This is a genomic window from Serratia sp. szju (assembly GCF_044594185.1).
Taxonomy (GTDB): domain Bacteria; phylum Pseudomonadota; class Gammaproteobacteria; order Enterobacterales; family Enterobacteriaceae; genus Serratia; species Serratia bockelmannii.
In genome coordinates this window covers 1-55,364 of record NZ_CP172576.1, presented here as the reverse complement: position 1 = coordinate 55,364, position 55,364 = coordinate 1, and the positions used below count along the sequence as shown (strand labels likewise).

At 61.2% G+C, this 55,364-nt stretch carries 53 protein-coding genes, 6 tRNA genes, 2 other RNA genes, 1 pseudogene and 1 riboswitch (1 of these 63 running past the window's edge); of the genes and pseudogenes, 43 read left to right on the top strand and 19 right to left on the bottom strand.

Going from position 1 to position 55,364, the window contains the following annotated elements:
• From tolR to pnuC, 15 genes are all read left to right on the top strand, one after another.
• Nucleotides 1-318, top strand: the 3' portion of a protein-coding gene (gene tolR / locus RE418_RS00310; RefSeq protein ID WP_004939859.1) for a colicin uptake protein TolR. The gene continues 111 nt to the left of window position 1, outside the view; only the last 318 of its 429 coding nucleotides appear in the window; its start codon lies beyond the left edge, outside the window; it ends in the stop codon at nt 316-318.
• A gap of 81 nt (nt 319-399) precedes the next feature.
• Nucleotides 400-1,623: a cell envelope integrity protein TolA gene (tolA, locus tag RE418_RS00305; RefSeq protein ID WP_089180631.1), complete on the top strand. Its 1,224-nt coding sequence runs from the start codon at nt 400-402 to the stop codon at nt 1,621-1,623.
• Nucleotides 1,624-1,759: 136 nt separating this feature from the next.
• Nucleotides 1,760-3,052, top strand: coding sequence for a Tol-Pal system beta propeller repeat protein TolB (gene tolB, locus RE418_RS00300; protein ID WP_004939856.1), 1,293 nt, complete (start codon nt 1,760-1,762; stop codon nt 3,050-3,052).
• 44 nt (nt 3,053-3,096) lie between these two features.
• On the top strand, nt 3,097-3,606 hold the full coding sequence (pal, locus tag RE418_RS00295; RefSeq protein ID WP_025160033.1) for a peptidoglycan-associated lipoprotein Pal: 510 nt from the start codon (nt 3,097-3,099) through the stop codon (nt 3,604-3,606).
• 9 nt (nt 3,607-3,615) lie between these two features.
• Nucleotides 3,616-4,410, top strand: coding sequence for a cell division protein CpoB (gene cpoB / locus RE418_RS00290; protein WP_004939852.1), 795 nt, complete (start codon nt 3,616-3,618; stop codon nt 4,408-4,410).
• A gap of 178 nt (nt 4,411-4,588) precedes the next feature.
• Nucleotides 4,589-4,664 (top strand) — tRNA-Lys (locus RE418_RS00285).
• A 131-nt stretch (nt 4,665-4,795) separates the two neighbouring features.
• Nucleotides 4,796-4,871: transfer RNA gene (locus tag RE418_RS00280), tRNA-Val, on the top strand.
• Nucleotides 4,872-4,878: 7 nt separating this feature from the next.
• A tRNA-Lys gene (locus RE418_RS00275) sits at nt 4,879-4,954 on the top strand.
• 15 nt (nt 4,955-4,969) lie between these two features.
• Nucleotides 4,970-5,081: non-coding RNA, RtT sRNA (locus tag RE418_RS00270), on the top strand.
• A 151-nt stretch (nt 5,082-5,232) separates the two neighbouring features.
• Nucleotides 5,233-5,308, top strand: a tRNA-Lys gene (locus tag RE418_RS00265).
• 35 nt (nt 5,309-5,343) lie between these two features.
• Nucleotides 5,344-5,419 (top strand) — tRNA-Val (locus tag RE418_RS00260).
• Nucleotides 5,420-5,425: 6 nt separating this feature from the next.
• A tRNA-Lys gene (locus RE418_RS00255) sits at nt 5,426-5,501 on the top strand.
• A gap of 76 nt (nt 5,502-5,577) precedes the next feature.
• Nucleotides 5,578-5,702: non-coding RNA, RtT sRNA (locus tag RE418_RS00250), on the top strand.
• A gap of 324 nt (nt 5,703-6,026) precedes the next feature.
• The gene (gene nadA / locus RE418_RS00245) at nt 6,027-7,088 is read left to right on the top strand and encodes a quinolinate synthase NadA (RefSeq protein WP_015376982.1); all 1,062 of its coding nucleotides are present in this window, start codon (nt 6,027-6,029) and stop codon (nt 7,086-7,088) included.
• Between the two features lie 20 nt (nt 7,089-7,108).
• Nucleotides 7,109-7,834 (top strand): nicotinamide riboside transporter PnuC, encoded by a 726-nt coding sequence (gene pnuC / locus RE418_RS00240; RefSeq protein WP_089180632.1) that lies wholly within the window; start codon nt 7,109-7,111, stop codon nt 7,832-7,834.
• A 35-nt stretch (nt 7,835-7,869) separates the two neighbouring features.
• Here the strand turns inward: pnuC and zitB are convergent, their stop codons facing one another.
• From zitB to RE418_RS00225, 3 genes are read right to left on the bottom strand one after another with little or no spacing between them, the layout of a single operon-like run.
• Entirely contained in the window at nt 7,870-8,832 is a 963-nt protein-coding gene (gene zitB, locus RE418_RS00235; protein ID WP_089180633.1) for a CDF family zinc transporter ZitB, read from the bottom strand.
• Nucleotides 8,832-12,032: an ATP-binding protein gene (locus tag RE418_RS00230; RefSeq protein ID WP_089180634.1), complete on the bottom strand. Its 3,201-nt coding sequence runs from the start codon at nt 12,030-12,032 to the stop codon at nt 8,832-8,834. The genes zitB and RE418_RS00230 overlap by 1 nt, the downstream gene beginning before the upstream one ends.
• Nucleotides 12,029-12,634, bottom strand: coding sequence for a response regulator transcription factor (locus RE418_RS00225; protein ID WP_089180635.1), 606 nt, complete (start codon nt 12,632-12,634; stop codon nt 12,029-12,031). Before RE418_RS00225 ends, RE418_RS00230 begins: the two co-directional genes overlap by 4 nt.
• Before the next feature lie 212 nt (nt 12,635-12,846).
• Between RE418_RS00225 and aroG the strand changes: the two genes are divergently transcribed.
• From aroG to RE418_RS00210, 3 genes are all read left to right on the top strand, one after another.
• Nucleotides 12,847-13,899, top strand: coding sequence for a 3-deoxy-7-phosphoheptulonate synthase AroG (gene aroG, locus RE418_RS00220; RefSeq protein WP_025301893.1), 1,053 nt, complete (start codon nt 12,847-12,849; stop codon nt 13,897-13,899).
• A 257-nt stretch (nt 13,900-14,156) separates the two neighbouring features.
• Nucleotides 14,157-15,347, top strand: a complete 1,191-nt coding sequence (locus RE418_RS00215) for a YjgN family protein (protein WP_025301894.1) — start codon at nt 14,157-14,159, stop codon at nt 15,345-15,347.
• 7 nt (nt 15,348-15,354) lie between these two features.
• Nucleotides 15,355-16,398: a M48 family metallopeptidase gene (locus RE418_RS00210; RefSeq protein ID WP_089180636.1), complete on the top strand. Its 1,044-nt coding sequence runs from the start codon at nt 15,355-15,357 to the stop codon at nt 16,396-16,398.
• Nucleotides 16,399-16,447: 49 nt separating this feature from the next.
• Here the strand turns inward: RE418_RS00210 and gpmA are convergent, their stop codons facing one another.
• From gpmA to modE, 9 genes are all read right to left on the bottom strand, one after another.
• The gene (gene gpmA / locus RE418_RS00205; protein WP_004939834.1) at nt 16,448-17,200 is read right to left on the bottom strand and encodes a 2,3-diphosphoglycerate-dependent phosphoglycerate mutase; all 753 of its coding nucleotides are present in this window, start codon (nt 17,198-17,200) and stop codon (nt 16,448-16,450) included.
• Between the two features lie 215 nt (nt 17,201-17,415).
• On the bottom strand, nt 17,416-17,763 hold the full coding sequence (locus tag RE418_RS00200; RefSeq protein ID WP_025301896.1) for a PsiF family protein: 348 nt from the start codon (nt 17,761-17,763) through the stop codon (nt 17,416-17,418).
• A 197-nt stretch (nt 17,764-17,960) separates the two neighbouring features.
• Nucleotides 17,961-19,004, bottom strand: a complete 1,044-nt coding sequence (gene galM, locus RE418_RS00195) for a galactose-1-epimerase (RefSeq protein WP_025301897.1) — start codon at nt 19,002-19,004, stop codon at nt 17,961-17,963.
• On the bottom strand, nt 18,998-20,149 hold the full coding sequence (galK, locus tag RE418_RS00190; protein ID WP_025301898.1) for a galactokinase: 1,152 nt from the start codon (nt 20,147-20,149) through the stop codon (nt 18,998-19,000). The genes galM and galK overlap by 7 nt, the downstream gene beginning before the upstream one ends.
• On the bottom strand, nt 20,146-21,198 hold the full coding sequence (gene galT / locus RE418_RS00185) for a galactose-1-phosphate uridylyltransferase (RefSeq protein ID WP_060432606.1): 1,053 nt from the start codon (nt 21,196-21,198) through the stop codon (nt 20,146-20,148). Before galT ends, galK begins: the two co-directional genes overlap by 4 nt.
• 283 nt (nt 21,199-21,481) lie before the next feature.
• Entirely contained in the window at nt 21,482-22,300 is an 819-nt protein-coding gene (locus RE418_RS00180; protein ID WP_089180637.1) for a CPBP family intramembrane glutamic endopeptidase, read from the bottom strand.
• 167 nt (nt 22,301-22,467) lie between these two features.
• Nucleotides 22,468-23,040 carry a cysteine hydrolase family protein gene (locus RE418_RS00175; protein WP_049208980.1) on the bottom strand — a complete coding sequence of 191 codons (573 nt, stop codon included), beginning with the start codon at nt 23,038-23,040 and terminating at the stop codon, nt 22,468-22,470.
• 95 nt (nt 23,041-23,135) lie between these two features.
• Nucleotides 23,136-24,623, bottom strand: coding sequence for a molybdate ABC transporter ATP-binding protein ModF (gene modF, locus RE418_RS00170; RefSeq protein WP_089181663.1), 1,488 nt, complete (start codon nt 24,621-24,623; stop codon nt 23,136-23,138).
• A 90-nt stretch (nt 24,624-24,713) separates the two neighbouring features.
• Nucleotides 24,714-25,505 (bottom strand): molybdenum-dependent transcriptional regulator, encoded by a 792-nt coding sequence (gene modE / locus RE418_RS00165; RefSeq protein WP_089180638.1) that lies wholly within the window; start codon nt 25,503-25,505, stop codon nt 24,714-24,716.
• A gap of 188 nt (nt 25,506-25,693) precedes the next feature.
• Between modE and RE418_RS00160 the strand changes: the two genes are divergently transcribed.
• The 9 genes from RE418_RS00160 to modC all read left to right on the top strand — a co-directional run bounded on the left by RE418_RS00160 (nt 25,694) and on the right by modC (nt 34,407).
• Nucleotides 25,694-27,856 (top strand): TonB-dependent siderophore receptor, encoded by a 2,163-nt coding sequence (locus RE418_RS00160; protein ID WP_089180639.1) that lies wholly within the window; start codon nt 25,694-25,696, stop codon nt 27,854-27,856.
• A gap of 4 nt (nt 27,857-27,860) precedes the next feature.
• Nucleotides 27,861-28,856 (top strand): ABC transporter substrate-binding protein, encoded by a 996-nt coding sequence (locus tag RE418_RS00155; RefSeq protein ID WP_049208978.1) that lies wholly within the window; start codon nt 27,861-27,863, stop codon nt 28,854-28,856.
• A 1-nt stretch (nt 28,857) separates the two neighbouring features.
• A complete protein-coding gene (locus tag RE418_RS00150) occupies nt 28,858-29,613 on the top strand; it encodes a trans-aconitate 2-methyltransferase (RefSeq protein ID WP_089180640.1) in 756 nt (251 codons plus the stop codon).
• A 1-nt stretch (nt 29,614) separates the two neighbouring features.
• On the top strand, nt 29,615-30,640 hold the full coding sequence (locus RE418_RS00145) for an iron ABC transporter permease (protein WP_089180641.1): 1,026 nt from the start codon (nt 29,615-29,617) through the stop codon (nt 30,638-30,640).
• Nucleotides 30,637-31,425, top strand: a complete 789-nt coding sequence (locus RE418_RS00140) for an ABC transporter ATP-binding protein (RefSeq protein ID WP_089180642.1) — start codon at nt 30,637-30,639, stop codon at nt 31,423-31,425. The genes RE418_RS00145 and RE418_RS00140 overlap by 4 nt, the downstream gene beginning before the upstream one ends.
• A 146-nt stretch (nt 31,426-31,571) precedes the next feature.
• A complete protein-coding gene (locus RE418_RS00135) occupies nt 31,572-31,721 on the top strand; it encodes an AcrZ family multidrug efflux pump-associated protein (protein WP_004939813.1) in 150 nt (49 codons plus the stop codon).
• Nucleotides 31,722-31,879: 158 nt separating this feature from the next.
• The gene (gene modA, locus RE418_RS00130) at nt 31,880-32,653 is read left to right on the top strand and encodes a molybdate ABC transporter substrate-binding protein (protein WP_060447615.1); all 774 of its coding nucleotides are present in this window, start codon (nt 31,880-31,882) and stop codon (nt 32,651-32,653) included.
• On the top strand, nt 32,650-33,339 hold the full coding sequence (gene modB / locus RE418_RS00125) for a molybdate ABC transporter permease subunit (protein WP_019454005.1): 690 nt from the start codon (nt 32,650-32,652) through the stop codon (nt 33,337-33,339). The genes modA and modB overlap by 4 nt, the downstream gene beginning before the upstream one ends.
• On the top strand, nt 33,340-34,407 hold the full coding sequence (modC, locus tag RE418_RS00120) for a molybdenum ABC transporter ATP-binding protein ModC (protein ID WP_043136662.1): 1,068 nt from the start codon (nt 33,340-33,342) through the stop codon (nt 34,405-34,407). It begins immediately after the preceding gene.
• A gap of 31 nt (nt 34,408-34,438) precedes the next feature.
• On the opposite strand, the gene RE418_RS00115 is transcribed toward modC, so the two are convergent.
• A complete protein-coding gene (locus RE418_RS00115) occupies nt 34,439-35,257 on the bottom strand; it encodes a pyridoxal phosphatase (RefSeq protein ID WP_025160025.1) in 819 nt (272 codons plus the stop codon).
• 178 nt (nt 35,258-35,435) lie between these two features.
• Here RE418_RS00115 and pgl point away from each other — a divergent pair, with 178 nt between their 5' ends.
• Nucleotides 35,436-36,431 carry a 6-phosphogluconolactonase gene (gene pgl / locus RE418_RS00110; RefSeq protein WP_025301912.1) on the top strand — a complete coding sequence of 332 codons (996 nt, stop codon included), beginning with the start codon at nt 35,436-35,438 and terminating at the stop codon, nt 36,429-36,431.
• Between the two features lie 67 nt (nt 36,432-36,498).
• On the opposite strand, the gene RE418_RS00105 is transcribed toward pgl, so the two are convergent.
• Both RE418_RS00105 and dmeF read right to left on the bottom strand, forming a co-directional pair.
• Nucleotides 36,499-36,981: a kinase inhibitor gene (locus tag RE418_RS00105; protein ID WP_025301913.1), complete on the bottom strand. Its 483-nt coding sequence runs from the start codon at nt 36,979-36,981 to the stop codon at nt 36,499-36,501.
• A gap of 32 nt (nt 36,982-37,013) precedes the next feature.
• Nucleotides 37,014-37,982: a CDF family Co(II)/Ni(II) efflux transporter DmeF gene (gene dmeF, locus RE418_RS00100; RefSeq protein ID WP_089180643.1), complete on the bottom strand. Its 969-nt coding sequence runs from the start codon at nt 37,980-37,982 to the stop codon at nt 37,014-37,016.
• Between the two features lie 78 nt (nt 37,983-38,060).
• Between dmeF and RE418_RS00095 the strand changes: the two genes are divergently transcribed.
• Together RE418_RS00095 and RE418_RS00090 are read left to right on the top strand one after the other, a co-directional pair.
• The gene (locus RE418_RS00095) at nt 38,061-38,336 is read left to right on the top strand and encodes a metal/formaldehyde-sensitive transcriptional repressor (protein ID WP_025301915.1); all 276 of its coding nucleotides are present in this window, start codon (nt 38,061-38,063) and stop codon (nt 38,334-38,336) included.
• Nucleotides 38,337-38,338: 2 nt separating this feature from the next.
• Nucleotides 38,339-38,740, top strand: coding sequence for a YkvA family protein (locus RE418_RS00090; protein WP_025301916.1), 402 nt, complete (start codon nt 38,339-38,341; stop codon nt 38,738-38,740).
• A gap of 4 nt (nt 38,741-38,744) precedes the next feature.
• On the opposite strand, the gene bioA is transcribed toward RE418_RS00090, so the two are convergent.
• Nucleotides 38,745-40,019, bottom strand: coding sequence for an adenosylmethionine--8-amino-7-oxononanoate transaminase (gene bioA / locus RE418_RS00085; protein ID WP_049208971.1), 1,275 nt, complete (start codon nt 40,017-40,019; stop codon nt 38,745-38,747).
• A gap of 88 nt (nt 40,020-40,107) precedes the next feature.
• On the opposite strand from bioA, the gene bioB reads away from it, so the two are divergent.
• Genes bioB through bioD form a run of 4 tightly spaced genes read left to right on the top strand, consistent with a single transcriptional unit; the run spans nt 40,108 to nt 43,720 of the window.
• Nucleotides 40,108-41,145: a biotin synthase BioB gene (gene bioB, locus RE418_RS00080; RefSeq protein ID WP_025301918.1), complete on the top strand. Its 1,038-nt coding sequence runs from the start codon at nt 40,108-40,110 to the stop codon at nt 41,143-41,145.
• Complete coding sequence (gene bioF / locus RE418_RS00075; protein WP_025301919.1) at nt 41,145-42,296, top strand: 8-amino-7-oxononanoate synthase; 1,152 nt, start codon at nt 41,145-41,147, stop codon at nt 42,294-42,296. Before bioB ends, bioF begins: the two co-directional genes overlap by 1 nt.
• Nucleotides 42,280-43,047: a malonyl-ACP O-methyltransferase BioC gene (bioC, locus tag RE418_RS00070; RefSeq protein ID WP_049208970.1), complete on the top strand. Its 768-nt coding sequence runs from the start codon at nt 42,280-42,282 to the stop codon at nt 43,045-43,047. Before bioF ends, bioC begins: the two co-directional genes overlap by 17 nt.
• Nucleotides 43,040-43,720: a dethiobiotin synthase gene (gene bioD, locus RE418_RS00065; protein ID WP_337148117.1), complete on the top strand. Its 681-nt coding sequence runs from the start codon at nt 43,040-43,042 to the stop codon at nt 43,718-43,720. Before bioC ends, bioD begins: the two co-directional genes overlap by 8 nt.
• Before the next feature lie 53 nt (nt 43,721-43,773).
• On the opposite strand, the gene RE418_RS00060 is transcribed toward bioD, so the two are convergent.
• Entirely contained in the window at nt 43,774-45,408 is a 1,635-nt protein-coding gene (locus RE418_RS00060) for a hypothetical protein (protein WP_025301922.1), read from the bottom strand.
• 129 nt (nt 45,409-45,537) lie between these two features.
• A complete protein-coding gene (locus tag RE418_RS00055) occupies nt 45,538-46,248 on the bottom strand; it encodes an ATP-binding cassette domain-containing protein (RefSeq protein WP_089180645.1) in 711 nt (236 codons plus the stop codon).
• A 1,112-nt stretch (nt 46,249-47,360) separates the two neighbouring features.
• Here RE418_RS00055 and uvrB point away from each other — a divergent pair.
• Both uvrB and RE418_RS00045 read left to right on the top strand, forming a co-directional pair.
• Nucleotides 47,361-49,373 (top strand): excinuclease ABC subunit UvrB, encoded by a 2,013-nt coding sequence (gene uvrB, locus RE418_RS00050; protein ID WP_025301925.1) that lies wholly within the window; start codon nt 47,361-47,363, stop codon nt 49,371-49,373.
• A 100-nt stretch (nt 49,374-49,473) separates the two neighbouring features.
• Nucleotides 49,474-49,740 (top strand): VF530 family DNA-binding protein, encoded by a 267-nt coding sequence (locus RE418_RS00045; protein ID WP_004939783.1) that lies wholly within the window; start codon nt 49,474-49,476, stop codon nt 49,738-49,740.
• A gap of 6 nt (nt 49,741-49,746) precedes the next feature.
• Here the strand turns inward: RE418_RS00045 and yvcK are convergent, their stop codons facing one another.
• Nucleotides 49,747-50,664 (bottom strand): uridine diphosphate-N-acetylglucosamine-binding protein YvcK, encoded by a 918-nt coding sequence (yvcK, locus tag RE418_RS00040; RefSeq protein ID WP_025301926.1) that lies wholly within the window; start codon nt 50,662-50,664, stop codon nt 49,747-49,749.
• Between the two features lie 260 nt (nt 50,665-50,924).
• Nucleotides 50,925-51,069: riboswitch (molybdenum cofactor riboswitch) on the top strand.
• Here yvcK and moaA point away from each other — a divergent pair.
• The 7 genes and pseudogenes from moaA to RE418_RS00005 form a co-directional block, all read left to right on the top strand.
• Nucleotides 51,056-52,042 (top strand): GTP 3',8-cyclase MoaA, encoded by a 987-nt coding sequence (moaA, locus tag RE418_RS00035; RefSeq protein ID WP_025301927.1) that lies wholly within the window; start codon nt 51,056-51,058, stop codon nt 52,040-52,042. It overlaps the preceding riboswitch by 14 nt.
• 24 nt (nt 52,043-52,066) lie before the next feature.
• A complete protein-coding gene (moaB, locus tag RE418_RS00030; RefSeq protein ID WP_025301928.1) occupies nt 52,067-52,582 on the top strand; it encodes a molybdenum cofactor biosynthesis protein B in 516 nt (171 codons plus the stop codon).
• 3 nt (nt 52,583-52,585) lie between these two features.
• Nucleotides 52,586-53,065, top strand: a complete 480-nt coding sequence (gene moaC, locus RE418_RS00025; protein ID WP_004939770.1) for a cyclic pyranopterin monophosphate synthase MoaC — start codon at nt 52,586-52,588, stop codon at nt 53,063-53,065.
• Nucleotides 53,062-53,307, top strand: a complete 246-nt coding sequence (gene moaD / locus RE418_RS00020) for a molybdopterin synthase sulfur carrier subunit (protein WP_004939768.1) — start codon at nt 53,062-53,064, stop codon at nt 53,305-53,307. Before moaC ends, moaD begins: the two co-directional genes overlap by 4 nt.
• A 2-nt stretch (nt 53,308-53,309) precedes the next feature.
• Entirely contained in the window at nt 53,310-53,777 is a 468-nt protein-coding gene (gene moaE / locus RE418_RS00015) for a molybdopterin synthase catalytic subunit MoaE (RefSeq protein ID WP_004939764.1), read from the top strand.
• A 130-nt stretch (nt 53,778-53,907) separates the two neighbouring features.
• A complete protein-coding gene (locus RE418_RS00010) occupies nt 53,908-54,618 on the top strand; it encodes a Bax inhibitor-1/YccA family protein (protein WP_033637508.1) in 711 nt (236 codons plus the stop codon).
• A 326-nt stretch (nt 54,619-54,944) separates the two neighbouring features.
• Nucleotides 54,945-55,364 (top strand): annotated as a pseudogene (locus RE418_RS00005) (PAAR domain-containing protein); the annotation flags it as partial.

Here is a 55,364-nt window from a genome sequence, read left to right as displayed (position 1 = left end):
ATCATCACGCAGAGCGTGGAGGTTGACCTGCCGGACGCCACCGATTCCAAAACGGTGTCCAGCGATGACAATCCGCCGGTGATCCTTGAGGTTTCCGGCGTAGGTCAATACACCCTGGTGGTGGATCACAACCGTATGGAGCTGCTGCCGCCTGAACAAGTCGCGGCCGAAGCCAAGTCGCGTTTGGCGGCTAACCCGAAAACGGTCTTTTTGATCGGCGGTGCGAAGGAAGTCCCTTACGATGAGATTATCAAGGCATTGAATATTCTCCATCAGGCGGGCGTGGCTTCCGTGGGGCTGATGACCCAGCCGATCTGACCGTAAGGCGAACGGCAACCCGGTTCCTGCGCTGTGGCCCAGGAACCCCGTATAAGCAACACCAGTTTTTGGGAATCTATTTTGGTAAAGGCAACTGAGCAAAACGATAAGCTGAACCGCGCCGTTATTGTTTCGGTCGTTCTGCACTTCATATTGATTGCCCTGCTGATTTGGGGATCGCTGCAGGAAAAGGTCGACATGGGCGCCGGCGGTGGCGGTGATGGCACCGTGGTGGGCGCAGTGATGGTCGATCCTGGCGCGGTGGTGGAACAGTACAACCGCCAGCAGCAGCAGAGCAACGATGCGCAGCGTGCCGAGAAGCAGCGCCAGAAAAAGGCGGAGCAACAGGCCGAAGAGCTTCAGCAGAAGCAGGCGGAGCAGCAGCAGCGCCTGAAGGAGCTGGAGAAAGAGCGTTTGGCGGCGCAGGAGAAAGCTGCGCAGGACGCCAAGGCGCAGGCTGAGCAACAGCAGAAGGCAGCGGAGCAGCAGAAACAGGCCGCCGAGCAGCAAAAAGCGGCGGAAGCCGCCGCAGCCAAGGCCAAAGAGCAACAGAAGGTCGCCGAAGTCGCCGCCGCCAAGGCGAAGGCCGAAGCGGACAAGGTCGCCAAGGCACAGGCGGACGCGCAGAAGAAAGCCGAAGCGGAAGCCAAGAAAGAAGCGGCCGCCGCTGCCGCCGCCAAGAAACAGGCGGAAGAGGCGAAGAAAGCCGCGGCTGCCGCCGCAGAGCAAAAAGCCGCTGAGGCCGCGGAGAAGAAAGCGGCTGCTGAAGCCGAGAAAAAAGCCGCAGCGGAAGCCGAGAAGAAGGCCGCCGCTGAAGCGGAGAAGAAAGCTGCTGCCGAGAAAGCAGCCGCTGCCAAGAAAGCCGCTGCGGACGCCAAGAAGAAGGCCGCCGCTGAGGCTGCGAAACAATCGGATGAAGTGAGCGATCTGTTTGGCGGCCTGGCGGACGGCAAGAACGCGCCGAAGGGCGGCGGTGCCAAATCGAAAGGTGATGGTAAACCGGCCGGGCAGGGCAATGCCAAGGCGGCAGGCGCCAGCGGGGCGGATATCAATGGTTATATTGGGCAGGTTAAAAACGCGATTGAAAGCAAGTTCTATGACGCCAGTTCGTTCGCCGGAAAAACCTGTGACCTGCGTATCAAGCTGGCGCCGGACGGCCTGCTGATAAGTGTACAACCGGCGGGAGGCGATCCGGCATTGTGCCAGGCCGCGGTATCTGCCGCCAAGTTGGCGCATATACCGAAGCCGCCGAGCGATGCCGTTTATCAGCATGTTAAGAATGCTACCCTTGAATTCAAACCTTAATAATGGTTGTTTGAGCTGAGTAAGATCACAGGGATGTACTAAGGTAACCAACAGGGATTATGTAGTTTTACGTAAGTTGGTTTGTTAAAATTCTGCTAATTTATCGCAGGCATCCCGCCTGGATAAGGGAGATGAGATGAAGCAGGCATTTCGAGTAGCGCTAGGTTTTTTAATTCTGTGGGCGTCCGTGTTGCACGCGGAAGTTCGCATTGAAATCACCCAAGGGGTCGACTCCGCTCGCCCGATTGGCGTGGTGCCGTTTAAGTGGGCGGGCCCAGGCACGCCGCCGGAAGATATCGGCAAGATTGTCGGCGCGGATCTGCGCAACAGCGGCAAATTCAACCCGATCGACGTGGCGCGCATGCCGCAGCAACCGACCTCCGCGTCTGAAGTGACGCCGGCGGCCTGGACTGCATTGGGCATCGACGCCGTGGTTGTCGGCCAGGTTCAACCTGGCGCCGACGGCAGCTACCTGATCTCCTACCAGCTGGTGGACACCTCGGGTTCGCCGGGCACCGTATTGGCGCAGAACCAGTATAAAGTGACCAAACAGTGGTTGCGTTATTCTGCCCATACCGCCAGCGACGAAGTGTTCGAGAAGCTGACCGGCATCAAGGGCGCGTTCCGTACCCGTATCGCCTACGTCGTGCAGACCAACGGCGGGAAATTCCCGTATGAGCTGCGCGTAGCGGATTACGACGGTTACAACCAGTTCACGGTGCACCGTTCTCCTGAGCCGCTGATGTCACCGGCCTGGTCGCCGGACGGCAGCAAACTGGCTTACGTGACCTTCGAGAGCGGCCGTTCCGCGCTGGTGGTGCAAACCCTGGCTAACGGCGCAATCCGCCAGATCGCCTCGTTCCCGCGCCACAACGGTGCGCCGGCGTTCTCGCCGGACGGCAGCAAGCTGGCCTTCGCGCTGTCCAAGAGCGGGAGCCTGAACCTGTACGTGATGAACCTCGGCTCCGGCCAGATCACGCAGCTGACCGATGGTCGCAACAACAACACCGAACCGACCTGGTTCCCGGATGGCCAGTCGCTGGCGTTTACTTCCGACCAGGGCGGGCGTCCGCAGATTTATAAAATCAGCGCCAGCGGCGGTGCCGCACAGCGTCTGACGTGGGAAGGCTCTCAGAACCAGGATTCTGAAGTCAGCTCCGACGGTAAATTCCTGGTGATGGTGAGCACCAACAGTGGTGCACAACACATCGCCAAACAAGATCTTGGATCGGGCGCCGTTCAGGTTTTGACCGGCACCTTCCTGGATGAAACGCCTAGTATTGCGCCAAACGGCACCATGGTGATCTATAGCTCCACGCAAGGTATGGGCTCCGTGCTGCAGTTGGTGTCAACTGATGGGCGTTTCAAAGCGCGTCTTCCGGCAACTGATGGACAGGTCAAATTCCCTGCCTGGTCGCCGTATCTGTGATGCATGTGTAAATATGTATGGCAAACTATAAAAGGATCAAAGAAATGCAACTGAACAAAGTGCTGAAAGGGCTTCTGCTGGCACTGCCAGTTCTGGCTGTAGCAGCTTGTAGTTCTAACAAAAGCGCGAACAACGACCAATCTGGTATGGGCGCTGGCACTGGTATGGAAAACGGCAGCAGCAACCTGTCTTCCGAAGAACAAGCTCGTCTGCAGATGCAAGAACTGCAGAAGAACAACATCGTTTACTTCGGCCTGGACAAGTATGACGTTAGCTCCGAATTCGCTCAGATGCTGGACGCGCACGCTGCATTCCTGCGTAACAACCCGTCTTACAAAGTGACCGTTGAAGGCCACGCTGACGAACGCGGCACGCCGGAATACAACATCGCTCTGGGTGAGCGCCGTGCTAACGCCGTTAAAATGTACCTGCAGGGTAAAGGTGTTTCCGCTGACCAGATCTCTATCGTTTCTTACGGTAAAGAAAAACCAGCAGTACTGGGCCACGACGAAGCGGCTTATGCTAAAAACCGTCGTGCCGTTCTGGTTTACTAAGAGAATCGCATGAACAGTAACTTCAGACGTCACCTGTTGAGTCTGTCGTTACTGGTTGGCGTAGCGGCCCCCTGGGCCGCTACTGCCCAAGCGCCAATCAGTAATGTCGGCTCCGGCTCGGTCGAAGACCGCGTCACCTCGCTTGAGCGCATCAGCAATGCTCAAGGCCAGCTTTTAAACCAACTCCAGCAACAACTCTCTGATAACCAACGCGACATTGATTCTCTCCGTGGGCAAATCCAGGAAAGTCAGTATCAGTTGAATCAGGTGGTTGAACGCCAGAAGCAAATCTATCAGCAGATGGATAGCCTCAGCCAGGGCGGCGCTCAGAGCGCCTCTGCGGCCGCGGGCGCTGCCGGTGGGGCAGCCGCAGGCGCATCTTCCGATGCGGGCAGCAGCGCGCCTGCAGCCGCGTCTGCAACGCCGAGCGGCGGTGATGAGAACAGCGACTACAACGCCGCTGTTTCTCTGGCGCTGGAAAAAAAACAGTATGACCAGGCGATTTCTGCCTTTCAGTCCTTCGTAAAACAGTACCCGAAGTCTACCTATCAGCCCAACGCCAACTATTGGCTGGGTCAGTTGTTCTACAACAAGGGTAAAAAAGACGACGCGGCCTACTATTTTGCGGTGGTGGTGAAGAATTACGCTAAATCACCGAAGGCGCCGGACGCCATGTACAAGGTGGGTATCATCATGCAGGAGAAAGGGCAGGCCGATAAAGCCAAAGCCGTGTTCCAGCAGGTGATTAAACAATACCCAACCAGTGCGGCGGCCAAACAGGCGAAAAGTCGCGTAGGCGGTTAACAGTCAGAAAAATGAGCCCAGAAGTTAGTCGATTTGACCGATTTCTGGGCTCATTCGCGTGAAGAACAAGCAGTTGAACGCATCGGTAAAAAATTTAGGTTGCGCTGCCAAGATAAATTAGTAATATATGCCGCCGTTGCCAAGACATCTTGCAAGATGTTAAAGCGGCAGGGAAATTGGGTCGTTAGCTCAGTTGGTAGAGCAGTTGACTTTTAATCAATTGGTCGCAGGTTCGAATCCTGCACGACCCACCAATTTTGAAGCAAGAAATGAAGTGGAATCGGGAAGGATAACATCACGAAGTGATGGCCCGTCAGGGCGAGGCTAAAGGCCGAGTCATCCTGCACGACCCACCAATTTCTGAAGTAGCAGTAACCACAACAGTGGGTGATTAGCTCAGTTGGTAGAGCATCTCCTTTACACGGAGGGGGTCGGCGGTTCGAGCCCGTCATCACCCACCACTGTTATGGGTCGTTAGCTCAGTTGGTAGAGCAGTTGACTTTTAATCAATTGGTCGCAGGTTCGAATCCTGCACGACCCACCATTCTTCGCGAATGGCTGCGATAGAGAATCGTAAAGGATGAGAACCGTAAAGGTTCGAGTCTCGCGCAGCGAGACAACATCACTCCGGTGATGGCCCGCAAGGCCGAGTTATCCTGCACGACCCACCATTCTTTAAGAATGGCAGCTTCAGAATCGGTTTGATGTGGCAAGTAAAGGTCCGAGTCGAGTACCCGTCGAGTTGTCCTGAACATCCCCATCCTTGTTTTCCGCGAGTCGGTTCCAATAACCTATTCGCCATCAGCAGTAAACCACATCAGTGGGTCGTTAGCTCAGTTGGTAGAGCAGTTGACTTTTAATCAATTGGTCGCAGGTTCGAATCCTGCACGACCCACCACTCTTTGAGAGTGAAAATAGCAGTACCACAGCAGTGGGTGATTAGCTCAGTTGGTAGAGCATCTCCTTTACACGGAGGGGGTCGGCGGTTCGAGCCCGTCATCACCCACCACACTGCGGGTCGTTAGCTCAGTTGGTAGAGCAGTTGACTTTTAATCAATTGGTCGCAGGTTCGAATCCTGCACGACCCACCAATTCAGAAAAAAGCGCCTTTTGGCGCTTTTTTCGCATCTGCGCCCACCTGACTCTACCTTTATCTTCTTGCTGATATAGCCCACTGAGTCGTGCGGGTGAGATCCTGCGCTCAGGTTCGAGCATCGCGTAGCGATATGACAACGCGCAGCGTTGCCCGTAGGGTGAGGCCAAAGGCCGAATCAATCCTGCACGACCCACCCATTCAGAAAAAAGCGCCTTTGGGCGCTTTTTTCGTATCCGCATCACCGCAATCTGAATCCGCTGCTTTCTCGTTTCAACACGACACCGACTATCATCCCGCTCTTTTCTGAACGGCTATACGTTCTCCTCAGGCTGTTAATCCGCTGTGAACTGCGCGGCTAATGCCTATGTTTTTAATCTATTAAACATTGAGTGCGCAAAATTGAAAATATCAGCGGACTTTTCGCGCGATTTTAGGTATTTTGTTTAGTATATAAAACTAAGGGCGTTGCGGTAGGCGATATTCACGCGGCAGGCGCCCAGCCTAGCATGAGATTGCAGCGATGAGTGAAATGTTTGATGTCAATGCGGCGGTGTATCCCTTCCCGCCTAAACCGGTACCGCTGGACGTAGCCGAAAAAGCCTTTTATCGCGAGAAGATCAAAACCCTGCTCAAGCAGCGCAATGCGGTGATGGTCGCCCACTATTATACCGATCCGGAAATCCAGGCGCTGGCGGAAGAAACCGGCGGCTGCGTGGCGGATTCGCTGGAAATGGCGCGCTTCGGCAGCGCCCATCCGGCTTCCACGCTGTTGGTGGCCGGCGTGCGTTTCATGGGGGAAACCGCCAAAATCCTCAGCCCGGAAAAGCAGGTGCTGATGCCGACGCTGTTTGCCGAATGTTCGCTGGATCTGGGCTGCCCGGAAGAGGAGTTTCATGCGTTTTGCGACAGCCATCCCGATCGCACCGTGGTGGTCTATGCGAACACTTCGGCGGCGGTCAAAGCGCGCGCTGACTGGGTGGTGACCTCCAGCATCGCCGTCGAATTGATCGAGCATCTGGATAGCCTGGGCGAGAAGATCATCTGGGCGCCGGATCGTCATCTTGGCAGCTACGTGCAGAAGCAGACCGGCGCTGACGTGTTGTGTTGGCAAGGTGCCTGCATTGTCCATGACGAGTTCAAGACCCAGGCGCTGCGGCGCATGAAGGCGCTTTATCCGCAGGCGGCGATCCTGGTGCATCCCGAATCGCCTCAGGCGGTGGTCGAGCTGGCGGATGCGGTGGGGTCTACCAGCCAACTGATTCAGGCGGCGAAAACATTGCCGCATCAACAGCTGATTGTCGCCACCGATCGCGGTATCTTTTACAAGATGCAGCAGGCCTGCCCGGACAAGGAGTTGTTCGAAGCACCGACCGCCGGAGAAGGGGCGACCTGCCGCAGCTGCGCGCATTGCCCGTGGATGGCGATGAATGGCCTGAAGGCAATTGCCGAAGGGCTGGAGCAGGGGGGCGCGCAGCATGAGATCCACGTGGACGCCGCGCTGCGTGAGAAGGCACTGGTGCCGCTGAATCGCATGCTGGATTTCGCCGCTCAGCTTAAGATGCAGGTTAAAGGCAACGCTTAACCGTTTAAAAGGATGACCTCATGAGCTTCTTCAGTACCAGCAATATTCTGGTGCACATTCCGCTGGGCGCAGGCGGTTACGATCTGTCGTGGATCGAAGCTATCGGCACATTGTTCGGGTTGCTGTGCATCTGGTACGCCAGCAAGGAAAAAATCATCAACTACCTGTTCGGCCTGATCAACGTCACGTTGTTCGCGGTGATTTTCTTCCAGATCCAGCTGTACGCCAGCCTGCTGCTGCAGCTGTTCTTCTTCGGTGCCAACATTTACGGTTGGTATGCCTGGAGCCGCCAGACCCAGGACAATCAGGCTGAGCTGCAGATCCGCTGGCTGCCGCTGCCGAAAGCGTTGGCCTGGGCGGCGGTCTGCGTCATCGGCATCGGCTTGATGACCTTTAACATCGACCGCGTGTTCGCCTGGCTGACGCAGGTTGCGGTGGCGGTGATGCAAGGGCTGGGGCTGAACGTGCAGATGCCTGAACTGCAGCCGGACGCGTTCCCGTTTTGGGATTCGGCGATGATGGTGCTCTCCATCGTGGCGATGATCCTGATGACGCGCAAATACGTGGAAAACTGGCTGCTGTGGGTGGTTATCGATGTCATCAGCGTGGCGATCTTCGCCTACCAAGGGGTGTACGCGATGGCGCTGGAGTACGTCATTCTGACGCTGATCGCCCTGAACGGTTCCTGGCTGTGGATTAAGAGCGCCGGGCGCAACCGTTCCAATCCGCTCTCTTCCACACCGTAACAACGCAGAGGGCGCCGTGGTGGCGCCCTCTTGGCTTAGTGGCGATGTCCCAGATGGGAATGCGCTTCGGCATGTGAGTGTTCACTCGGCTCCGGCGCCCGGTTGATACCGCAGTCCGGCGTCTCGCAGTGCTGGTACTCCATCTGAATGGTCACGTGGCCAATCTTGTAGTGTTCCAACAGATAAGCCTGAATGCGTTGCAACAGCCCATCGTGGTCATGCGGCGGGATCACCTGCGCATGCAGCGTCATCAGCTTCTGGTCGCCGATCTGCCAGACGTGTACGTGGTGGATGTTGCGCACTTCCGGGATATTCAGGCACAGGTCTTTTTGCAGCTTGGCGATGTCGATCTCCTGCGGCGTGCCTTCCAACAGTTCGTGGAAACTCTCCTTCAGCAGTCGCCAGGCGCTGCGCAGCACCAGACAGGAGACCAGCACCGACAGGATCGGGTCAATCGGCGTCCAGCCGGTGGCAAGAATGACGATGGCGGCGACGATGGCGCCCACCGAACCGAGCAGATCGCCCAGCACATGCAACGCGGCGGCGCGCACGTTGATATTTTTCTCTTCGCTGCCGCGATGCAGCAACCAGAAGGCGAACAGGTTCGCCAGCAGCCCCGCTATGGCGATGATCAGCATCGTAGTACCCATCACCGGCTGTGGTTCGAAGAAACGCCGTATCGCCTCCCACAGGATGAATACCACGATCACCAGCAGCGCCGCGGCGTTGAGGAAGGCCGCCAGGGTAGTGAGGCGCAGATAGCCGAAGGTATGGCGCGCGTTGGGCTTGCGCTGGGAGAAATGTACCGCCATCAGCGCCACCAGCAGCGCGGCGGCATCGGTCAGCATGTGGCCGGCATCGGCCAACAGCGCCAGCGAGCCGGACAACAGGCCGCCGACCACCTCGGCCACCATAAAGACGGCGGTGACTAAAAAAGCGGTCAGTAGGCGTTTACTATTACTGTCTTTCGGCAAGTGTACGTGTGGAGTGTCCGACATTATTCATCCTTATGCATAGCGAAAGAGGGGGCGGCGGTGAGCAGAGCGTCCAGCTCCGGCACTATCTGCGCCACTAACGCCTTTAATTTAGTATAAGCGGCGGCGGCAAGCTCGCCCCGACGTGCGGTTTCCACCAGCTGCTGGCACAGCTGCGCGGTTTCCGGCAGCTGCAGCATCAGCAGGCTGCCCTTGATGCGGTGCGCCGCCTGCTCCAGCAGTGGCCAGTCGCTTGCGGCGACGGCATCCGCGAGTCGCTGCCGGTCTTGCCGCAGCGTATCGCCGAGCGTCTGCGCCAGCCGCTGCAGCATGGCGCGATCGCCACCCGCCATTTCGGCCAGCGTTTGCTGCAGGTCAGTAAGGACTGACTTTTCTTTCTGAGCCTGCGGTTGCTGAGCCAATACCTGACCGATCGCCGTCAGCGAAATCGGCTTGGTCAGGAAGTGATCGATCGCCACCAGCCCCGGCGGGATGCGGGTAAACTCCTGCACGTCTGCCGAGCAGAGCACGATGCGGCAAGGTGGGTGCTGCAGCCGCTGTTCGTCGCGCCGGATCAGCCTGGCCAGCGTCAGGCCGTCCGGGCGCGGCATGTTATAGTCGATAAACAGCAGATCGAACGGCTGTCGGCGCTGGGCCTTCAGCAGCGCATAGCCTTGTTCGAAGCGGGCCGGCTGTAATCCGAAGTGGCGCAGTTGGCGTTCCATCAGCAACAGATTGGTGGGATGATCGTCGATCAGCGCGGTACGTAAGGCGGAAGACGGCAGAGCAAAGGTGCGCTCTGCCGGGGCGACAGCCGGCAGCGCGCCGCTCAGCTCGACCGGTATCGCGACCTTGACACGGGTACCGACGCCCGGCTGCGAGTGCAGTTCGATGCGGCCGCCCATCTGTTCGACGATTTCTTTGCAGATCGACAGCCCCAAACCGGTGCCCTGCACCGAGATGCGTTGCGCGCCGCGTGCACGGTAAAACGGTTGGAACAGCTTGCCTATCTCATCGGCGGCGATGCCGCAGCCGCTGTCGTTCACCGTCAGATGCAATTCCCCCTGCCGCTCATCCTGCGCGTGCCAGCCGACCTCGACCTGAATGGTGCCGCGCGGCGTGAACTTTATCGCGTTGTTTATCAAGTTATTAGCCACCTGAAGTAAACGCTCACCATCAATAATCACCGCCTCCGGCAGCGCCGGATCCGCCACTACGCTCAGCGTCAACGGCCGTTCGCCGATCAGCGGCCGGTAGAGGGCGTCGATGCGCGCGACCCAGGGGCGCAGCGCCACCGGTTTCGGCGCCAGCGTCAGCGAACCGGTTTCCAGCCGAGCGTGATCCTGCAGGTCGTTGAGCAGGTTGAGCAGCGAAGAGGCCGAGCTGTATATCACCGGCAGGCCTTCCTGCGCGGGTTGGCGTTTGAGCTCCAGTTCCAGCAGGCCGAGGATGGCGTGCATCGGCGTGCGCAACTCGTGGCTGACGGTGGCGAGGAATTTGCTCTTCATGCGGTTTTCCGCTTCGGCGCGGCGGCGCGCCTGCTCGAGCTCTTCGCGTTCGCGTTTTTCACGGCGCTGCAGCATGAAACGGCGCAGCGTCAGCGCCAACAGCAGCACGGTGGCGGCGGCCAGCAGCGCCAGCAGCCAGGTAGTCTGCGGTGGCATGCGGTTATCGTTCACCGCATCGATCAGGTTGCTGCGATCGACGATCCACTCGTCGCGCAGCGATTGCAGGGTGTCCGCCGGGATCTGCATCAGGTTCTTATCGAGGATTGCCAGTAGCAGCGTCTGATCGCGACGCACGCCGAAGGCCACCGGATAGGGGATATTGTTGGCGGCGAAGGCCAGTTTGATGGCGCCGGAATAGCGCGACAGCGCCAAAAAGTTGGCGGAAATGACGTTATCCACCAGCGCATCCAACTGGCCGTTGGCCAGCGCGTCGTACATCGACTTGCTGTCGGCGAAGCTGACGGTCTGCTCCTGTTCCGGTACCAGCCCCTGCGCCAAATCGCCCTGCAGCACGCCGATGCGCTTACCGGCCAAATCGCTCCAGGTTGAGATGCCGTTGGCGTATTGGCCGACGTAAACGCCCCACAGCGAACGGTGGATCGGCATGCTGGCGCCGTAGCGCGCCTTGACGCCGCGCGCCAGCGGCAGGGCGGCGCGGAAGCTGGCCTGGCCGGACTGCACCAGCTCATCGGCCTGCTCGGCGTTGCGCGCCCACAGCGGCGCGAAACGCAGTCCGGTGTTTTGCGCGATGATGTTGAGAATGTCGATGGCGTAGCCACGCGGCTGGCCGTCGGAGCCGCGGTAGGCGAACGGGAAGTTGTTCTCGATGGCGGCGTAGTAAACCACGCGGTGGCTCGCCACCCAGTTTTTCTCCATCGCCGTCAGATCGGCATTGCCGGTGTCGAGGTAGCTGGGGATCTTTTTGCTCCAGCGGCTCTGCAGGGCATTCATCAGCTCCATCGGCGCGTCGGCGATGGCGGTGTCCAGCGTGTCTATCAGGCGCGGATCGGCGGCGGCGAACACGAAGGAGAGGTTGCCCAGGTTCTCGTTGCTTTCAATCTGATAGAGCTGGCCGAGCTGCAGCTGGTCGATGATAAAGCTGGCGCTGGCCTCGTCGGCGATAAAGTAGTCGCTGCTGCCGTTGAGCAGCGAATAGACCGCCTGCAGGTTGTTGTCGTAGCGCTGGATCTGCGATGCCACCGCCTGCAGGGCGCCGCCGGACTGCATGTCGGTCAGCGCGCCGATCGCGACGCGGGCGTTGGCGGAATTGAGCATCACCGGCCGATCGTTGCTGCGATCGCGCAATACGCGCAGATTGCTGACGTAGTAGGGCTGAGAGATCTCCAGCCCGTGCAGCGCTTCACTCTGCGGGATGCCGTACAGCAGATCGACCTTGCCGTCGTGCAGCGCCTGCTCCAGCTGCGTCAGGTCGGCGAAGCCGTAAATGGCGAAGCGGATGCCGGTCACCTGCTGAATATAGCCGAGGTAGTCGGCGTTCAGCCCATACAGATCGTCGTCCACGATGATGTTGTATGGGCTGGTGTTCTCACTGATGATGCCGACGCGCAGCGTGCGATCGCGCCAGGGATTTTTCTCGCCGACGATCAGCATGTTCTCGGGGGTATTCAGGTTGCTGACCAACTGATAGCGCACCGGCTCCGCCGCCTGCGCCAGGCCGCACCACAGGATCAGCAGCAGCAGGGCGCGGCGCATCATGGCGCCAGCTCTTTAAACACCGCCACCAGCTCCAGCAGGTTGCCGGCGCCGGTTTTACGCTGGATGTTTTTTTTGTGCGTGCTGACGGTCTTGTTGCTGATGTGCAGCCGGTCGGCGATCTGCAGGTTGGACAGCCCCTGGCTCAGCAAGCCCAGCACCTCGAGCTCCTTGGGGGTGAGCTGCCCGCCGTCCGCCGTCGGCGGCTCTTCGGCCAGCGCGGCGGCGGGGAAGCGGGTTTCACCGTCCAGCACCTGCTCGATCGCCTGCACCAACTCCGCCAGCGAGCTGCCTTTATTGACGAAACCGTCGGCGCCGGCGGCATGCGCCATGCGCGCATAGACATCGGCTTCCTGCGCGGTATAGATCAGGATTTTTTGTTGCGGATAGCGGCGGCGGATTTTTTTCAACAGCTGCAGCCCGTCGGCCTGCGGCAGGCCGATATCCAGGATCACCAGGCCAAAAGCGGCCTCGGCCAGCAGGGCCAGCGCCTGTACGTCATCCTGTGCCGCCTGCAGGTGGTAGGGACGGGATGATTTCATTAGCGCCGCTTCCAGTGCGACATGAACCACCGGGTGGTCATCAACTAATAGCAGAGAGGGCATGTTCAACTCGGGTCACTTTATATTCTGATCGCTAGCATAGCGAAAAAGGAGGCTCTGCGCTCGCCAGATGAAACAGCACAATCTGCTGTTAATTTGGCGGTTCCAGCGGTGGGGGGCAAAGGTGATTTACAGCGCCATTCTCACAGGCTAGATTGTTGGGATCTACACCGTTACGCACTGCGAAATACCCCACGATACCGAATGGAAAAGCTATGAATTACCAAAACGACGATTTACGCATTAATGATATTAAGGAACTCCTGCCGCCGGTGGCTTTGCTGGAGAAATTCCCGGCCACTGAACGCGCGGCAAAGACGGTGTCCCAGGCCCGCAGCGCAATTCACAATATCCTCCGCGGCAGCGACGATCGCCTGCTGGTGGTGATTGGCCCTTGCTCCATCCATGATACCCAAGCCGCCAAAGAGTACGCGGGGCGCCTGCTGGCGCTGCGTGAAGAACTGAGCGGCGAGCTGGAAGTGGTGATGCGCGTGTACTTCGAAAAACCGCGCACCACCGTGGGCTGGAAAGGCCTGATCAACGATCCGCAAATGGACAACAGCTTCAACATCAACGACGGCCTGCGCCTGGCGCGCAAGCTGCTGGTGGAGATTAACGACAGCGGCCTGCCGGCCGCCGGCGAATTCCTCGACATGATCACGCCGCAGTACCTGGCGGATCTGATGAGCTGGGGCGCCATCGGCGCGCGCACCACGGAATCGCAGGTGCACCGTGAGCTGGCTTCCGGCCTTTCTTGCCCGGTCGGCTTCAAGAACGGCACCGACGGCACCATCAAGGTGGCGATCGACGCTATCAACGCCGCCGGCGCGCCGCACTGCTTCCTCTCGGTGACTAAATGGGGCCACTCGGCGATTGTTAACACCAGCGGCAACGGCGACTGCCACATTATCCTGCGCGGCGGCAAAGAGCCGAACTACAGCGCGGCGCACGTGAAGGACGTCAAAGCCGGTCTGAGCAAAGCCGGGCTGCCGGCGCAGGTGATGATCGACTTCAGCCATGCCAACAGCAGCAAACAGTTCAAAAAGCAGATGGACGTGAGCGCCGATGTTTGCGGGCAAATTGGCGGCGGTGAAAAAGCGATTATCGGCGTGATGATCGAAAGCCATCTGGTGGAAGGCAACCAGAGCCTCGAAAGCGGCGAACCGCTGGTTTACGGCAAGAGCGTCACCGACGGCTGCATCGGCTGGCAGGATACCGAAACCGTGCTGCGCGATCTGGCGGCGGCGGTGAAAGCGCGCCGCGGTTAATCGCGTAAAGAAGGGCTCGCCAGCGGGCCCTTTTCTATTTATCTTAAATTTTTATATCTCCTGTCAATTTAAGGCCTACAGTTAATAGGCTTATTAAATCATTAAGCGACCGTCTTCGCATTATTCCTATTTAATAAAAGAATAATTGTCACCGCTCTCGGCATTGTGCTTATATAAGACGCTTTTTTATTCCACAAACTCCGCATGACGAATAAGCGGGGAGTGGTATGACCTATTCCTTTCAGGACGAAAGAATTATGACAAGTAATACCTCGCAGCCGCTGGGGCTGCACCGGATTAAATTCCATGGGAAAGGTGGTGAGTACTTCGCTATTTGGTTAGTCAACGCGTTATTGACGGCTCTGACCCTGGGCATCTATTCCGCCTGGGCGACGGTGCGTCGTCGTCGCTATTTTTACGGCAACACGGAATTGGACGGCGATCGTTTCGATTATCATGCACAACCGCTGCAAATTCTGAAAGGGCGGCTGTTGGTGATCGGCGGCATCATCGTGTTTTATATCTTGCTGGCGATAACGCCTCTGCTGGGGCTGCTGGCTTTGCTGGTGTTGCTTGCCCTGTTGCCGTGGATCGTGATCCGCAGCTGGCGTTACAATGCGATTATGTCGAGCTATCGCGGCGTGCGTTTTAATTATGTCTGCCGCACCGGGCGCGCCTATTGGGCTTTACTGTTCTGCCCGTTATTGCTGATTATCGGGCTGTATGTCGGTCTGATCGTCTTGCTCGGCATTGGCAGCGGTCTTGGCAGCATCAACGCCATTGCTTTTATGCTGGTGCTGACGCTGATTTTGGCCGTGCCGGCATTTGCGGCGGTAAACGGCATTATTAGCGCACTGCAGCATGACTTGTACGTTAATAACCTGTTTTTCGGGAAGACACCGTTTATTGCCGAACTGAAGAAATCGGCCTTTATCAAATTTGCCTTGGTTGGCCTGCTCATATTCCTGCCGTTCATGTTGGTCGCGCTGGTGTGCATCGGTTCGTTCTTCCTTACCCTCTATCAGATGGTGTTGATGGGCATGTTGACCAATGAAGCCATTGATGTGCTGGTGCTGGACAATATCAGCAGCCTGCTGCTGATGATGGTGGTGCTGCTGATCGGCGCCCTGGTGGCCAGCAGTTACCAGGTTGTCGCCCAACGCAACTACCTGTTTAACCAGGCAAGGCTGAACGGCGACATCAAGCTGCATTCCTCAATGAAAACGATGCCGTACATGGGATTGTTGATCACCAATACCCTGATTACCCTGTTCTCGCTCGGTTTGGCGGCGCCGGTGGCGGAAGTGCGCCATGCCCGTTATCTGGCGGCTTGCACGGCGGTTGAAGGCGATTTGGCGCTGCTGAACATTACTGCGCATCAGGAAACTGCCAACAGCGCGGTGGCCGAAGAAGCGGTGCAGGCGCTGGATCTGGGCGGCAGCTTCTGAGGCGCCGATGATCCTTGAAGGCGCTTATCAATTGCCGGGGCGGGCCGCACGTGAGGCGGCCCGTTTACTGGTGAACGAAAGCGGCGAAGGCGTGACGCTGCAGCGGCAGGATGAACAGCGTTACATCCCGCTGGCGGACATCACCGTTTCTGCCGCGTTGGGCAATATTCCGCTGACGCTCACCTTTAGCGACGGTGCGCGCTTTGTGCCGGATGACGATGCGGCCTTTCGCCGCTGGTTCTATCAGCGCCGTTCGCCGGGGTGGGTACATCGGCTGGAACGCCATAAACGCGGCGTTGCCCTGGCGCTGCTGATGACGCTGCTGGCGGTAGTGGCTTACGTTTACGTGGTGCTGCCGTGGGCGAGCAGCGAGATCGCCATGCGCATCCCCACCTCGGTGGAACAGACGCTGGGCGAGCATACACAGACGTTTTTGGACCAGAGCGGCTTCGCGCCCTCCGCACTCCCGGTCGAGAGGCAGCAGGCGTTGCAACAACTGTTCCGGCAGGTGATGCCGCCTGAGATGCGCCAGGAGCGCACGCCGCTGTCGCTGAAGTTGATGGCGGCGCCCGGTGCGCCGAACGCCTTTATGTTGCCAGACGGCACGCTGGTGCTCAGCGATGAGCTGGTCACTTTGTCGAAAAACGACGATGGCTTGGCGGCGGTGATGCTGCACGAAATGGGGCATCACGCTTATCGTCATCCGATGCGCATGCTGGTGCGTTCGTCACTGGTGGCGTTGACGCTGATGTGGATGACGGGTGACGTCAGCGGCATCGGCGATACGTTGCTGCAGTCCGCGTCCTTCGTGAATGAGATGCAGTTTTCTCGCGGGATGGAGCGTGAGGCCGATGCGTTTGCGATAGCGGAAATGCAGCGCCAGGGGCGTTCGCTGGCAGAAATGGCGGCGATCTATCGCGCGTTGGCGCAGGCGCCTGAACGAGAAAAGACCGATGACTGGGCGCTGCCGGCCTGGCTCAGCACCCATCCGGCGATGCAGGAACGGCTGGACGCGGTGAACGAGGCGATGGCGCAGCAGCTGCGACAGTAATAAAAAAGCCCCCGGTTTTCACCGGGGGCTTTTTCGTTAACGGGCGAAATTACTTCGCTTTACCCTGGTTCGCCACGGCGGCCGCTTTTGCAGCGATTTCGTCGGCGTTACCCAGGTAGTAACGTTTGGTTGGCTTGAAGTTCTCATCGAACTCATACACCAACGGCACGCCGGTTGGGATGTTCAGTTCGAGGATTTCGTCTTCGCTCAGGTTATCCAGGTATTTCACCAGCGCGCGCAGCGAGTTGCCGTGTGCTGCAACGATCACGCGCTCGCCGCTCTTGATGCGTGGCAGGATCTCTTCGTCCCAGTAAGGGATAACGCGATCGATGGTCAGCGCCAGGCTCTCGGTCAGCGGCAGCTCTTGTTCGGTCAGGGAGGCGTAGCGCGGATCGTGGCCAGGGTAACGTTCGTCTTCTTTGGTCAGCTCAGGTGGGGTCACCGCGAAGCCGCGACGCCATTGCTTCACCTGCTCGTCGCCGTATTTTTCAGCGGTTTCGGCTTTGTTCAGACCCTGCAGCGCACCGTAGTGACGTTCGTTCAGCTTCCAGGATTTTTCGGTTGGCAACCAGGCCTGATCCAGCTCGTCGAGGATGTTCCACAGGGTGTGGATCGCGCGCTTCAGTACGGAGGTGTAAGCGAAGTCGAAAGTGAAACCTTCTTCTTTCAACAGCTTGCCTGCTGCTTTCGCTTCGGTGCGGCCCTTGTCGGACAGATCAACATCATACCAACCGGTGAAGCGGTTTTCTTGGTTCCACTGGCTTTCGCCGTGACGCACCAGAACCAGCTTAGTTACAGCCATAGCTTAACTCCTTAATAATCTGACATTTCAATGATAACGAAAATCATTATATTGCCGCGGGCCGGGGCTCGGCAATCGATAGTGTCTAACCATAGCCAATTTCTTGCCGCAAAGTAAGGGCTGGCGAAAGGAAAAAGCTGAATCGTTCAGGCTGGCGCTGTGAGGGGGAAACGGCGCGCCGAAATCGCTCCGGGCGCGCCGTGGCGTGGGGGAAATCAGGCCGATTTTTTCAGGCAGTTGCTCATGAAGGTTTTACGCGCGTCGCCCTTCAGATCCTTGGTCTTGGCGTCGGCGTTGCAGCTTTTCATTTTCTGCTGCTGCGGCGTCAGGGTTTTGCCCGCCGCGGCGGAGCCTTCGGATTTCAGACAGGTGCTCATGAAGGTGGAGCGATCGGCGCCTTTCAGCGATTTGGTGGATGCCTGCTGGTTGCAATCGGTCATGCGTTTCTGTTGGGCGGCCTGCGCCGGAGAAGGCGTTTTCGTCGCCGTCGTCGCGTCGGCCGCCATCAGATTGGTGCTCAGCATTAAGCCCGCCAGCAATGGAAGTGCAGTAATCAGACGCATAGGTGTTCCTTCAGCTATTGATTGGCCGCCATCGGCCGAAAATGGTGACGTTGCACAAGGCGTTGTGCTTATCACGGTAGCCTGAGTGTAGTGCGCGCTTTGGAATAAGGGAAGGTGGGCGCCGGTAGGGGGATAGCGCTAAAAGGTAAGCATTTATAACAAATTGCCCCCGGCCGCACGGCGAGGGGCGTAGCGGGTCAGATAGGATAAAACTGATAATGCGTGGCGCTGCGGTAGCGACTCCCCGGTTGCAGCCAGCAGTCCGGCTGCGGCCACTCGGGATGGTGCGGGCTGTCCGGCAAAAACTCGCTCTCCAGCGCCACGCCGGCATGGTTGGCGTAGCTGCCGCCATCGCGCGCCGGCGTGCCGGCCAGAAAATTGCCGCTGTAGAGTTGCAGTGCAGGCGCGTCGGTGAACACGCTCATTTGCACCTGGCCGTCGGCGGACCACAAATGGGCTGCCGGGCTCTCCAGCGCGCCGCAGGTGCGGTGCAGCAAGAATGCGTGATCGTAGCCTTTTACCCGCTGCTGGTCGCGATCGCGCAGGAAATCCTGCAGCAGCGTTTTCGGCTGACGAAAATCCATGCCGCTGTCGTCCACCGGCGTCAGATCGGCGCAGGGAATGCCCTCGGCGTCGACGGGCAGATAGCGATCGGCGAACAGCTGCAGCCGTTGGGCGCGGGCGTCGGTGCCGGCGCCGTCCAGATTGAAATAGGCGTGGTTGGTCAGGTTGACCGGGCAGGGGCGATCGACCTGTGCCAGATAGCTGATTTCCAAACGATTATCCGGGGTCAGACGGTAGCAGACCTGCACGTCGAGATTGCCGGGGAAACCCTGATCGCCCTCCGCCGAGTGCAGCGCATAGCAGACCTGTTGCGCATCCTGCTGGACCCGGCGCCAGCGGCGGGCATGAAAACCGTCGGGGCCGCCGTGCAGCTGGTGGACGCCCTGATTGGCGGCCAGCGCATGGGGAGTCCCATCGATGGGCAGGCTGGCGTTGGCGATGCGGTTGGCGTAACGGCCGACGGTGGCGCCCAGATAGGCGCCCTGACGCGGGTAGTCTGCCGGGCTGCGGCAGCCGAGCAGCAGTTCGCGTTTTTCACCGGATTTGAGCGGCAAGACGGCGGACAGCCAGGTGGCGCCCCAGTCCATCAGCGTCACCGTCATGCCGGCGGCGTTTTGCAGCTGCGTCAGCTGATAAGGCTCCCCATCGGGCGCCGCTGCCGTGCTCATCGTCAGCATGTACCGGCCCCCTGCGAAGCCTGGCAGACATAGAACGTTTCCTGTAATCCGCCGGTTTGCCGCGGATACTCGTGCGCCACGGCGGCACGCACCGTCTCCACGAGATCCTGTGGCATCAGCGCGACGATGCAACCGCCAAAGCCGCCGCCGGTCATGCGCACGCCACCGCGCGAGCCGATCGTCGCTTTGACAATCTCGACCAACCGATCGATTGGCGCCACGGTGATTTCGAAGTCGTCACGCATCGAGGCGTGGGACTCCGCCATCAGCCGGCCCATGCGTTGCAGATCGCCGGCCGCCAGCGCATCGGCCGCCGCCAGCGTGCGGGCATTCTCGCTGATGACATGGCGCGCGCGTTTGGCCACCAACGGATCCAACTGATGTTGACGTGCTTCAAACTGTTCCGGGCTGACGTCACGCAGCGCCTTGACGCCGAAGAACCGAGCCGCTTCTTCACACTGTTTGCGGCGGGTGTTGTACTCGCTGTCCACCAGCCCGCGCTGCACATTGGAGTTGATGATCACCACCGCGACGCTGTCCGGCATCGGCACCGCACGGGTCTCCAGCGAGCGGCAGTCGATCAGCAGAGCGCTGTCGCGCCGGCCGAGCGCGGAGATCAGCTGGTCCATGATGCCGCAGTTGCAGCCGACGAACTGGTTTTCCGCCTCCTGGCCGTTCAGCGCCAGCGCCACGCCGTCCAGCGGCAGCTGATAGAGCGCCTGCAGCGCCTGGCCTACCGCCACTTCCAGCGCGGCGGAGGAGCTGAGCCCCGCGCCCTGCGGCACATTGCCGGCGATCACCAGATCCGCGCCGCCGAAATCGGGGTTGCGTCGCTGAAGATGTTTCACCACGCCGCGCACATAGTCGGACCAGCGCTGATCGGGGTGGTTGACGATCGGCTCGTCGAGCGAGAATTGATCCTGCTGATTCTGATAATCGGCGGCTAGTACGCGGATCTGGCGGTCGTCGCGCTTGGCGCAGGCGATGACGGTTTGGTAATCGATGGCGCAGGGCAACACGAAGCCGTCGTTGTAATCGGTATGCTCGCCGATCAAATTCACCCGCCCCGGCGCCTGGATGGTCAACGCCGGCGCGTAGCCGAAGTGTTCGGTAAACAGGGAATGGGTAAGCGGTTTCAGGCTCATGCTTGGGCTCCGGCTTCACGGTAATGAATATCGCTGACGGCGCGCAAACGCTCTGCGGCCTGTTCGGCGGTCAGATCGCGCTGGGTTTCCGCCAGCATCTCGTAACCGACCATAAATTTACGCACGCTGGCTGAACGCAGCAGCGGCGGATAGAAATGGGCGTGCAGCTGCCAGTGTCGGTTGTCGGCGCCGTTGAACGGCGCGCCGTGCCATCCCATCGAATAGGGGAAAGAACACTGGAACAGGTTGTCGTAGCGGCTGGTCAGCTTCTTCAGCGCCAGCGCCAGATCGCGGCTCTGCGCCGCGCTGAGATCGGTGATGCGCTGCACCGCCGTTTTCGGCAGCAGCAGCGTTTCAAACGGCCAGGCGGCCCAGTAGGGCACCACCGCCAGCCAGTGTTCGGTGTTCACCACGATGCGTTCGCCTGCGGCCAGCTCGCGCTGCGCATAATCCAGCAGCAGCGGGGAGGCATGTTCCCGGAAATAGTCGTGTTGCAGGCGATCTTCGCGCTCGGCCTCGTTCGGCAGAAAACTGTTGGCCCAGACCTGCCCGTGCGGGTGCGGGTTGGAGCAGCCCATCGCCGCGCCTTTGTTTTCGAACAATTGCACCCAGGGGTAGTGCTTGCCCAGCTCCTCGGTTTGCGCCTGCCAGGTGGTGACCACCTGCTCCAGCGCCGGCAGCGTCAGTTCGGGCAGAGTCTTGCTGTGATCGGGAGAGAAGCAGATCACCCGGCTGACGCCGCGCGCGCTCTGGCTGCGCATCAGCGGATCGTGGCTGTCGGGCGCCGGCGGCGTATCGCTCATCAGTGCGGCGAAATCGTTGGTAAAGACATAGGTGCCGCGATATTCCGGATTGCGATCGCCGGTGACGCGCGCGTTGCCCGGGCACAGGAAACAGTCGGGATCGTGCGCCGGCAGCGTTTCCGTGGGGACAGTCTCCTGCTGGCCCTGCCAGGGGCGCTTGGCGCGGTGCGGTGAGACCAGCACCCACTGGCCGCTCAGCGGGTTAAAGCGGCGGTGCGGATGGTCGATAGGGTTAAATTCCGTCATACGGTTCCTTATTGGCGTCGACAAGGGTGTAATCGCTTCCAATTACCGTTTTAATACGCCCGTTGCTGAACAGGGAGAAGTCATTGCGCAAAAAGATAGCACGCTCGCGACGGTAAAAAGGTGATCTAACGCGAAAAATGGAATCGTTTACACTTCATTAAAAAGCGCTGGATGGGTGGAGAAAAGCAGGGGGCGGCATGATTGAGGTCATACGGTGAGGTGCTGGTGATAGCGTTTTCACCCGACCAGCCGGCAGAGAGGGGCTCTCTGCCGGCGTCAGCCGTTAAGAATGCTGATACAGCGGGTAGGTGAAGAACAGCAGATGGGTCAGATTAAGCCCGAAATGGAACAGAATCGGCACCCACAGACGGCCGCTCCACATCCACGCCAGGCCGTAGATCACCCCGGCGAGGGTTGCGAAGATCACCATCAGCATACCGCCCGCCAAATGTGCGGCGCCGAACACCAGGGAGGCGACGATCAGCGCCGGCCAGGCGCCCAGCCACTGGCTGAGGCGCTGCTGCAGGTAGCCGCGAAACAGCGCTTCCTCGGCCATGCAGACGAAAAACAGGTTCGCCATGACGAAGGGCAGGATCCAGGCGGGCGCATGCAGCTCGATTTTTAAGCCGCCCAGCGCCACGGCTAGCAGCAACAGCGCCGGCACGGCCAGCAGCAGCGCAATCCAGCCCGCTTTGCCGGCGTTGCCGCCGGGTTCGGCGGAAAACAGCGTGGGTAAGCAGGCGAACAGCAGGAAGGGCACCATCGCCTTATCGAAGTTGTAATACATGGTGAACGGCGCGCTGAGCGGGCCAGCTCTTTCGCCGTCGATCATCAGCTGGTTGTGGATGCCCGGCACCAGATGCAAGAACAGCGCCACGCAGCCGGCGACCACCAATCCTTCGAGCGCGATCGCCAGATTGCGCTGCGCGCGAAAATGGTGACGCAACCCCGCTAGCGCTACGATCGCCAGCAGATAACTCAGGCTGAGCGGCGTCAGTACCCCATGATAAAGCCCCATACCCGCTGAGGCGGCCAGGATCACCCAGGCTATCAGCCGGTTAAACGGCAAGAAAAATAACGAAGCAGCCAGTACGCCCCACATAATATGTCCCTTTAAAATATGTACACGGCGCTCAGCGCCTTTGCGGCGTGCGATGATGGCGAAATTGAGCGCTAGAGCGGATAGTAGCACACCAGGATGACGCTAAAGGTCGGGGCAGTGATGCATTCGTGCATGATGCCGGCCCACACGATCGGCGGCGATGCGGGTCAGCCTTTCATCCATGCCTGCGAACGGGTGATTTCGGCCAGGTTTTGCAGGGTATCCAGACTCTGCTGGTGGATCTCCTGCGTAGGGGCTGCGCACAGATCGTGCAGTACGGTCACCTGGAAGCCGGCGTCGTGCGCCTGACGCGCGGTGCTCTCGATGGCGAGCGGTGTACTGATACCCGCCAGCAGCAAATGGTGGCACCGATGTTGCCGCAGCCAGGCTAACAAATTGTTACCGGAGAAGGCGCTAACCGCCGTTTTTTCAAACTGCAGATCGGTCTCTTCCTGATGCAGTTCGGGCACCCAGCGGCAGCCCGGGCCATTTAGCCGCAGCGCACCGATCTGCTTGAGATGGTTGAACAACGGCGAGTGGGGCGGGATATCATGATAATCGTCGGCGAATCCCACCCGCACCCAGATCACCGGAATTTTTCGCACCCGGGCATAGGCCGTGGCGGCATTGACGTTAGCGAGCAGGTGGGTTGCCACCACCTGTTCACGGCAGTGGTTGGCGCGCCCTTTGGGCCCGATCAGATCCTCGATCAGGTCGATGATAATCAACGCAGCGGACATGGCGTCTCCAGAAAATGGCCTTCTTTCTTTCTATGATAAAAGGCCAAATGTGATGTGCTGCGGTGAAGTGTTGCCGGATATGTTTACGCCGCGTTTCAGGCGGAGGCCGCCTCCAGCCGCTGGTGTTGATAGCCGTAGCCGCCCTCGCTGTCGGGCACGAAGCTGAGGCGGTGAGTGATGCACTGCGGCGCGTCTTCGGCATGGTGCGAAACGAACAGCAACTGGGTGGCGCCCTGGCCGATCAGCACGTCGATGAAGCGGCGCACCAGCTGGCGATTGAGCGGATCCAGCCCTTGCAGCGGTTCGTCGAGGATCAGCAGCGCCGGGTGTTTCACCAGCGCACGGGCGATCAGCGCCAGCCGCTGTTGGCCCCAGGAAAGGCTATGGAACGGGGCATCACCGCGCGCGCCGTCGAGCCCGAGCAGCGCCAGCCATTGCTCGGTCAGCTGCCGCTGACGATCCGAGACCGCCTGATAAATGCCGATCGAATCGAAGAACCCCGACAGCACCACGTTGCGCACGCTGGTGTTGACGCGATAATCCAGATGCAGGCTGCTGCTGACGTAGCCGATATGGCGCTTGATCTCCCAGATGGTTTCCCCGCTGCCGCGACGGCGGCCGAACAGCGTCAGATCGTTGCTGTAGCCCTGTGGATGATCGCCGGTGATCAAGCTGAGCAGCGTGGATTTTCCGGCGCCGTTCGGACCGACGATTTGCCAGTGCTCGCCGGGGTTAACCTGCCAGTTGAGGTGATTGAGGATCGGCCGATCGTTATAGCTGACCACGCCGTCGCGCAGGACGATCAGCGGCCGGTCCGTCGGCAGGGCTACTTTTTGCGTCGGATCCTCGGTTTCCGGCAGCGCCAGCCCGCTGAGGTTTTCGCTGTGCGCCAGCTGCGCCACCAGCGCGTCCGCCATCACCTGGCTGCGCGGCCCGCGGCTGGTTAGGGTGCAGTCCGCCAGCACGCCCACCTGCCGGACAAAATCCGGTATTTCGTCGAACCGGTTGAGCACCAGCACCACGGTCTGGCCCTGGGAGGAAAGCTCGCTCAGCAACGCGGCGAGCTGTGCGCGCGAGTGCACGTCCAGCCCGTCGAAGGGTTCGTCGAGGATCAGCAGGTCAGGCTCGGGCATCAGCGCCCGGCACAGCAGGGTCTTGCGCGTTTCGCCGGTGGAGAGGTATTTAAAGCGGCGGGTCAGCAGGGCGGTGATGCCGAACTGCGCGGCTAGCCGCTCACAGCGCGCGGCGTCTTTCACCTCTTCCTGAATGATCTCCGCCGCGGTGCGGCCGGTATCGTCCTCGTCCGCGCTGAGCAGGTCGGTGTTGTTGCGTTGCCACTCGTCGCTGACCATTTTTTGCAGCTGTTCGAAGGAGATGCGCACCGCATGCTGAAAGTCGCTGCGGCGTTCACCGCTCAGCAGAACCAGTTCGTCGGCCAGCGCGCGCGCCAGGGCGGATTTGCCGCTGCCGTTGGCGCCGACGAAGGCCCAGCTGTCGCCGGCCTGGATCGCCAGTGCATCCAGCGTCAGGGTACGGGTATCGCTTAAGCGGAATGAACCTTGCGAAATGTGCAACGACGACATCACCTGTTCCTTTTTTTGCAATTATTTGCCTTAGAAATAGGCGCATTGCACGGTGATGTCAATCAGCAAAAACGCAACGTTACGTTGCGCTTAACACAACGTGGCGATAATCACGTGGTCGGCGTTGAACAGGGCGTGTACGGCGGTACCGACGCTCAGCTGCAGGCGCTGCAACTCCGCCGTCGTCAGGGTGGCGCACAGGGTTTCGCCCCCCGCCAGCGTCACCAGCACCTCGCTGTGTTCGGCCCCCGGCTGAATGCCGGCTACCACGCCCGCCAGCGCGTTATCCGCACCGGTATGCTCCCCCGTCTCGACGCTTAACCGCACCCAGGGCGCTTTGATCAGCGCCAGCACCTCTTTGCCGGGCACCAGCTGCAGCCGGTCGGCGCTTTGCTGGGTGATGGCCGCCGTCAGGCGAGTGGTGCCGTCGTTCAACAAAATCGCCAGGTGCTGCTGCACCTGCTGATGATCGCGTTCGATCACGGTGCCGAAGAACTGATTGCGCGCGCTGGTTTGCAGCGAGAAGCGCGAGATGGCCGCCAGCAGGCTGTCGAGCGGCAGATCGTCCTGCTGCAGCACGTCGAAGGCTTTTTGCTGCACCTGGCCCAGCAGGTCATACAGCTGGATCAGCCGTTGGCCGTAGTGCGTCAGATGCGCGCCGCCGCCGCCTTTGCCGCCGGTGGCGCGTTCCACCACCGTGTGTTCCGCCAGTTGGTTCATCTCATTGATGGCGTCCCAGGCGCTTTTGTAGCTGATGCCCGCCAGTTTGGCGCCCTGGCTGATGGAGCCGGTGTGCTGCACCTGTTTCAGCAGCGCGATGCGGCGCGGATCGGCGAACAGCTTTTGCTGGAGTTTGAGAGTCAGAAGAATTTCGGCCTGCATAGCGCATCCTGTCGACGGCAAAAACCGTATTGTCGCCGATTTGGCGGCAAAGCGCCAAACGCCGTGCGTGGGAGAGTGGGGCAATAAAGACTGGTATTGTAATATTGTAATAATATAACATAACAGAAAAACAATAAGGCTTTACGCCGGCTGCGGCCGGTTTTTATTTCACCACAGGGATGCTCCACATGAGTACGACACGCCGGCGTCTTGGCACGCCCAAAAAATCTTTATGTCTTGCCGCCGCATGGATCGGCGGCGCACTGACAGCGCCGCTGGCTTTCGCCGCCGACTGCGATAAAGCCCGCAATGCCACGGGGTGTGAAGAACAGCTCACCGTGGAGGCGGCGGCCCCCGCCGGGCGTTACGATGCGTTGAACGCCGTGAGCCGCAGCGCTTCGCAGATCGGGCTGACCGCTCGGGAGACGCCGCGCAGCGTCGATATTATCAGCGCGCGGGCGATCCAACAGCGGGGCGATCGTTCGCTGGCCGCCGCCGTCGAGCACGCTACCGGTCTGTCCGGCGTCGCTTCGCCAACGTTGTCCAACAACTTTTCCGCACGCGGTTTTCGGCCGATCGCCTGGCTGTATAACGGCGTAGAGATGCCCGGCAGTACGCTGCAACTGGGCGATCCGGCGCATTACGACAGCATCGAGGTGCTGCGTGGGCCGGGGTCGGCCTTGAACGGGCTGAGCGCCGCAGGCGGCAGCGTCAACCTGATCTCGCGGCGGCCGACCTTCAACCGGCAGCCGTTCGAGCTCGATTATGGCCTCGGCAGCTACCGCAGCCAGCGTTTGCATCTGGGTGCCGGCGGCGCGCTGGTGGACGATGTGATGGCGTACCGGTTGGACGTCAGCGGCAACGACAGCGGCAGCAACGTGCAGTATGAACGCGATCGGCAGAAGCGGGTATCCGGCTCGCTGCTGTTTAAATTGACGGACGATGCGCTGCTGACGCTGAGCCTGGACCGCATGCTCAACCGCACCAACAATCCTTACTACGGCACGCCGCTGCTGAATGGGCGCATTGCCGGCGAGCTGCGCGATATCAATTACAACAACCTGACCGACAGCCGTATCCAGAGCAACGCCACCGCATTTCAGGCCAGTCTGGACTGGTTTATGACGCCCGAAGTGGAGTGGCATAACCAATTCTATTACTACAGCGGTTTTCGCGAATGGCGCAACGTCGAGCGTTTCCGCGTCGCGGCGGCGGCCCGGCCCGGCGACGTCAACCGCGACTCTTTCGGCGCTCTGGCGCACGACGACGATCTGATCGGCAACCGCAGTTCGCTGGTGTTCGATCGCGCTATCGCCGGTTTCGATAATCGGTTACTGGTCGGCTTCGATCTGAGCAAGCGGCATTTTCAGTACTACTCCAACGGTTTCCCCGGCTCCGAGGACGTGCCGCTCGGCGCGCCGCCCAGAGAGCCGTTCGCTCAGGGCACCGCCAGCCAGCGTGCGCCGGTGCGCCACGTCACTCAGAATCAGTACGCTGCCTTTCTTGAAGACCGCTTCAGCCTGACCGAGCGTTTAGCGCTGCTGGGCCAGCTGCGCTACAACCATATGAACATGGATTGGCGCTTCCAGGGGCCGCAGGAAGAGAGCCGCGCGCGCACCTACGTTTTCAGCACCTGGAGCCTGGGCCCCAGCTATGCACTGACCGATAACCTCACGCTTTACGCCAACTACACCACCGGCCAGGAGCCGGGCAACGATCTGTTCTTCCTCAGCCCGACGCAGACCGATCTGCCGCTGACGCGAGCGCGCCAGTGGGAGGCCGGCGCCAAAGGGCAGTTTTGGGATAACAAGGGAGAGGCGACGCTGGCGCTGTACGAACTGCGCAAGGACAACCTGTTTGTGCCCGACGCGCAGCGGCCGGATGCGTTGAACGCGGTAGGCAGGCAGACGTCGCGCGGCATCGAGCTTGGCGTGGTGCTGCGTCCCGACGATCGTTGGGAGCTGGCCGGCAATGCCGCCTACACGCACGCCCGCTACGACGACTATCGCGGCGGTAGCCCGCTGCGCAGCTACAACGGCAATCGCCCGGCCTATATCCCGGACTGGACCGCCAACCTCAGCGTGCATTATCAGGCGACGGCGCGCCTGGGGCTGGCTTCTTCGCTGCGCTACGTCGGCAGCAGTTATAACGACGACGCCAACCAGCGCAAGATGCGCGCGTACACCACGCTCGATCTGGCGGTGGATTATCAGTTGACGCCGATCGTCGATGTCGGTTTCCGCATTCGCAACGCCACCAACCAGCTGTACGCCTATCAGCGCACCTACCCGGATCAGGCGCTGATCGCGCCGCCGCGCAGCTATGAAACCTTCGTGTCGGTCAGGTTCTGACGGCGTGAAACGCCGGCTTTGCCTGTTGTTGTGCGCCCTGGGGTTGGGCGGGGGCGTGCCGCTGCGTGCCGATAGCGTCAGCCTGCAAAATTGCGGGGTCACGCGCGATTACCCGCAGCCGCCGCAGCGGGTGCTGGTTTATGCCAATCCGGCGCTGGAAAACCTGCTGGCGCTGGGGCTGGCCGCCCGTGCAATCGGCGTGGTCGGGTATGACCGCATGCGCGATCCCGCGCCGACGGCGTCGGCCGATGCGCTGCGGGCGCCCACCAGCCCGGCGCCGCCCACGGCGGAAGCGTTGCTGCTGATGCGGCCGGATTTTGTCTATTCGGCCAGCTATTACTGGCTGCACAGCCCGGAAACGCCCGATCGGACGCGGCTGGCGGAATGGGGCATCGGCACTTACCTCTCTCCCGGCGCCTGCAGCGGCCAGCAAAGCGCGATCGCCGCTGCGCTGACGTTTGAAGACATCTTCACCGAGCTGCGGGAGCTGGCGCGCATTTTCAACGTCAGCCGCGGCGGTGAAGCGCTGATCGCGCGGCTACGTGGGCAACTCCAGGCGTTTGAGGCGCAGCGCGCGCCGCTGCCGCATTTACGTCTGCTGTGGTGGTATGCCGGCACGCAGACGCCCTACGTGGCGGGCTGCTGCGGCGCACCAGGTTTGCTGAGCCGAAGCGTCGGCAGCGAGAACCTGTTCGGCGATCTGCCCGAGCTGTGGCCGACGGTATCCTGGGAGGTTATCGCCGCCCGCGATCCGGATGCGATCGTGCTTGGCGATCTGCCGCGCGGCGGCTTCGGCGACAGCGCGGCCGACAAGATCGCCTTTCTGGAGCATCACCCGCTGACCGCTACGCTGCGCGCCGTGCGTCAGCGGCGCTACGTGATCCTCCCCGGTTACGACATGGACCCTTCCGCCCGCACCGTGGCGGCGCTGGGCCGTTTGATTCGAGGCCTGGCGGCCTTGCCGCCGCAGGCTGCGACTTTTTCCAACAAGGAACCTTGATATGACTGCCGTTTCATTATCTTCGCTGCTGGACTCCTGGGATCGCCAGCAGGCGGCCTACATCGCCGAGCGGGAAGCGCGTTTTAACGCCCAGCTGGAGGTGCTGGCGCTGGCCGCCGGCCAGGATTTTCACGTGGTGGATCTAGCCTGTGGCCCGGGATCGCTGAGCCTGCGCATTTTGCAGCGCTTTCCGCAGGCCAGGGTAACCGCCATCGATCTCGATCCGTTGCTGCTGGCGGTGGCGCGCGGCGCACTGGCGGAGTATGGCGATCGGATCCGCATTCTGCAGGCCGATCTGGCGGATCCTGCCTGTTTTTCCGCGCTGTCCGGCCCCGCGCCGCAGGCGGCGGTGTCCAGCACGGCGCTGCACTGGCTGATGCCGGAGCAGCAACTGGCGCTGTACCGCAACGTCGCCGGGCTGTTGGCCGACGGCGGTGTATTCCTCAATGCCGATCATCAGCGCTATGACCACCGTCAGCCACGGCTGAAGGCGTTGGCCGAGCGGCACGATGAGCAGACCCAGCAACGCGCCTGGTACAACGGCGTCGAGGATTGGGATCGCTGGTTCGCCGGCGCGCTGCAATTACCGGCGTTGGCCGCTTATCAGGCCGAGCGTGAGGCGCTGTTCGCCGGCCGCCCGGTGCCGCCGCCGACGCCGGTGGATTTCCAGCTCGCGGCCCTTAGGCAGGCCGGTTTCAGCGAGGCGGGGACGGTGTGGCAGCTGTTGGACGACTATGTGATCGCAGGCTGGAAATAGCATGAGCCGGCGGTTACTGCCCGGCCGTGAGGCCGGCTGGCTGCTGTTGCTGGCGGCGGCGCTGCCGATGGCCCTGCTGAGCGCCACCTTGTCGGGGCCTGCGCCGATCGCGTGGCACGACGCCTGGCGCATCGTGCTCGGCGTTAGCGGCGGTGCGCAGACCGATGCCGAGGTGTATCAGCGCATCATCTGGTCGCTGCGGATGCCGCGCGCGCTGCTGGCGGCGCTGGCCGGCGCCGGGCTGGCGCTGGCGGGCACCGTGCTGCAGTCGCTGACCCGCAACCCGCTGGCCGATCCCTGGGTGCTGGGGATCTCCTCCGGCGCGGGCGTGGGGGCGGTGACGGTGCTGGTATTGGGGCTGGGGGGCGGCCTGCTGTCGGTGTCCGGCGGGGCGTTTAGCGGCGCGCTGGGGGCGTTTGCGCTGGTGATGTTGCTGGCCGGGCGTTCGCTGCAGGGGGAGTCCACGCTGTTTATTCTGGCCGGGGTGGCGGTGACGCAACTGCTCTCCGCACTGACTTCGCTGATCACCCTCTGGCAGGCAGACGCCAACGCCACGCGCGGCGTGATGTTCTGGCTGCTGGGATCGTTCAGCGACGCGCGCTGGCCACAGGTCGGGCTGTGCGGGCTGGCGCTGGCGGCGACGCTGCTGCTTTGCTGGCTGCGGGCGGGTGAGCTGGACGCGCTGGCGTTCGGCGGCGTGACCGCCGCTTCGCTGGGGGTGGCGGTGGCCCCGCTGAAGCTGCTGCTGTATGTGGCGACCACCGCGCTAACGGCGACGATCGTCGCGTTCAGCGGCGCGGTGGGGTTTATCGGGTTGACGGTGCCGCACGTCGCCCGGCGGCTGGTCGGCTCGCGGCATCGTCAGCTGTTGCCGGCCAGCGCGCTGTGCGGCGCTTTGTTCGCCGTGGCGGCGGACACGCTGGCCAGAACGCTGTTTGCTCCGCGCGAACTGCCGGTCGGCGTGTTGACGGCGCTATTGGGAGTGCCGGTATTCCTGCTGTTGCTGTATCGGAAGGTCAATGCATGACGGTTGAAAAAACGCAATCCGGTCTGTGCGCCGAGGGGGTAAGTTGGCGAGTGGGCGCGCGCACGGTGCTGGAAAACCTCAGTTTCTGCGCCTTGCCCGGTGAGATCACCGGCGTGCTCGGCGTCAACGGCAGCGGTAAATCCACGCTGCTCAAGCTGTTGGCCGGGCTGCAGCCCGCCGCCGGCGGCCGCGTTTGGCTGGAAGGGCGCGAGATCGCCGCGTTTTCCGCGCGGGAACGCGCCAGGCGCATCGCTTTTCTCGAGCAATCCGCCCCCGGCACCTTCGCGCTGCCGGTGAAGGAGGCGGTATTGTTGGGGCGTCTGGCCCATATCGGCCGCTGGCGCGGTTTTGGTACCGAGGATCGCCGCCTCGCCGGGCAGGCGATGGAGCAGGTGGGCATCAGCCACCTGGCCGATCGCGATTGGCAGCGGCTGTCCGGCGGTGAACAGCAGCGGGTGCACCTGGCGCGCGCGCTGGCGCAGCAAACGCCGTGGCTGCTGCTGGACGAACCCGCCAACCACCTGGATATCGCTCATCAGCAGCAGTTTATGGCATTGCTGCGGCGGCTGAAGCTCAGCGTGGTGGTGACGCTGCACGATCTGAATCTGGCGGCCTGTTATTGCGATCGGGTCGCGCTGCTGCAGCGGGGCGGGATCTGTGCGGCGGGCACGCCGCAGCAGGCGCTGACGCCGGAGCACATTCGCGCGGTATACGGGGTGGAGGCCCGGCTGGCGGCGCCCGACGGCTATGCGCCGCCGCTGATCTATTACCCCGCGGCAGGATGAGATCGGTCAAAAGGGCACGTTTGGCCGATCACAATTTCGCCTCGCTGGCTAAAATAACTCCGGTTTTAGCGATTTTTTTGGGTTAGAATAACCCGATATGCGGTGAAAGGCATTTGCCGCTCAATGGGCAGTTAAGCGAGGCTATCATGTTGGAATTATTGAAAAGTCTGTTATTCGCCGTGGTGATGGTGCCGGTGGTCATGGCGCTCATTCTCGGTCTGATCTACGGTTTTGGCGAAGTGTTCAACGTCTTCTCCAAAGTGGGCCGTTCGAAAGAAAACCGCACCCAGCACTGACCGTTCCCTATCCCGATACCCGTCGGCATCGCCCGGCGGGCATTCCTCAAGTTATCTCACGCTTTGCCGATAAACCGCATGACAAGCTTTCGCGCCACGTTATATTATTTTTTATATAACGAAGAGTGATAGTGCACGTTAACTTGCGGAGAAAAACAATGAAACAGCAATGGACCCAATGGGTTGGCGGGATCGTGTTGGCATCGGGCCTGGTGGCTCAGGCCTCGGCGGCGGAAAAGATCACCGTGTTCGCCGCCGCGTCGCTGACCAACGCGCTGCAGGACATCGCCACCCAATATCAAAAAGGCAAGGACGTGCAGGTGGTTTCCTCCTTCGCGTCGTCTTCTACGCTGGCGCGCCAAATTGAGCAGGGCGCCCCGGCCGATCTGTTCATCTCCGCCGATCAGCAGTGGATGGATTACGCCATCGACAAGCAGCAGATGGTGAAAGACACCCGTTACACGCTGCTGGGCAACGAGCTGGTGCTGATCGCCGCCAAGAGCGATAAACAAGACAAGATCGCCATCGACAAGCAGACCGACTGGGCCAAGTTGCTCAGCGGCGGCCGCCTGGCGGTGGGCGATCCGGATCACGTGCCGGCCGGCATCTACGCCAAAGAGGCGCTGGAGCATCTGGGCGCCTGGAGCGCGCTGGAGCCGAAACTGGCGCGCGCCAACAACGTGCGCAGCGCGATGGCGCTGGTGGAGCGCGGTGAAGCGCCGCTCGGCATCGTCTACGGCTCCGACGCGGTCGCCAGCGACAAGGTGAAAGTGGTAGGCGTGTTCCCGGAAGACAGCCACAAACCTGTTGAATATCCGATGGCGATGGTGAAAGATCGTCAAAATCCGACGGTCAGCGCTTTCTATACCTATCTGAAGGGCCCGGAAGCCGCCGCTATTTTTGAACATTATGGATTCACCCCGCGTAAATGATCCTGAGTGAGTACGAGTGGCAGGCGGTTGAGCTGAGCCTGAAAGTCTCCGGTTTGGCGGTGGTCTGCAGCCTGCCGTTCGGCATTCTGATGGCCTGGGTGCTGGTGCGTTGCCGCTTTCCCGGCAAGGCGCTGCTGGACGGCGTCATTCACCTGCCCCTGGTGCTGCCCCCGGTGGTGGTCGGCTATTTGCTGCTGATCGCCATGGGGCGGCGCGGCGTCATCGGCGAGTGGCTGTACGACTGGTTCGGCTTCAGCTTCAGCTTTAGCTGGCGCGGCGCCGCGCTGGCATCGGCGGTGGTGGCGTTTCCGCTGATGGTGCGTGCCATCCGGCTGGCGCTGGAGGCGGTGGATACCCGGCTGGAGCAGGCGGCGCGCACGCTGGGCGCCAACCCGTGGCGGGTGTTTTTCACCATCACGCTGCCGCTGTCGCTGCCCGGCGTCATTGTCGGCGTGGTGCTGGCCTTTGCCCGTTCGCTGGGGGAGTTCGGCGCCACCATTACCTTTGTCTCCAACATTCCCGGTGAAACCCGCACCATTCCGCTGGCGATGTATACGCTGATCGAAACGCCGGGGGCGGAAGCCGCCGCCGCGCGTCTGTGCGCGATCGCCATCGTGCTGTCGCTGGCTTCCCTGATGGTGTCCGAATGGCTGGCCCGCTGGGGCCGCAAACGGATGGGGGTGTAAATGCTGGAGCTGGATTTCTCGCAGCAGCTGGGCGACCTTAATCTCAACGTCCGCGCCGATTTGCCGGCGCAGGGCATCACCGCGATTTTCGGCCTGTCCGGCGCGGGCAAAACTTCCCTGATCAACGCCATCGGCGGCCTGACCCGTTTGCAACAGGGGCGCATCGCGCTCAATGGCCGCACGCTGGTGGATACCGCCGCGGGCCTCTGCCTGCCGCCGGAAAAGCGCCGTATCGGCTATGTATTTCAGGATGCGCGCCTGTTCCCGCATTATCGGGTGCGCGGCAACCTGCAGTACGGCATGGCGGCCGGCATGCGCGCGCAGTTCAATACTATTGTCGAGCTGTTGGGCATCGGGCCGCTGCTCAATCGGCTGCCGCTGACGCTCTCCGGCGGTGAAAAACAGCGGGTGGCGATCGGCCGCGCGCTGCTGACCGCGCCGGAACTGCTGCTGATGGACGAACCGCTGGCCTCGCTCGATCTGCCGCGCAAACGCGAGCTGCTGCCGTATCTGGAGCGGCTGGCGCAGGACGTCAACATCCCTATCCTCTACGTCAGCCACAGCCTGGACGAGATCCTGCGTCTGGCCGAGCAGGTGATGGTGCTGGATCGCGGCGAGGTGCGCGCGTTCGGCGGGCTGGAAGCCGTCTGGGCCAGCAGCGCGCTGCGGCCGTGGCTGCAGCGTGAAGATCAGAGCAGCGTGCTGCGCGTCAGCGTGATTGAGCATCATCAACGCTATGCCATGACCGCGCTGGCGCTCGGCGATCAGCGGCTGTGGGTCAGCGGCATCGACGCCGAACTGGGCACTCAGCTGCGCATTCGCATCAATGCCGCCGACGTCTCGCTGGTGCTGCAACCGCCGGTCAACAGCAGCATTCGCAACGTGTTGCCGGCCAAGGTCAGCGAGTGTCTGGATGTGGGCGGGCAGGTGGAAGTGAAGCTGGCGGTCGGGGAACACGTGCTGTGGGCGCGCATCACGCCGTGGGCGCGAGACGAACTGGCGATCCGCCCCGGGCAGTGGCTGTACGCGCAGGTGAAGAGCGTGTCGATCAGCCGCGAGAGCCGCTAAGACAGGCCCTCCCGGCGGGAGGGCGAAAAGACTAGAGTACGCGGGTGCGGATCACCTCGGCGATGCCCGGCTGCAGGTTATCGGCGATCACCAGATCGGCGCGTTCCTTGATCGCGTCATCGGCGTTGCCCATCGCCACGCCCAAACCGACCGCTTCCAGCATGCTGATATCATTGTAGTTGTCGCCGAACGCCACCACCTGATCCATGCTCAGTCCCTGCGATTCCACCCATTGGCGCAGGCGCTTGCCTTTGCTGTTGCCGCCTTTGGCGATATCCACCTGATCGTGCCAGGACCATTCGCACGCTAGCCCCAGCTCTTTCTCCACCGTGTCGGCAAACTCGCGCAGCGCCGGAATATCGGCGTGCGAGGTGGCGAATTTCCAGATCGCCTGCGCGTCGTCGGCCGCCTGCGCCAGGCTGCCGACCTGCAGCAGCGTTGGGCGCTGTGCCGCCGGCAGGGTTTCGGCCCAGGCCAGCGAGCGGGTCACGTGGCCGCTCGGTTCCTGATACAGCATGGCGTCGTCAACGTACATCAGCCCGTGAATGTCGGTCTGTTTGAGCATCTGCAGCACCTGCTTGGCCTGATCTTTCGCCAGCGGATCGGCGGCCAGCACCTTTTTCTGCTGAAAATCATACAGGTAGGTGCCGTTGCAGCAGATGGCCGGCGTGTCTATCTGCAGCGCCTGGTAGAACGGATGGATGGCGACGTGATGGCGGCCGGTGACCACCACCACCTGGACGCCTGCGGCGCGCGCCTGCGCAAGCGCTTCCAGCGACTGCGGTAAGATGCGTTTTTGATTGTCCAGCAGGGTGCCGTCAAGATCGAGGGCGATGACGCGGTAGCTCATAGGGTTCTCGTTATTGTTAGCCATAAAATTAATCCGATGGTACACCGGATAGCCAACGGAGAAAACCGCGTGAACATCCGGTGCTAAGCAGGGTTGCCATGCGACGGATGTGCGGTAAGCTAGGAGCAATCGAACGGCCTGAAACCGGTTCCTCTTTTACCCTTTGCAAGGAGAACACATGAAGCAAATCGTTTATGTTGCCAGCCCGGAGAGCCAGCAGATCCACGTCTGGCAGTTGGACGACGCCGGCGCGCTGGCGCTGCTGCAAACCGTTGACGTGCCGGGCCAGGTGCAGCCGATGACCCTTCATCCGGACAAGACCCACCTGTACGTCGGCGTGCGTCCGGCGTTCGGCATCGTCAGCTACCGCATCGAGGCGGACGGCACGCTGCAGCAGGCGGGCATGGCGCCGTTGCCGGGCAGCCCGACCCATATCTCCACCGATCTGCAGGGGCGTTACCTGTTCTCCGCCTCCTACAGCGGCAACTGCGCCAGCATCAGCCCGATCGGCCACGACGGCGTGGTGACGGCGCCTATTCAGCAGATTGACGGCCTGAACGCGCCGCACTCGGCGAACATCGACCCGACCAACCAACTGGTGCTGGTGCCGTGTCTGAAAGAGGACCGCATCCGCCTGTTCAACCTGAGCCTGGCGGGCCAGCTGACGCCGCACGTGCAGGAGGCGGTGGATATCGCCGCCGGCGCCGGTCCGCGCCATATGGCATTCCACCACAACGACAAGTTCGCCTACTGTGTCAATGAGCTGAACGGCACGGTGGACGTGCTGGCCATTTCGGAAAACGGCGGCAAATACACCGTGACGCAGACGCTGGATATCATGCCGGCCGACTTCGACGGCACCCGCTGGGCGGCGGACATTCATATCACGCCGAACGGCCGTTTCCTGTACACCAGCGATCGCACCGCCAGCATTCTGACCCTCTTCAGCGTTTCCGAAGACGGCGGCACGCTGAGCGTGGTCGGCTATTATCCGACCGAAACGCAGCCGCGCGGTTTCAATATCGATCACAGCGGCCGCTTCGTGATTTCGTCCGGCCAGAAGTCCGATCACATCGCGGTGCATGAAATTGACCAGGCCAGCGGCGAGCTGACCACGCTGGCACGTTATCCGGTGGGCAAAGGCCCGATGTGGGTCAGCGTGCTGGCGAAGTAATTCGGCGGTCAGACGAGTATGGAAAAAGCGCGGTTCGGTTGAGCCGCGCTTTTTTATGGGTGGGAGATCAGTTGAACATCACTGTCAGCGTGGCGCTGCCGAGGCTGTGGAAATGCACGTTAAAGCCCACCAGCGCGCCGCTGGAACCTTCATCCACCTCAATGCTTTCTACGTCCAGCGCATGCACGGTGAACTGATAGCGGTGGCTTTCGCCATTCGGCGGCGCTGCGCCGCCGTAACCGGCTGAGCCGAAGTCGGTACGGGTTTGCAGCGCGGCGCTCGGCAGCGGCGCTTTACCGGAGCCTGCGCCCTGCGGCAGCTCGCGCACGTCGGCCGGAATATTGGCCACCACCCAGTGCCACCAGCCAGAGCCGGTCGGGGCATCGGGATCGTACAGGGTGACGACGAAGCTTTTGGTGCCGGCGGGCACGCCGTCCCAGGCCAGGTGCGGCGACAGGTTATCGCCGTGGTAGCCCATGCCGTTGAAGACCTGCGTCTGCGGCATTGTGCCGCCGTCCTGCAGATCGTTGCTGTACAAACGAAAAGCCATAATGACTCCCAGTTGTCGATAAACGCGGACCCTTAAGCTAGATCTTTTCGGTGGAACAATACAACCCCTTGCGCCAGCGGCGGACGGTTGATCTCGACGGTGACATGCACCAGTTCGGGATGCGCGGCCAACAGTTGGCGCACCCGATCGGCGGTGAGGGCGCGATCGGCGCTGCTCAGGGCGAGGACACAATGATATTTTCCTTTGCCGATGCGGCCTACATGCAAATCGGTCAGCGTGAGCGCGTGGCCGGAAGCGGCCAGGGCCTGGCGGATGTCTTGCGCCACCGGGGCGTCCATTTCGGCATCCAGCAAAATCTTTCCGCTATCGCGCATCAGGCTATAGGCCCAGGCGGCCACCATCGCCGCGCCGACGATGCCCATCAGCGGATCGAGCCAGGCGGCGCCCCAAAGCTTACCGCCGAACAGCGCGATGAGCGCCAGTACCGAGGTGGCGGCGTCGGCGAGCACGTGAACATAGGCGGAACGCAGGTTGAGGTCATGATGAGTGTCGTCGTGGTCATCCCCGTGATGATGATGATGGCCGCCACCGCGCAACAGCCAGGCGCAGAGCAGGTTGACGGCCAGCCCGATCGCGCCGATGGTGATGGCTTCGTTGTAATGAATCGGGCTGGGATTCAGCAGCCGCTGCCCAGACTGAAACAGCATCAGCGCCGCCACCAGCACCAACAACACCGCGCTGGTGTAACCGGCCAGCACTTCGATCTTCCAGGTGCCGAGGCTAAAGCGGCGATCCTTGGCCAGCCGGCGTGCGGCGCCGTAAGCCAGCACTGACAGGCCCAGCGCCAGCGCGTGTGAACTCATGTGCCAGCCGTCGGCCAGCAGCGCCATCGAGTTAAACAGCCAGCCGCCGGCGATCTCGATAGCCATCATACTGGCGGTGAGTATCACCGCCCATCTGGTGTTTCTTTCGGCCAATGGGTTACCATCGTCAAAAACGTGGCTGTGTTCGCGGTGCAAAACGGGCGCGTGAGACGTCATGGTGAAGTTCCTCAGCAAAAGATAGTGTGCTGAAATATACTATACCCCAGTATAGTAAATAACAATCAGGCGGAAATGATGAGCCATACCCACAGAGATCAAAAGAAGCTGTTGGCGCGGGTGCGCCGCATTAAAGGGCAGGCCGAAGCGCTGGAACGCGCGCTGGAGAGCGGCGGCGAATGTTCGGCTGTTCTGCAGCAGATCGCGGCGGTGCGCGGCGCGGTCAACGGTTTGATGGCGCAGGTGCTGGAAGGGCATGTGCGCGAACATCTGGCTGCCGCGGACGCTACGCCGCAGCAGCGCGAGCAGGACATCGAGCAATTGATGACCGTTTTACGTTCTTATATGAAGTAATCATGATTTCACTGAAAAAACGCACGCCGTGGTTCGGCTGGCTGCGCCGTTGGGCCAAAGGCATCAAGCGCGATATTTACGCGCTGTGGCTGGCCGCCCGTGATAAGCGCACCCCGTGGTACGCCAAGCTGATCGCGCTGCTGGTGGCCGGCTATGCGATCTCGCCGATCGATCTGATCCCGGATTTTATTCCGGTGTTGGGCTATCTGGACGATGTGATCATCGTGCCGTTGGGCATCATGCTGGCGGTTCGCCTGATCCCCAAGCCGCTGATGGCCGAGCTGCGCGAGAAGGCGCAAAAACGCGTCGACAACCCCACCGGCCGCATGGCGGCGGCGATGATCATTTTACTCTGGCTGCTGTGCCTGGGGTTGCTGGCCCGCTATCTGGACCAGCATTGGTAAGGCATTAACGCGCGGCGGCGGCCACGGCGGCGGTCAGGCGGCTGAGCTGTTCCGCTTCGATGATGTAAGGCGGCATCAGGTAAATCAGCTTGCCGAACGGCCGGATCCATACCCCGCGCTCGACGAACCCGCGCTGCAGCTCGGCGACATTCACCGGTTCGCGCATTTCCACCACGCCAATCGCCCCCAGCACCCGCACGTCCGCCACCTTCGGCAGCGCCGCCAACGGCAGCAGTTCCTGTTTCAGCTGGGCTTCGATGGCGCTCACCTGCGCCTGCCAGCGATTTTCCGCCAGCAGTGCCATGCTGGCGTCCGCCACCGCGCAGGCCAACGGATTGCCCATAAAGGTCGGGCCGTGCATAAAACAGCCGGCCGCGCCGTTGCTGATGGTCTCCGCCACATGGCGGGTGGTCAGGGTGGCGGACAGGGTCATGTAACCGCCGGTCAGCGCCTTGCCCAGGCAGAGAATGTCCGGCACCACCTGCGCGTGCTCGCAGGCGAACAGCTTGCCGGTGCGGCCGAAGCCGGTGGCGATCTCGTCGGCGATCAGTAGCACCCGATGGCGATCGCACAGCTCGCGCACCCGCTTGAGGTAGGTTGGGTGGTAGATGCGCATGCCGCCGGCGCCTTGCACCACCGGTTCCAGGATCACCGCCGCCACTTCACCGGCGTGCTGCTCCAGCAGCGCGGCGAACGGTGCAATATCTTCTTCACGCCATTCTTCGTCGAAGCGGCACTGCGGCGCGGTCGCGAACAGGTGCGGCGCCAGATAGCCCTGATAGAGGCTGTGCATCGAGTTGTCCGGATCGCAGACCGACATCGCGCCGAAGGTATCGCCGTGATAGCCGTGGCGCAGCGTCAGGATGCGCTGCCGGCGCTCGCCGCGCGCCTGCCAGTACTGCAGCGCCATCTTCAACGACACTTCCACCGCCACCGAACCGGAGTCCGCCAGGAACACGCACTGCAGCGCCTCTGGCGTCATTTCCACCAGCCGACGGCACAACGAGATGGCGGACGGATGGGTAATACCGCCGAACATCACGTGTGACATCTTCTCCAACTGCTGGCTGGCGGCCTGATTCAGGTGCGGATGGTTGTAACCGTGGATCGCCGCCCACCAGGAGGACATGCCGTCCACCAGACGCCGGCCGTCCGCCAGCTGCAGTTCGACGCCGCTGGCCGATTCGATCGGGTAACAGGGTAACGGGCGGCTCATGGAGGTGTAGGGGTGCCAGATATGACGTTGGTCAAACGCCAGGTCGGAAGCGGTCACAGACATACTTGTAAACCAAATTGAATTAAGATTGGTTGACAGTATATCCACAATATTTAAACTGGCGACACTTTTTCGTTTTGGAGACGCCATGATGGCCGACCGCATTCACTGGACAGTAGGGCAAGCCCAGGCCCTGTTTGATAAACCGCTGCTGGAACTGCTGTTCGAAGCGCAAACCGTACACCGCCAGCACTTCGACCCGCGTCAGGTGCAGGTCAGCACGCTGCTGTCGATCAAGACCGGCGCTTGCCCGGAAGACTGTAAATACTGCCCGCAGAGCTCACGCTACAAGACCGGCCTGGAGTCGGAGCGGTTGATGCAGGTCGAGCAGGTGCTGGAATCGGCACGCAAGGCCAAAGCGAACGGCTCGACCCGTTTTTGCATGGGCGCGGCGTGGAAGAACCCACACGAGCGCGATATGCCTTATCTGCAGCAGATGGTGCAGGGCGTGAAAGCGATGGGCATGGAAACCTGCATGACGCTGGGCACGCTGGACGGCACTCAGGCCGAACGGCTGGCGGAAGCCGGGCTGGATTATTACAACCATAACCTCGACACCTCGCCGGAGTTCTACGGCAGCATCATCACTACCCGCAGCTACCAGGAACGCCTGGATACGCTTGACAAGGTGCGCGACGCCGGCATCAAAGTGTGCTCCGGCGGCATCGTCGGGCTGGGGGAAACGGTGCGCGATCGCGCCGGGCTGCTGGTGCAGCTGGCTAACCTGCCGAAACCGCCGGAGAGCGTGCCGATCAACATGTTGGTGAAGGTAAAAGGCACGCCGCTGGCGGATAACGACGACGTCGATCCGTTCGATTTCATCCGCACCATCGCGGTAGCGCGCATCATGATGCCGTCCTCTTATGTCCGCCTTTCCGCCGGCCGTGAACAGATGAACGAACAGACGCAGGCGATGTGCTTTATGGCCGGCGCCAACTCGATCTTCTACGGTTGCAAGCTGCTGACCACGCCGAACCCGGAAGAAGACAAGGATCTGCAGCTGTTCCGCAAGCTGGGGCTGAACCCGCAGCAGACCGCCACCGAACATGGCGACAACCAGCAACAGCAGGTGCTGGCTAAGCAGCTGCTGAACGCCGATACCGCCGAGTTTTACAACGCGGCGCTGTGATGAGCTGGCAACAACGTATCGAACAGGCGCTGGCAGAACGGCGTCTCAACGCCGCCTACCGTCGGCGACAGACCACCGAGGGCGGCAACGGCCGCCAGATCCGGCTCGGCGATCGTCTCTATCTGAACTTCTCGGGCAACGACTACCTGGGGCTGAGCCAGGATGCGCGGGTGATCGCCGCCTGGCAGCAGGGCGCGCAGCGTTACGGCGTCGGCAGCGGCGGGTCGGGCCACGTCACCGGCTTTAGCGTGGCGCATCAGGCGCTGGAAGAGCAACTGGCGGCGTGGCTCGGCTATCCGCGCGCGCTGCTGTTCATCTCCGGCTATGCCGCCAATCAGGCGGTGCTGGCGGCGTTGATGCAGAAGGGCGATCGCATTTTGGCCGATCGCCTCAGCCACGCCTCGCTGCTGGAGGCGGCGGCGCAGTCGCCGGCCGAGCTGCGCCGGTTCCAGCACAATCAGCCGCAGGCCTTGGCGGATCTGCTGGCCAAACCCTGCGACGGGCAGCGGCTGGCGGTGACCGAAGGGGTGTTCAGCATGGACGGCGACGGCGCACCGTTGGCGGAGCTGCATCGCTTAACCCGCGCGGCGGGCGCCTGGCTGATGGTGGACGATGCCCACGGCGTCGGCGTGCGCGGTGAGCAAGGCCGCGGCAGCTGCTGGCAGCAGGGCGTGCGCCCTGAACTGCTGGTGGCGACCTTCGGCAAGGCGTTCGGCGTCAGCGGCGCGGCAGTGCTGTGCGATGAGGCGACCGCCGAGTATCTGCTGCAGTTCGCCCGCCATCTAATCTACAGCACCGCAATGCCGCCGGCGCAAGCCTGCGCGCTGCAGGCGGCGCTGGCCTGCATTCGCGAGGGCGATGAACTGCGTGCCCGGCTGCAGGACAACATTCGGCGTTTCCGTCAGGGCGCGGCGCCGCTGGCGCTGACCCTGACGGATTCCGACACCGCCATCCAGCCGCTGCTGGTGGGGGATAATCAGCGCGCGCTCGATCTGGCGACCCGCCTGCGCGAGTGCGGACTGTGGGTGAGCGCCATTCGCCCGCCGACGGTGCCACCGGGCGGCGCGCGGCTACGCATTACCCTGACGGCGGCGCATCAGCCGCAGGATATCGATCGCCTGCTGGAGGTGCTGAATGACGTCAGCCAATGACACGGTGAACAAACAGGCGGTCGCCTCGGCCTTCAGCCGCGCGGCCGGCAGCTACGACGCCGCCGCCGCGCTGCAGCGTGATGTTGGCGAGCGCTTACTGGGGATGGGGAGTCCCCATCCGGGCGAGCAGCTGCTGGATGCCGGCTGCGGCACCGGCTATTTCAGCCGCCTGTGGCGCGAGCGCGGCAAGCAGGTGACCGCGCTCGATTTGGCGCCGGGCATGCTGGAGGTCGCCCGCCAACGGCAGGCGGCGCACCATTATCTGCTGGGCGATATCGAACAGGTACCGCTGCCCGATGCGGCGATGGACATCTGTTTCAGCAGCCTGGTGGTGCAGTGGTGCAGCGATCTGCCCGCCGCGCTGGCGGAGCTGTATCGCGTGACCCGCCCCGGCGGCGTGATCCTGTTTTCCACGTTGGCGGCGGGATCGCTGCAGGAATTGGGGGACGCCTGGCAACAGGTGGACGGCGAGCGCCACGTGAACGCCTTCCTGCCGCTGGCGCAGATCCGCGCCGCCTGTGCTGAATACCGGCACGAGCTGGTCACGGAGTTACGCACCCTGAACTACCCGGACGTGATGACGCTGATGCGTTCGCTCAAGGGCATCGGGGCGACGCATCTGCATCAGGGGCGCGAGGGCGGCCTGATGTCGCGAGGCCGTCTCGCCGCGTTGCAGGCGGCTTACCCGTGCCGGCAGGGGCAGTTCCCCCTCAGCTATCATCTGGCTTATGGAGTGATTTACCGTGATTAAACGTTGGTTCGTGACCGGCACCGACACCGAGGTGGGGAAGACCGTTGCCAGCAGCGCCTTGCTGCAGGCCGCCAACCGGACGGGCTACCGCAGCGCCGGCTATAAGCCGGTGGCCTCCGGCAGCGAGATGACCGCCGAGGGGCTGCGCAACGGCGACGCGCTGGCGCTGCAGGCCAACAGCGGCGTGGCGCTCCGTTACGACGAAGTGAACCCTTACGTTTTTGCCGAACCGACCTCGCCGCATATCGTCAGCGCCGATGAAGGTCGGCCGATCGACGCGGCGCGGCTGTCCGACGGCCTGCGCCGGCTGGAGCAGCGCGCCGACTGGGTGCTGGTCGAAGGCGCCGGCGGGTGGTTTACCCCGCTGTCGGCGGAGTACACCTTCGCCGACTGGGTGCAGCAGGAACAATTGCCGGTGATCCTGGTGGTGGGCATTAAACTGGGCTGCATCAACCACGCAGTGCTGACGGCGCTGGCGGTGCAACAGGCGGGGTTGACGCTGGCCGGTTGGATCGCCAACGACGTGGCGCCCCCGGGGCGGCGGCATCAGGAATACCTGGCCACGCTGCGCCGCATGCTGCCCGCGCCGCTGCTGGGCGAAATACCGCACCTGCCGCAGGCCGAACGGGCGCCGCTGGGGGAGTATCTGGATATCAGCCTGCTGACGCAGTGAGAGGTTCTGGCTGATTGGTAACAACGCCGGGTTTTATGGCCCGGCGTTGGCTTTTACATAGCGGTAATGCAGGCGTTATCGAGATAAAGCACGCCATTTTTCGCCAGGGCAAACAGGTTGAACGTCAGGACGACATGGGTCGCCCAGACCGGGACTTTTCGCCGATTGGCGTTGAAACGATATTCGGCGTACTCGGTGTAAGCATCGGCTTTCATGACGGCATCCCAGGCTGCCGGCGCGGCTTTGGCAACGATAGAGATGCCGTTGTCCGCATGCTCCTGAATACAGGCGTACTGTAGCGTCGCAAACAGATTGCCGGTGCCGCCATTGACCGTTTTCAGGGTAAAACAGGCGCCCAGCTGTTCATACTGCGCGACGGGCACGCTCATTCTCACCCCGGCGTTGGTATTGGTGTTGCCCAATTTGCTCACTTTCAGGGCGTTGCCGCCGCCGATGCCCGCGCCGGCTTCGATACCGATAGTCACCGCGTCAGAGGTAAAGGGATCGTCGATCGTTCCGCCAGTCACTTCCCAGCCGAACGGTTTGGCGGAAAAGGCGAAATCGCCGTCTTTGAGTTTGTTATTCACGGCGCCGACCAGCGTCTGGATCCCGGCCCCACCCCCACCACCATCCAGTCGGCTATTGGCGATGACAAAGTCGCCGGTACCGCTGAAATAGCGACCGCTGGCGGTTCTTACGCCATAGAACTTCACGCTGTCGACGATAATTCCACTACTGCCTGCCTCGGCGTAAAACAGTGATGCTTGCGCCAGTCGGCTGCCGGCGACGATGATTTCGCCGCCGTGAATCAACAGCGATGCATTTTGATTGGCGCTGCAACGGAAAGGGATTTCCGTGAGCGGGCTATTATCGTTGTTGAATTCCATATGGCAGCCATGCAATTCAATGCTACCGGCTTGAACGTAGGCTATCGAACCGGCATAGTCGATCGAGGTGCCGAACAGGCGGAAGGCGCCGTTGGGGTTAGCGTTGCGAACGGCCAGCCCCTGGGAATTGCCGAGGGTGCCGCCGAAGAAGTTGATACCTTCGCCGAAGTTTTGGGCTCCGCTGCTCGTTGAGGGCATATGCAGACTTTCAAAACAGCGGATGATTTCACAGGCGTAATGGTGGGCGATATAGGCATTGGTTCCGTAGTACAGACCGAAGTAGAAGCCGGAAACATAGATGTTATTCACCGAGATGTTGCCCAGCGGCCCTTCAGGCGAATGGAAACGGATACCATCGGTATAGTTATATTCGGTCGGGGTTTCATTCTTGTCTTTGTTAACCTTGGCACCAATGCCTTTGACGGTGAAATCTTTCAAGATCGGCGCCGGTCGAATAGGAACGTTGTTATCCAGCGCGCCGCTGCTGGTATAGCAGCGCAGGAAGTAGTTATGGTCGCTTTCCGTGCCGTTAGGGATCTCGGTAGTGATGTTGACGCCGTTGCCGTCGATATAGACGAATCCGACATTAATATCGGTTTTAGGCGCCGTCCAAAGGGCAAAAGGTGCGGCGAATCTGACAATCGCAGGACGTTTCAACGTTTTGATGATAAAGTCCTGCGCCCCGACCAGTTCGTCGCGCGAACTGACGTAAATGCCTTCAATATTCAGACGTTCCTGCAGGCTCCAGTTTTTGTCGCGTAAATCCACGTATTGAATAAATGCTGCGTTGTTGTCTGTCATGCTTATATCCCTCGATATTATGGTGTCGGTGTGGCCCCTATCGAGTATGAAAAGACGGCGGGCCCATGCCTATTAGGCACAGACCGGCCGTGACTGATACAACAGCAACCTAATCGGTCACCCGAACACTTACTCCGTCAGTCCGGCGCCGATCAGCGCCTCATCCAGCTGCGCCAGCGCGCCGTGCGCCACGGTGCGACCGCTATCGAGCAGACAAAAACGATCCGCCACCCGGCGCACGAACGGCAGCTGATGCTCTACCAGCAAAATGGTCATGCCCAACTCATAGTTGAGCCTGCGGATCACGTTGCCGATGTCGGCGGCGATTGAAGGGGGCACACCCGTCGTCGGTTCGTCGAGGATCAGCAGCGCCGGCTCCTGCGCCAGCGCACGACCGATCGCCAACTGGCGTTGAGCGCCTTCGCACAGATCGCCGGCGCGGCGGGTACGCATCTGGCGCAAATTGGGAAACAGGCTGTAGATCAGCGGCGGAATGCGGCGGGGGGCGCCGCGCCCGGCCATCTGCGCCACCTGCAGATTCTCCTCCACGCTCAGCTGCGAGAAGAGTTGCCGCCCTTGCGGGACGTGGCTGATGCCGAGTGCGGCGCGGCGCTCCATCGGTTGCAGCAGCAGATTTTGCGGCGGCTGATCCGCGGGCTGCCAGGTCATGCTGCCGCTCACCACCGGCACATGCCCCATGATGCAATTGACCAGCGTGGTCTTGCCCACGCCGTTGCGCCCAAGCAGCACGGTACACTGGCCGCGCGGCAGCTCCAGGTTGATGTCCCACAGGGTATGATTTTGCCCGTAAAATTGATTGACCGATCTCAGGCTCAGCATTTGGCATTCTCCTCATAGACACAGGCGCCCATCCACTCGTTGGTGGGGTGCAACAAAGGCCGCATTGGCGGTTGATTTCCCGAGTGTGGCAATGTCTGGAACAAAATGCCGTCCATCCGATTCACCTGAGCAATGTCTGCGGTGGACGGAAAGACAGTCAGTATGTCGTGAAAAACGACGTTTATGACGACTTGGTGTCGTTCTCGCGCTTTTACGAGGGGTAGCCAGGCGGTGGTTGCACGCCGCATTCGGCAGCGCATTATGCTGTCGCGCCTCGTTCGCACGCTGAAAGATAAAGCAACTCCCAGGCCAGTTTTGCTACTGGCCGAAAAGGGGGGATGTTATCGCTTTGTTAACCCTCTGCTAGGCCTGACGCGCTCTGCCGCGGTGGCCTGAAAATACGCCGAGAAGTTAACCCGGACGTTTTTTGCACTCTTGTGGTGCCCTTTGGTGAGGACATGGTGCAAGGCATTGCGTCGCCGTCAAGAGCGATCCGCGAGAAAGGGGCCGATGCGATTTTGGCAATGGGGATTTTTAGTATTAATCGGCATAAACAAAGCGATATTTTTATGAAAAAATAACTAAAAAAGCCATTTTAGCGGGTGTAAAGGGCGAAAAGCTTTCTTTCCGTAACTCCCGCCCCGGGCGGGACGGTGAGAGTTATCCACTATTCCTGTGGATAACCTTGTGTATTAGATTTAGAAAAACGCTGTAAAGCGAGAGCGGACGCGGGTTCTGTTCGCTTTGCCCGCATTCTCGTCTTTTTATTAAAACTGTTATATATCAATATATTAACTAAAATCAAGACGCAGGGGTATTGATCAGGTCTCTATGTATGATTTTTCGACGCGGTGCTATCAATAAGTTAATTCGCGGCAAGTTCTGGGGATAAATCTGTTATTGACAATAAAAATGTCACCCGGCTGTAACGTCACGGTGCAACGACATTGCCGCAGTGCCGGGTGCAGCGACGAATCCGCTTGAAGCTGGTTTTATATCCAGTATCATGGGCACTGGCGCAAATCGCCGACACTTTCCATAATTAGGGGCCATATCCGGCGCAGAGCCGGCTGGCCGCCTGAGCGCGCGCATCTCCACAGGGTAGCCGAGCAATGAGTAAACTTTTCAAACTGCATTCCGAGTTCAAACCGGCCGGCGATCAGCCGGAAGCCATCCGCAAGCTGGAAGAGGGGCTGGAAGACGGCCTGGCGCACCAGACGCTGCTGGGGGTTACCGGTTCGGGCAAGACGTTCACTATCGCCAACGTGATAGCCGATCTGAATCGGCCGACCATGGTACTGGCGCCGAACAAGACGCTGGCGGCGCAGCTGTACGGTGAAATGAAAGCGTTTTTCCCGGAGAATGCGGTGGAGTACTTCGTCTCCTACTACGACTACTACCAGCCGGAAGCCTACGTGCCCAGCTCCGACACCTTCATTGAAAAAGATGCTTCGGTGAACGAGCACATCGAGCAGATGCGTCTTTCCGCCACCAAGGCACTGCTGGAGCGGCGCGACGTGGTGGTGGTGGCGTCGGTGTCGGCGATCTACGGCCTGGGCGATCCGGATCTTTACCTGAAGATGATGCTGCACCTGACTCAGGGCATGATCATCGATCAGCGATCCATTTTGCGCCGCCTGGCGGAGCTGCAGTATTCCCGCAACGATCAGGCTTTCCAGCGCGCCACCTTCCGCGTGCGCGGCGAGGTGATCGATATCTTCCCGGCGGAATCAGACGAGCTGGCGCTGCGCGTCGAACTGTTCGATGAAGAAGTGGAACGGCTGTCGCTGTTCGATCCGCTGACCGGGCAGATTGAGCAGGTGGTGCCGCGTTTTACCATCTACCCGAAATCGCACTACGTGACGCCGCGTGAGCGGATCATGCAGGCGATGGAAGAGATCAAGGTTGATCTGGCGGACCGCCGCAAGGTGCTGCTGGCCAACAGCAAGCTGCTGGAAGAGCAGCGCCTGACGCAGCGCACCCAGTTCGATCTGGAGATGATGAACGAGCTGGGTTACTGCTCGGGCATCGAAAACTACTCGCGCTATCTGTCCGGGCGCGCCGAGGGCGAGCCGCCGCCGACGCTGTTCGACTACCTGCCGGCGGACGGCCTGCTGGTGGTCGACGAATCCCACGTGACCATTCCGCAGATCGGCGCGATGTTCAAGGGCGACCGCGCGCGCAAGGAAACGCTGGTGGAGTACGGCTTCCGTTTGCCGTCGGCGCTGGACAACCGCCCGCTGCGCTTCGAGGAGTTCGAGGCGCTGGCGCCGCAGACCATCTATGTTTCCGCGACGCCGGGCAAATATGAGCTGGAGAAATCCGGCGGCGATCTGATCGATCAGGTGGTGCGGCCGACCGGGTTGCTGGATCCGATCGTGGAAGTGCGACCGGTCGCCACCCAGGTGGACGATCTGCTCTCCGAGATCCGCAAGCGCGCGACGATCAACGAGCGCGTGCTGGTGACCACCCTGACTAAACGCATGGCGGAAGACCTGACCGAATACCTGGAAGAGCATGGCGAGCGCGTGCGCTACCTGCACTCGGACATCGATACCGTGGAACGGGTCGAAATCATCCGTGACCTGCGTCTGGGCGAGTTCGACGTGCTGGTGGGCATCAACCTGTTGCGTGAGGGGCTCGACATGCCTGAGGTGTCGCTGGTGGCGATTCTGGACGCCGACAAGGAAGGCTTCCTGCGTTCCGAGCGTTCGCTGATCCAGACCATCGGCCGCGCGGCACGTAACCTGAACGGCAAGGCGATCCTGTATGGCGATCGCATCACCGATTCGATGGCCAAGGCGATCGGTGAAACCGAGCGGCGCCGCGCCAAGCAGCAGGCCTACAACGAAGCCAACGGCATCGTGCCGCAGGGGCTGAACAAGAAGATCGGCGACATTCTGCAGATCGGCCAACCGGTCAACCGCACCAAGAGCAAAGGCAAGGGCAAGGCGGTGGAGGGCGGCGCTCAGCTGCAGAACCTCACGCCGAAAGCGCTGGATCAGAAAATTCGCGATCTGGAAGCGCAGATGTACACCCACGCGCAAAACCTGGAGTTCGAGCAGGCGGCTGCGCTGCGCGACGAAATCCACCAGCTGCGCGAGCAGTTCATCGCGATTTCCTGACCGTTGGACGGCGCCCGCGCCGTGGGCGTCAAAATTCCTTGTCGGCCGCGCCAAAGCTGTTATGGTGTGCGGCCCGATTTGACCACGAAGAGTACCGAACATGAGCCAACACCAGTCTAAAGACCCGCTGCACGGCGTAACGCTGGAGCAACTGCTGAATAAACTGGTGGATCACTATGGTTGGTCCGAACTGGGCGCGCGCATTCGCATCAACTGCTTCCGCAGCGATCCGAGCATCAAGTCCAGCCTGAAGTTTTTGCGTCGCACGCCCTGGGCGCGCAAAGAGGTGGAAGATCTGTATATCGATATGGTCAGCCATCCCGCCCCAGCCAGCGATAATCCCTGGCTGCGCGGGCGAGACGGTTAAATTCGGTCAGCGGCGCGCGGCCAGCTCCACCAGCGCGTGATCCAGCGCCTGGCGCAGCAGCTGGCGATCGTGGCGGTAGGGGATGTCGCTCGCTTCCAGCGGTTGCTGAATCACCACCCGATCCTGCACTTCACTGGCATCCACCGCCGGGCCGACGATCAGCGCATCGATCATCCGGCGGCCGATCTTCTCTTCCATCAGCGTCAGCTTATCCTTTAACGACAGCGCCGCGGCGGCCACGCTCAGCTCGCGGCCGAGGTTGCCGATATAGATCATGCTGGCGCTGCTGCGGCGCAGCGCCTGGGTGAGATCGTCCAGCAGCAGCAGCGGCATCAGGCTGGTGAGGAAGCTGCCCGGTCCGATCAGGATCACGTCGGCCTGTGCGATGGCGTCCAGCGCTTCGCGCGTGGCGTTGACCGGGGGCGACAGCATCAGCTCCTGCGGCATGTGGGCCAGTTGATCGACATTCACTTCACCGTAAACGTGATTGCCTTCGTGATCGTGCGCCATCAAATCCACCGGCTGCTCCGACATCGGGATCAGCGCCGCGTCCACCTTCAGCAAGCTGCGCACCAGATTGATCGCTTCCAGCGGGCGCACGCTCAGGTGATCCAGCGCTTTCAGCATCAGGTTGCCCAGGTTATGGCCGGCCAGTTCGCCGTTGCCGCTGAAACGGTATTCGAACATCGCCGAGGCGACGCTCGGTTCGGTGATCAGCTGGTTGAGACAGTTGCGGGTATCGCCCCAGGCAATGCCGCCTTCCGAACGGCGGATGCGGCCGGTGGAACCGCCGTTGTCGGTGGTGGTGACGATGCCGGTCAGGCGGGAGCCTAAGGACGACAGGGCCGACATCACACGGCCCAGGCCGTGTCCGCCGCCCAACGCCACCACGCGGTCGAGATCGGCCAGGGTACGATTACGCATAAATTTCCTTACAAAGGGTCTGAACTGCCCGCATAAGGTAGCGGATCCGGCATAAAAACGCGATAAAGAGTGTCATTTGCGTGATTCTGGTCAATTCGTCCACGCAAGCGATGTTTATCATGGTTTACCCGAATAGGCGGCGTCTAAAAACGCTGTATAGACAGTTATATAGCGAATTAACGCGTTGGCTATCGTTGCCGATTAGCGCTAGAATTCTGCTGAAAACCACGGTTTCATTCCGGCTACTCAAGGTAGCGGGAAGAGAAATCAAACTCCTAGCCCCTGTGCCTACGTTGTTCATCCGGAACGATATGGCGCCTGGGCCGTGGCGAAGTCAGCCACCAGGGTGCAGAGGGGAAACGCTCGCATCTCCCGACTTTGGAAAGGTGTTATGGTACCGCAACTCATTGATGCTTATGAGCGCAAGTTCTATTACCTGCGTTTGTCGATCACCGACGTGTGCAACTTTCGTTGCACCTATTGTCTGCCCGACGGCTACAAGCCGAGCGGCAGCCCGAAAAGCTTCCTGTCGCTGGATGAAATCCGCCGCGTCAGCCGCGCGTTTGCCGAACTGGGCACCGAAAAGGTGCGCCTGACCGGCGGCGAGCCTTCGCTGCGCCGCGATTTTACCGAGATCATCGCCGCCGTGCGGGAAAACCCGGCCATCCGTACCCTGGCGGTCACCACTAACGGCTACCGTCTGGCGCGCGACGTCGCCGCCTGGCGTGACGCCGGTCTGACGGCGATCAACGTCAGCGTCGACAGCCTGGATCCCCGCCAGTTTCACGCCATCACCGGCCAGGACAAGTTCCGCCAGGTGATGGACGGCATCGACGCCGCCTTCAGCGCCGGTTTCAGCAAGGTCAAGGTCAACGCGGTGCTGATGCGCGACGTCAATCACCAGCAACTTGGCGCCTTTCTCGCCTGGATCAAGGATCGGCCGATCCAGCTGCGCTTTATCGAACTGATGGAAACCGGCGAGGGCGGCGAGCTGTTTCGCAAACACCACGTTTCCGGCGAAGTGATTCGCCTGCAGCTGGAGCAGCAGGGCTGGCAGCGCCAGGCGCGCGGCCGCAGCGACGGCCCGGCGCAGGTGTTCAGCCACCCGGACTACCAGGGTGAGGTGGGTCTTATCATGCCGTATGAAAAAGATTTCTGCGCCAGCTGCAACCGGCTGCGCGTTTCTTCCATCGGCAATCTGCACCTGTGTCTGTTCGGCGAGCAGGGGGTGCCTCTGCGCGATCTGCTGGCGGACGACGGCCAGCTCGATGCGCTGAAGGCGCGCATCCAGAGTGGGCTGCTGAGCAAGAAGCAGACCCATTTCCTGCATCAGGGCAACAGCGGGATCACCCAGAACCTGTCGTTTATCGGCGGCTGACAGCCAATAGGAGCTTATTGAACCATGAGCCATGCGAGCAGCGAGTTTATTCCGGCGCATATCGCCATCCTGACCGTGTCCGACAGCCGCGGCGCGGCGGAAGACACCTCCGGCCAATATCTGCAGGACGCGGCGCAGGAAGCCGGCCATCAGGTGGTGGATCGCGCCATCGTCAAAGATGACATTTACCAGATCCGCGCACGGGTTTCCGCGTGGATCGCCGATGACAACGTGCAGGCGGTGCTGATCACCGGCGGCACTGGTTTTACCGCGCGCGACAACACGCCGGAAGCGCTGTTGCCGCTGTTCGACAGAGAGGTGGAAGGGTTCGGCGAACTGTTCCGCATGGTGTCGTACGAAGAGATCGGCACCGCGACGATCCAGTCGCGCGCGCTGGCCGGCCTGGCGAACCGCACGGTGATTTTCGCCATGCCGGGCTCCACCCGCGCCTGCCGCACCGCCTGGGAGCGGATTATCGAAGAGCAGTTGGACGCGCGCCATCGCCCGTGCAACTTCCAGCCCCATTTGAAGAAGCCCTGAGTCATGACACAGCTAACCCACATTAACGCCGCCGGCGAAGCCCATATGGTCGACGTATCCGCCAAGGCCGAAACGGTGCGCGAGGCGCGCGCCGAAGCCTTCGTCGAGATGTTGCCCGCCACGCTGGCGATGATCGTCGACGGCAGCCATCACAAGGGCGACGTGTTCGCCACGGCGCGCATCGCCGGCATTCAGGCGGCCAAACGCACCTGGGAACTGATCCCGCTGTGCCACCCGCTGATGTTGAGCAAAGTCGAAGTGCAGCTAGAGGCGCAAACGGAGCACAGCCGGGTACGCATCGAAACCTGCTGCCGGCTGACCGGCAAAACCGGCGTCGAGATGGAAGCGCTGACCGCCGCCTCGGTGGCGGCATTGACCATCTATGACATGTGCAAAGCGGTACAGAAAGACATGGTGATCGGCCCGGTGCGCCTGCTGGCGAAAAGCGGCGGCAAATCCGGTGATTTTAAGGTGAACGCATGATCGATATTCTTTTCTTCGCGCAGGTGCGCGAACTGGTGGGCACCGGCGCGCTGTCGATGCCGGCGGATTACCCGACCGTCGAGGCGCTGCGCCAGGCGCTGTGCGCGCGCGGCGATCGCTGGGCGCTGGCGCTGGAATCCGGCAAGCTGTTGGCGGCGGTCAATCAGTCGCTGGTGGCGGCGGATCACCCGCTGCGCGCCGGCGATGAAGTGGCCTTCTTCCCGCCGGTTACCGGGGGGTAAGCATGGAAAATACCCGCATTCGCGTGGGCGAAGCGCCGTTCAACGTCGGCGATGAGTACCAGTGGCTGGCGCAGTGCGACGCCGATGGCGCGGTGGTGACCTTCACCGGCAAGGTGCGCAACCATAACCTTGGGGACGACGTCAGCGCGCTGACGCTGGAACACTACCCCGGCATGACCGAGAAGGCGCTGGCGGAGATCGTGGCCGAGGCGCGCAGCCGTTGGCCGCTGCAGCGCGTGACGGTGATCCACCGCGTCGGTGCGCTGTATCCCGGCGACGAGATCGTGTTCGTCGGCGTGACCGGCGCACACCGCAGCATGGCGTTCGCCGCTAGCGAATTCATCATGGACTATCTGAAGACCCGCGCCCCGTTCTGGAAGCGCGAAGCCACGGGCCAGGGTGATCGTTGGGTGGACGCTCGCGACAGCGATCGCGAGGCCGCGCAACGCTGGCACGACGCGGCTAAATAACGCGTCAACAGCGGAAACAAATCAAGACCTTTGCCGCTTTCGCGCGGCCTATTCTGTGGTACGCTTATAGCAGGCGAAGCCCCGTTCGCGGGGCTTCGGAATCTTGTTTATAACGCAAAAGGTAACCGTCATGGACCGATATCCACGCTCTAATGGTTCAATCGTCGAACGTGCCAACAGCGGCATTCAGGCCTACATGGCGCAGGTTTACGGCTGGATGACCTGCGGTCTGCTGCTGACGGCGTTCGTTTCCTGGTATGCGGCCAACACGCCCGCGATCCTCAACTTCATCTTCTCCAGCCAGATCACCTTCTTCGGTCTGATCATCGCCCAATTGGCGCTGGTGTTCGTGATTTCCGGCATGGTCAACCGCCTGAGCGGCGCGGTGGCCACCTCGCTGTTCATGCTGTACTCGGCGCTGACCGGGCTGACGCTGTCGAGCATCTTCATCGCCTACACCTACAGCTCGATCGCCAGCACTTTTGTGGTCACCGCCGGCATGTTCGGTGCCATGAGCCTGTACGGCTACACCACCAAGCGCGATCTGAGCGGCTTCGGCAGCATGCTGTTCATGGCGCTGATCGGCATCGTGCTGGCCTCGCTGGTGAACATCTGGCTGAAAAGCACCGCGCTGATGTGGGCGATTACCTACATCGGGGTGGTGGTGTTCGTCGGTCTGACCGCCTACGACACGCAAAAACTCAAGGCGATGGGTGAGCAGCTGAACGCCGATGATAAAGACAGCTTCCGCAAGTACGCCATCGTCGGCGCGCTGACGCTGTATCTCGACTTCATCAACCTGTTCCTGATGTTGCTGCGCATTTTCGGCAACCGCCGCTAAATCCCTTGTCTTTCAAGCCTTAGGGTATCTGGCGATCAAAAAGCTCTGCATGTGACATGCAGAGCTTTTTTTTATGCGATTTTGTGATGCTTAAGCTTTCGTTAAGCAAAAGGATTTTGCATGATGCCCAATACTTCCTGCTGTATCTTTACCGAAGGCAGTGCGGTCCTACAGGAAGGTTACCTAGATCGCACCGTCAAAGTGCTTCTGACCGGTGATGAACGTTTTTCCCTCGATCAATGTTTCTCGCGACGCGCTGCTGCAGCAGGTGCTGAGCAGCTACCGGGCGGCCTAACGATGAACTCTTTGCGTAAAAGGACCTTACGATGACCGAAGCGGCTCGCGTCGGCGATATTATCGGGCATTCCCATGCCCTGGCCGGCATGATTGCCGGCACCCTTGTCGGCGGCCTGATCGCCGCCGCAGGCGCGGTGGCGGCGGGGGCGCTGTTCGTCGCCGGCCTGGCGGCCTCCTGTATCGGCGTCGGCGTGCTGCTTATCGGCGCCAGCCTGGCGGTGGGGTATCTCACCGGGGAGGCGGCCACCGCGGCGCGCGACGGCATTGCCGACGCCGGTGCCGGTAGCCTGACCCCCAAAGGCAATATCGTCACCGGTTCCCCCAACGTTTTCATCAACGGCAAACCCGCCGCGCTCGCCACCAATAGCCAGGTGGCCTGCAGCGACGACGGCCCGAGCATGCAGATGGCGCAGGGCTCCGACAAGGTCAGCATCAACGGCCAGCCCGCC

Bases quoted from the DNA above. Each gene is read 5' to 3' on its own strand.
- tolB (WP_004939856.1), top strand. From the start codon at position 1,760: ATGAAGCAGGCATTTCGAGTAGCGCTAGGTTTTTTAATTCTGTGGGCG.
- pal (WP_025160033.1), top strand. From the start codon at position 3,097: ATGCAACTGAACAAAGTGCTGAAAGGGCTTCTGCTGGCACTGCCAGTT.
- cpoB (WP_004939852.1), top strand. From the start codon at position 3,616: ATGAACAGTAACTTCAGACGTCACCTGTTGAGTCTGTCGTTACTGGTT.
- nadA (WP_015376982.1), top strand. From the start codon at position 6,027: ATGAGTGAAATGTTTGATGTCAATGCGGCGGTGTATCCCTTCCCGCCT.
- pnuC (WP_089180632.1), top strand. From the start codon at position 7,109: ATGAGCTTCTTCAGTACCAGCAATATTCTGGTGCACATTCCGCTGGGC.
- zitB (WP_089180633.1), bottom strand. From the start codon at position 8,832: ATGTCGGACACTCCACACGTACACTTGCCGAAAGACAGTAATAGTAAA.
- RE418_RS00230 (WP_089180634.1), bottom strand. From the start codon at position 12,032: ATGATGCGCCGCGCCCTGCTGCTGCTGATCCTGTGGTGCGGCCTGGCG.
- RE418_RS00225 (WP_089180635.1), bottom strand. From the start codon at position 12,634: ATGCCCTCTCTGCTATTAGTTGATGACCACCCGGTGGTTCATGTCGCA.
- aroG (WP_025301893.1), top strand. From the start codon at position 12,847: ATGAATTACCAAAACGACGATTTACGCATTAATGATATTAAGGAACTC.
- RE418_RS00215 (WP_025301894.1), top strand. From the start codon at position 14,157: ATGACAAGTAATACCTCGCAGCCGCTGGGGCTGCACCGGATTAAATTC.
- RE418_RS00210 (WP_089180636.1), top strand. From the start codon at position 15,355: ATGATCCTTGAAGGCGCTTATCAATTGCCGGGGCGGGCCGCACGTGAG.
- gpmA (WP_004939834.1), bottom strand. From the start codon at position 17,200: ATGGCTGTAACTAAGCTGGTTCTGGTGCGTCACGGCGAAAGCCAGTGG.
- RE418_RS00200 (WP_025301896.1), bottom strand. From the start codon at position 17,763: ATGCGTCTGATTACTGCACTTCCATTGCTGGCGGGCTTAATGCTGAGC.
- galM (WP_025301897.1), bottom strand. From the start codon at position 19,004: ATGCTGACGATGAGCACGGCAGCGGCGCCCGATGGGGAGCCTTATCAG.
- galK (WP_025301898.1), bottom strand. From the start codon at position 20,149: ATGAGCCTGAAACCGCTTACCCATTCCCTGTTTACCGAACACTTCGGC.
- galT (WP_060432606.1), bottom strand. From the start codon at position 21,198: ATGACGGAATTTAACCCTATCGACCATCCGCACCGCCGCTTTAACCCG.
- RE418_RS00180 (WP_089180637.1), bottom strand. From the start codon at position 22,300: ATGTGGGGCGTACTGGCTGCTTCGTTATTTTTCTTGCCGTTTAACCGG.
- RE418_RS00175 (WP_049208980.1), bottom strand. From the start codon at position 23,040: ATGTCCGCTGCGTTGATTATCATCGACCTGATCGAGGATCTGATCGGG.
- modF (WP_089181663.1), bottom strand. From the start codon at position 24,623: ATGTCGTCGTTGCACATTTCGCAAGGTTCATTCCGCTTAAGCGATACC.
- modE (WP_089180638.1), bottom strand. From the start codon at position 25,505: ATGCAGGCCGAAATTCTTCTGACTCTCAAACTCCAGCAAAAGCTGTTC.
- RE418_RS00160 (WP_089180639.1), top strand. From the start codon at position 25,694: ATGAGTACGACACGCCGGCGTCTTGGCACGCCCAAAAAATCTTTATGT.
- RE418_RS00150 (WP_089180640.1), top strand. From the start codon at position 28,858: ATGACTGCCGTTTCATTATCTTCGCTGCTGGACTCCTGGGATCGCCAG.
- RE418_RS00145 (WP_089180641.1), top strand. From the start codon at position 29,615: ATGAGCCGGCGGTTACTGCCCGGCCGTGAGGCCGGCTGGCTGCTGTTG.
- RE418_RS00140 (WP_089180642.1), top strand. From the start codon at position 30,637: ATGACGGTTGAAAAAACGCAATCCGGTCTGTGCGCCGAGGGGGTAAGT.
- RE418_RS00135 (WP_004939813.1), top strand. From the start codon at position 31,572: ATGTTGGAATTATTGAAAAGTCTGTTATTCGCCGTGGTGATGGTGCCG.
- modA (WP_060447615.1), top strand. From the start codon at position 31,880: ATGAAACAGCAATGGACCCAATGGGTTGGCGGGATCGTGTTGGCATCG.
- modB (WP_019454005.1), top strand. From the start codon at position 32,650: ATGATCCTGAGTGAGTACGAGTGGCAGGCGGTTGAGCTGAGCCTGAAA.
- modC (WP_043136662.1), top strand. From the start codon at position 33,340: ATGCTGGAGCTGGATTTCTCGCAGCAGCTGGGCGACCTTAATCTCAAC.
- RE418_RS00115 (WP_025160025.1), bottom strand. From the start codon at position 35,257: ATGAGCTACCGCGTCATCGCCCTCGATCTTGACGGCACCCTGCTGGAC.
- pgl (WP_025301912.1), top strand. From the start codon at position 35,436: ATGAAGCAAATCGTTTATGTTGCCAGCCCGGAGAGCCAGCAGATCCAC.
- RE418_RS00105 (WP_025301913.1), bottom strand. From the start codon at position 36,981: ATGGCTTTTCGTTTGTACAGCAACGATCTGCAGGACGGCGGCACAATG.
- dmeF (WP_089180643.1), bottom strand. From the start codon at position 37,982: ATGACGTCTCACGCGCCCGTTTTGCACCGCGAACACAGCCACGTTTTT.
- RE418_RS00095 (WP_025301915.1), top strand. From the start codon at position 38,061: ATGAGCCATACCCACAGAGATCAAAAGAAGCTGTTGGCGCGGGTGCGC.
- RE418_RS00090 (WP_025301916.1), top strand. From the start codon at position 38,339: ATGATTTCACTGAAAAAACGCACGCCGTGGTTCGGCTGGCTGCGCCGT.
- bioA (WP_049208971.1), bottom strand. From the start codon at position 40,019: ATGTCTGTGACCGCTTCCGACCTGGCGTTTGACCAACGTCATATCTGG.
- bioB (WP_025301918.1), top strand. From the start codon at position 40,108: ATGGCCGACCGCATTCACTGGACAGTAGGGCAAGCCCAGGCCCTGTTT.
- bioF (WP_025301919.1), top strand. From the start codon at position 41,145: ATGAGCTGGCAACAACGTATCGAACAGGCGCTGGCAGAACGGCGTCTC.
- bioC (WP_049208970.1), top strand. From the start codon at position 42,280: ATGACGTCAGCCAATGACACGGTGAACAAACAGGCGGTCGCCTCGGCC.
- RE418_RS00060 (WP_025301922.1), bottom strand. From the start codon at position 45,408: ATGACAGACAACAACGCAGCATTTATTCAATACGTGGATTTACGCGAC.
- RE418_RS00055 (WP_089180645.1), bottom strand. From the start codon at position 46,248: ATGCTGAGCCTGAGATCGGTCAATCAATTTTACGGGCAAAATCATACC.
- uvrB (WP_025301925.1), top strand. From the start codon at position 47,361: ATGAGTAAACTTTTCAAACTGCATTCCGAGTTCAAACCGGCCGGCGAT.
- RE418_RS00045 (WP_004939783.1), top strand. From the start codon at position 49,474: ATGAGCCAACACCAGTCTAAAGACCCGCTGCACGGCGTAACGCTGGAG.
- yvcK (WP_025301926.1), bottom strand. From the start codon at position 50,664: ATGCGTAATCGTACCCTGGCCGATCTCGACCGCGTGGTGGCGTTGGGC.
- moaA (WP_025301927.1), top strand. From the start codon at position 51,056: ATGGTACCGCAACTCATTGATGCTTATGAGCGCAAGTTCTATTACCTG.
- moaB (WP_025301928.1), top strand. From the start codon at position 52,067: ATGAGCCATGCGAGCAGCGAGTTTATTCCGGCGCATATCGCCATCCTG.
- moaC (WP_004939770.1), top strand. From the start codon at position 52,586: ATGACACAGCTAACCCACATTAACGCCGCCGGCGAAGCCCATATGGTC.
- moaD (WP_004939768.1), top strand. From the start codon at position 53,062: ATGATCGATATTCTTTTCTTCGCGCAGGTGCGCGAACTGGTGGGCACC.
- moaE (WP_004939764.1), top strand. From the start codon at position 53,310: ATGGAAAATACCCGCATTCGCGTGGGCGAAGCGCCGTTCAACGTCGGC.
- RE418_RS00010 (WP_033637508.1), top strand. From the start codon at position 53,908: ATGGACCGATATCCACGCTCTAATGGTTCAATCGTCGAACGTGCCAAC.